The sequence below is a fragment of the Streptococcus sp. HMSC074F05 genome, assembly GCF_001808725.1.
GTDB lineage: Bacteria > Bacillota > Bacilli > Lactobacillales > Streptococcaceae > Streptococcus > Streptococcus parasanguinis_I.
Genome location: NZ_KV794401.1, coordinates 69,084 through 121,921, shown reverse-complemented (window position 1 = coordinate 121,921; position 52,838 = coordinate 69,084). Strand labels below are relative to the sequence as shown.

At 41.6% G+C, this 52,838-nt stretch carries 63 protein-coding genes and 2 pseudogenes; 9 read left to right on the top strand and 56 right to left on the bottom strand.

Annotated elements, in window-relative coordinates; all coding sequences use genetic code 11:
- Positions 1–61: 61 nt before the first annotated feature.
- The 31 genes from HMPREF2685_RS00750 to tgt all read right to left on the bottom strand — a co-directional run bounded on the left by HMPREF2685_RS00750 (position 62) and on the right by tgt (position 17,682).
- Positions 62–1,333 carry a glutamate-cysteine ligase family protein gene (locus HMPREF2685_RS00750; protein ID WP_070464666.1) on the bottom strand — a complete coding sequence of 424 codons (1,272 nt, stop codon included), beginning with the start codon at positions 1,331–1,333 and terminating at the stop codon, positions 62–64.
- Positions 1,334–1,587: 254 nt separating this feature from the next.
- A complete protein-coding gene (gene rplQ, locus HMPREF2685_RS00745; protein ID WP_070464665.1) occupies positions 1,588–1,974 on the bottom strand; it encodes a 50S ribosomal protein L17 in 387 nt (128 codons plus the stop codon).
- Positions 1,975–1,985: 11 nt separating this feature from the next.
- Entirely contained in the window at positions 1,986–2,924 is a 939-nt protein-coding gene (locus HMPREF2685_RS00740; RefSeq protein WP_003009635.1) for a DNA-directed RNA polymerase subunit alpha, read from the bottom strand.
- Between the two features lie 45 nt (positions 2,925–2,969).
- Positions 2,970–3,353 (bottom strand): 30S ribosomal protein S11, encoded by a 384-nt coding sequence (gene rpsK, locus HMPREF2685_RS00735; protein WP_003002390.1) that lies wholly within the window; start codon positions 3,351–3,353, stop codon positions 2,970–2,972.
- A gap of 23 nt (positions 3,354–3,376) precedes the next feature.
- A complete protein-coding gene (rpsM, locus tag HMPREF2685_RS00730; RefSeq protein WP_003009631.1) occupies positions 3,377–3,742 on the bottom strand; it encodes a 30S ribosomal protein S13 in 366 nt (121 codons plus the stop codon).
- Positions 3,743–3,759: 17 nt separating this feature from the next.
- Positions 3,760–3,876 carry a 50S ribosomal protein L36 gene (gene rpmJ / locus HMPREF2685_RS10075; RefSeq protein WP_001808836.1) on the bottom strand — a complete coding sequence of 39 codons (117 nt, stop codon included), beginning with the start codon at positions 3,874–3,876 and terminating at the stop codon, positions 3,760–3,762.
- A 23-nt stretch (positions 3,877–3,899) separates the two neighbouring features.
- On the bottom strand, positions 3,900–4,118 hold the full coding sequence (gene infA / locus HMPREF2685_RS00725; protein ID WP_001029883.1) for a translation initiation factor IF-1: 219 nt from the start codon (positions 4,116–4,118) through the stop codon (positions 3,900–3,902).
- Positions 4,119–4,234: 116 nt separating this feature from the next.
- Positions 4,235–4,873: an adenylate kinase gene (locus HMPREF2685_RS00720; RefSeq protein ID WP_021154254.1), complete on the bottom strand. Its 639-nt coding sequence runs from the start codon at positions 4,871–4,873 to the stop codon at positions 4,235–4,237.
- A 96-nt stretch (positions 4,874–4,969) separates the two neighbouring features.
- Positions 4,970–6,280: a preprotein translocase subunit SecY gene (gene secY, locus HMPREF2685_RS00715; protein WP_023920186.1), complete on the bottom strand. Its 1,311-nt coding sequence runs from the start codon at positions 6,278–6,280 to the stop codon at positions 4,970–4,972.
- Positions 6,281–6,292: 12 nt separating this feature from the next.
- On the bottom strand, positions 6,293–6,733 hold the full coding sequence (gene rplO / locus HMPREF2685_RS00710; protein WP_003002405.1) for a 50S ribosomal protein L15: 441 nt from the start codon (positions 6,731–6,733) through the stop codon (positions 6,293–6,295).
- A 145-nt stretch (positions 6,734–6,878) separates the two neighbouring features.
- The gene (gene rpmD, locus HMPREF2685_RS00705) at positions 6,879–7,061 is read right to left on the bottom strand and encodes a 50S ribosomal protein L30 (RefSeq protein WP_002894509.1); all 183 of its coding nucleotides are present in this window, start codon (positions 7,059–7,061) and stop codon (positions 6,879–6,881) included.
- 14 nt (positions 7,062–7,075) lie between these two features.
- A complete protein-coding gene (rpsE, locus tag HMPREF2685_RS00700) occupies positions 7,076–7,570 on the bottom strand; it encodes a 30S ribosomal protein S5 (RefSeq protein ID WP_003009617.1) in 495 nt (164 codons plus the stop codon).
- A 17-nt stretch (positions 7,571–7,587) separates the two neighbouring features.
- Positions 7,588–7,944, bottom strand: coding sequence for a 50S ribosomal protein L18 (rplR, locus tag HMPREF2685_RS00695; protein ID WP_003010871.1), 357 nt, complete (start codon positions 7,942–7,944; stop codon positions 7,588–7,590).
- An 83-nt stretch (positions 7,945–8,027) separates the two neighbouring features.
- Entirely contained in the window at positions 8,028–8,564 is a 537-nt protein-coding gene (gene rplF, locus HMPREF2685_RS00690) for a 50S ribosomal protein L6 (RefSeq protein WP_003010839.1), read from the bottom strand.
- A gap of 189 nt (positions 8,565–8,753) precedes the next feature.
- Complete coding sequence (rpsH, locus tag HMPREF2685_RS00685) at positions 8,754–9,152, bottom strand: 30S ribosomal protein S8 (RefSeq protein ID WP_003010897.1); 399 nt, start codon at positions 9,150–9,152, stop codon at positions 8,754–8,756.
- 283 nt (positions 9,153–9,435) lie between these two features.
- A complete protein-coding gene (locus tag HMPREF2685_RS00680; protein ID WP_001085699.1) occupies positions 9,436–9,621 on the bottom strand; it encodes a type Z 30S ribosomal protein S14 in 186 nt (61 codons plus the stop codon).
- A 17-nt stretch (positions 9,622–9,638) separates the two neighbouring features.
- Positions 9,639–10,181 carry a 50S ribosomal protein L5 gene (gene rplE / locus HMPREF2685_RS00675; protein WP_003009606.1) on the bottom strand — a complete coding sequence of 181 codons (543 nt, stop codon included), beginning with the start codon at positions 10,179–10,181 and terminating at the stop codon, positions 9,639–9,641.
- 23 nt (positions 10,182–10,204) lie between these two features.
- The gene (rplX, locus tag HMPREF2685_RS00670) at positions 10,205–10,510 is read right to left on the bottom strand and encodes a 50S ribosomal protein L24 (protein ID WP_003002315.1); all 306 of its coding nucleotides are present in this window, start codon (positions 10,508–10,510) and stop codon (positions 10,205–10,207) included.
- A gap of 73 nt (positions 10,511–10,583) precedes the next feature.
- On the bottom strand, positions 10,584–10,952 hold the full coding sequence (gene rplN, locus HMPREF2685_RS00665; RefSeq protein WP_003002384.1) for a 50S ribosomal protein L14: 369 nt from the start codon (positions 10,950–10,952) through the stop codon (positions 10,584–10,586).
- Between the two features lie 25 nt (positions 10,953–10,977).
- A complete protein-coding gene (gene rpsQ, locus HMPREF2685_RS00660) occupies positions 10,978–11,238 on the bottom strand; it encodes a 30S ribosomal protein S17 (RefSeq protein WP_000440801.1) in 261 nt (86 codons plus the stop codon).
- 23 nt (positions 11,239–11,261) lie between these two features.
- Positions 11,262–11,468, bottom strand: coding sequence for a 50S ribosomal protein L29 (gene rpmC / locus HMPREF2685_RS00655; RefSeq protein ID WP_003002350.1), 207 nt, complete (start codon positions 11,466–11,468; stop codon positions 11,262–11,264).
- A 9-nt stretch (positions 11,469–11,477) separates the two neighbouring features.
- Positions 11,478–11,891 (bottom strand): 50S ribosomal protein L16, encoded by a 414-nt coding sequence (gene rplP / locus HMPREF2685_RS00650; RefSeq protein WP_070464664.1) that lies wholly within the window; start codon positions 11,889–11,891, stop codon positions 11,478–11,480.
- Between the two features lie 3 nt (positions 11,892–11,894).
- Positions 11,895–12,548, bottom strand: a complete 654-nt coding sequence (gene rpsC, locus HMPREF2685_RS00645; protein ID WP_003002336.1) for a 30S ribosomal protein S3 — start codon at positions 12,546–12,548, stop codon at positions 11,895–11,897.
- A gap of 12 nt (positions 12,549–12,560) precedes the next feature.
- Positions 12,561–12,905 (bottom strand): 50S ribosomal protein L22, encoded by a 345-nt coding sequence (rplV, locus tag HMPREF2685_RS00640; protein WP_000818139.1) that lies wholly within the window; start codon positions 12,903–12,905, stop codon positions 12,561–12,563.
- A gap of 11 nt (positions 12,906–12,916) precedes the next feature.
- Positions 12,917–13,198, bottom strand: a complete 282-nt coding sequence (rpsS, locus tag HMPREF2685_RS00635) for a 30S ribosomal protein S19 (RefSeq protein ID WP_000533766.1) — start codon at positions 13,196–13,198, stop codon at positions 12,917–12,919.
- 96 nt (positions 13,199–13,294) lie between these two features.
- Positions 13,295–14,128, bottom strand: coding sequence for a 50S ribosomal protein L2 (gene rplB, locus HMPREF2685_RS00630; RefSeq protein WP_000512900.1), 834 nt, complete (start codon positions 14,126–14,128; stop codon positions 13,295–13,297).
- 17 nt (positions 14,129–14,145) lie between these two features.
- Positions 14,146–14,442, bottom strand: coding sequence for a 50S ribosomal protein L23 (locus tag HMPREF2685_RS00625; protein ID WP_003009593.1), 297 nt, complete (start codon positions 14,440–14,442; stop codon positions 14,146–14,148).
- Complete coding sequence (gene rplD / locus HMPREF2685_RS00620; protein ID WP_070464663.1) at positions 14,442–15,065, bottom strand: 50S ribosomal protein L4; 624 nt, start codon at positions 15,063–15,065, stop codon at positions 14,442–14,444. The genes HMPREF2685_RS00625 and rplD overlap by 1 nt, the downstream gene beginning before the upstream one ends.
- Before the next feature lie 24 nt (positions 15,066–15,089).
- The gene (gene rplC / locus HMPREF2685_RS00615; RefSeq protein ID WP_003010846.1) at positions 15,090–15,716 is read right to left on the bottom strand and encodes a 50S ribosomal protein L3; all 627 of its coding nucleotides are present in this window, start codon (positions 15,714–15,716) and stop codon (positions 15,090–15,092) included.
- Positions 15,717–15,797: 81 nt separating this feature from the next.
- Positions 15,798–16,106 carry a 30S ribosomal protein S10 gene (gene rpsJ, locus HMPREF2685_RS00610; RefSeq protein ID WP_003009585.1) on the bottom strand — a complete coding sequence of 103 codons (309 nt, stop codon included), beginning with the start codon at positions 16,104–16,106 and terminating at the stop codon, positions 15,798–15,800.
- Between the two features lie 433 nt (positions 16,107–16,539).
- Positions 16,540–17,682 (bottom strand): tRNA guanosine(34) transglycosylase Tgt, encoded by a 1,143-nt coding sequence (gene tgt, locus HMPREF2685_RS00605; RefSeq protein WP_003010858.1) that lies wholly within the window; start codon positions 17,680–17,682, stop codon positions 16,540–16,542.
- Between the two features lie 150 nt (positions 17,683–17,832).
- On the opposite strand from tgt, the gene HMPREF2685_RS00600 reads away from it, so the two are divergent.
- Positions 17,833–18,702: a DUF975 family protein gene (locus HMPREF2685_RS00600; protein ID WP_070464662.1), complete on the top strand. Its 870-nt coding sequence runs from the start codon at positions 17,833–17,835 to the stop codon at positions 18,700–18,702.
- A gap of 57 nt (positions 18,703–18,759) precedes the next feature.
- Here HMPREF2685_RS00600 and HMPREF2685_RS00595 read toward each other — a convergent pair whose 3' ends face one another.
- The 16 genes and pseudogenes from HMPREF2685_RS00595 to hisS form a co-directional block, all read right to left on the bottom strand.
- Positions 18,760–19,212 carry a CoA-binding protein gene (locus HMPREF2685_RS00595; RefSeq protein ID WP_061590682.1) on the bottom strand — a complete coding sequence of 151 codons (453 nt, stop codon included), beginning with the start codon at positions 19,210–19,212 and terminating at the stop codon, positions 18,760–18,762.
- Between the two features lie 134 nt (positions 19,213–19,346).
- Positions 19,347–21,992: a DNA polymerase I gene (gene polA, locus HMPREF2685_RS00590; RefSeq protein WP_070464658.1), complete on the bottom strand. Its 2,646-nt coding sequence runs from the start codon at positions 21,990–21,992 to the stop codon at positions 19,347–19,349.
- Positions 21,993–22,249: 257 nt separating this feature from the next.
- On the bottom strand, positions 22,250–23,713 hold the full coding sequence (locus HMPREF2685_RS00585) for an alpha-L-fucosidase (protein ID WP_070464656.1): 1,464 nt from the start codon (positions 23,711–23,713) through the stop codon (positions 22,250–22,252).
- 141 nt (positions 23,714–23,854) lie between these two features.
- Positions 23,855–24,631, bottom strand: coding sequence for a tryptophan synthase subunit alpha (gene trpA, locus HMPREF2685_RS00580; protein WP_070464653.1), 777 nt, complete (start codon positions 24,629–24,631; stop codon positions 23,855–23,857).
- 1 nt (position 24,632) lies between these two features.
- Positions 24,633–25,838 carry a tryptophan synthase subunit beta gene (gene trpB / locus HMPREF2685_RS00575; protein ID WP_070464649.1) on the bottom strand — a complete coding sequence of 402 codons (1,206 nt, stop codon included), beginning with the start codon at positions 25,836–25,838 and terminating at the stop codon, positions 24,633–24,635.
- A complete protein-coding gene (locus tag HMPREF2685_RS00570; protein ID WP_049486596.1) occupies positions 25,828–26,415 on the bottom strand; it encodes a phosphoribosylanthranilate isomerase in 588 nt (195 codons plus the stop codon). Before HMPREF2685_RS00570 ends, trpB begins: the two co-directional genes overlap by 11 nt.
- Positions 26,402–27,169: an indole-3-glycerol phosphate synthase TrpC gene (gene trpC, locus HMPREF2685_RS00565; protein ID WP_049486597.1), complete on the bottom strand. Its 768-nt coding sequence runs from the start codon at positions 27,167–27,169 to the stop codon at positions 26,402–26,404. Before trpC ends, HMPREF2685_RS00570 begins: the two co-directional genes overlap by 14 nt.
- A complete protein-coding gene (trpD, locus tag HMPREF2685_RS10775) occupies positions 27,166–28,170 on the bottom strand; it encodes an anthranilate phosphoribosyltransferase (protein WP_061604690.1) in 1,005 nt (334 codons plus the stop codon). The genes trpC and trpD overlap by 4 nt, the downstream gene beginning before the upstream one ends.
- 9 nt (positions 28,171–28,179) lie before the next feature.
- Positions 28,180–28,740, bottom strand: a pseudogene (locus HMPREF2685_RS10770) (aminodeoxychorismate/anthranilate synthase component II); the annotation flags it as partial.
- Positions 28,737–30,095 carry an anthranilate synthase component I gene (trpE, locus tag HMPREF2685_RS00555; RefSeq protein WP_070464646.1) on the bottom strand — a complete coding sequence of 453 codons (1,359 nt, stop codon included), beginning with the start codon at positions 30,093–30,095 and terminating at the stop codon, positions 28,737–28,739. The pseudogene HMPREF2685_RS10770 and the gene trpE, both read right to left, overlap by 4 nt.
- A gap of 501 nt (positions 30,096–30,596) precedes the next feature.
- The gene (locus HMPREF2685_RS00550) at positions 30,597–30,959 is read right to left on the bottom strand and encodes a DUF1304 domain-containing protein (protein ID WP_070464643.1); all 363 of its coding nucleotides are present in this window, start codon (positions 30,957–30,959) and stop codon (positions 30,597–30,599) included.
- A 15-nt stretch (positions 30,960–30,974) separates the two neighbouring features.
- On the bottom strand, positions 30,975–31,403 hold the full coding sequence (locus HMPREF2685_RS00545; RefSeq protein WP_003009542.1) for a MarR family winged helix-turn-helix transcriptional regulator: 429 nt from the start codon (positions 31,401–31,403) through the stop codon (positions 30,975–30,977).
- 268 nt (positions 31,404–31,671) lie between these two features.
- Positions 31,672–32,301, bottom strand: a complete 630-nt coding sequence (locus HMPREF2685_RS00540) for an HAD-IA family hydrolase (RefSeq protein ID WP_070464640.1) — start codon at positions 32,299–32,301, stop codon at positions 31,672–31,674.
- Positions 32,298–33,578: an MATE family efflux transporter gene (locus tag HMPREF2685_RS00535; protein ID WP_070464639.1), complete on the bottom strand. Its 1,281-nt coding sequence runs from the start codon at positions 33,576–33,578 to the stop codon at positions 32,298–32,300. Before HMPREF2685_RS00535 ends, HMPREF2685_RS00540 begins: the two co-directional genes overlap by 4 nt.
- Positions 33,579–33,628: 50 nt before the next feature.
- Positions 33,629–35,113: a threonine synthase gene (thrC, locus tag HMPREF2685_RS00530; protein ID WP_070464636.1), complete on the bottom strand. Its 1,485-nt coding sequence runs from the start codon at positions 35,111–35,113 to the stop codon at positions 33,629–33,631.
- Between the two features lie 180 nt (positions 35,114–35,293).
- Positions 35,294–36,577: a histidine--tRNA ligase gene (gene hisS / locus HMPREF2685_RS00525; RefSeq protein WP_070464633.1), complete on the bottom strand. Its 1,284-nt coding sequence runs from the start codon at positions 36,575–36,577 to the stop codon at positions 35,294–35,296.
- 170 nt (positions 36,578–36,747) lie between these two features.
- On the opposite strand from hisS, the gene HMPREF2685_RS00520 reads away from it, so the two are divergent.
- The gene (locus tag HMPREF2685_RS00520; RefSeq protein ID WP_003010891.1) at positions 36,748–37,089 is read left to right on the top strand and encodes a metal-sulfur cluster assembly factor; all 342 of its coding nucleotides are present in this window, start codon (positions 36,748–36,750) and stop codon (positions 37,087–37,089) included.
- Positions 37,090–37,250: 161 nt separating this feature from the next.
- On the opposite strand, the gene HMPREF2685_RS00515 is transcribed toward HMPREF2685_RS00520, so the two are convergent.
- The gene (locus HMPREF2685_RS00515) at positions 37,251–38,525 is read right to left on the bottom strand and encodes a uracil-xanthine permease family protein (RefSeq protein WP_003011521.1); all 1,275 of its coding nucleotides are present in this window, start codon (positions 38,523–38,525) and stop codon (positions 37,251–37,253) included.
- 533 nt (positions 38,526–39,058) lie between these two features.
- Positions 39,059–40,762, bottom strand: a complete 1,704-nt coding sequence (ilvD, locus tag HMPREF2685_RS00510; protein ID WP_004219590.1) for a dihydroxy-acid dehydratase — start codon at positions 40,760–40,762, stop codon at positions 39,059–39,061.
- 214 nt (positions 40,763–40,976) lie between these two features.
- Here ilvD and rpmF point away from each other — a divergent pair, with 214 nt between their 5' ends.
- Both rpmF and rpmG read left to right on the top strand, forming a co-directional pair.
- Positions 40,977–41,159, top strand: a complete 183-nt coding sequence (gene rpmF / locus HMPREF2685_RS00505; RefSeq protein ID WP_003009516.1) for a 50S ribosomal protein L32 — start codon at positions 40,977–40,979, stop codon at positions 41,157–41,159.
- A gap of 15 nt (positions 41,160–41,174) precedes the next feature.
- Positions 41,175–41,324: a 50S ribosomal protein L33 gene (gene rpmG / locus HMPREF2685_RS00500; protein WP_001265622.1), complete on the top strand. Its 150-nt coding sequence runs from the start codon at positions 41,175–41,177 to the stop codon at positions 41,322–41,324.
- A gap of 72 nt (positions 41,325–41,396) precedes the next feature.
- Here the strand turns inward: rpmG and HMPREF2685_RS00495 are convergent, their stop codons facing one another.
- From HMPREF2685_RS00495 to HMPREF2685_RS00485, 3 genes are all read right to left on the bottom strand, one after another.
- Complete coding sequence (locus HMPREF2685_RS00495) at positions 41,397–42,287, bottom strand: C39 family peptidase (RefSeq protein WP_070464630.1); 891 nt, start codon at positions 42,285–42,287, stop codon at positions 41,397–41,399.
- 14 nt (positions 42,288–42,301) lie between these two features.
- The gene (locus tag HMPREF2685_RS00490; protein ID WP_070464629.1) at positions 42,302–43,435 is read right to left on the bottom strand and encodes a hypothetical protein; all 1,134 of its coding nucleotides are present in this window, start codon (positions 43,433–43,435) and stop codon (positions 42,302–42,304) included.
- A 501-nt stretch (positions 43,436–43,936) separates the two neighbouring features.
- Positions 43,937–44,785, bottom strand: a complete 849-nt coding sequence (locus HMPREF2685_RS00485) for a helix-turn-helix domain-containing protein (protein ID WP_070464624.1) — start codon at positions 44,783–44,785, stop codon at positions 43,937–43,939.
- A 170-nt stretch (positions 44,786–44,955) separates the two neighbouring features.
- On the opposite strand from HMPREF2685_RS00485, the pseudogene HMPREF2685_RS10065 reads away from it, so the two are divergent.
- From HMPREF2685_RS10065 to HMPREF2685_RS00470, 4 genes and pseudogenes are all read left to right on the top strand, one after another.
- Positions 44,956–45,105 (top strand): annotated as a pseudogene (locus tag HMPREF2685_RS10065) (lactococcin 972 family bacteriocin); the annotation flags it as partial.
- A 66-nt stretch (positions 45,106–45,171) separates the two neighbouring features.
- Positions 45,172–47,181, top strand: coding sequence for a DUF1430 domain-containing protein (locus HMPREF2685_RS00480; protein ID WP_070464620.1), 2,010 nt, complete (start codon positions 45,172–45,174; stop codon positions 47,179–47,181).
- A 2-nt stretch (positions 47,182–47,183) separates the two neighbouring features.
- Positions 47,184–47,819, top strand: coding sequence for an ABC transporter ATP-binding protein (locus HMPREF2685_RS00475; RefSeq protein WP_061591032.1), 636 nt, complete (start codon positions 47,184–47,186; stop codon positions 47,817–47,819).
- Between the two features lie 817 nt (positions 47,820–48,636).
- Complete coding sequence (locus HMPREF2685_RS00470; RefSeq protein WP_014713945.1) at positions 48,637–48,867, top strand: hypothetical protein; 231 nt, start codon at positions 48,637–48,639, stop codon at positions 48,865–48,867.
- Positions 48,868–48,995: 128 nt separating this feature from the next.
- Here HMPREF2685_RS00470 and HMPREF2685_RS00465 read toward each other — a convergent pair whose 3' ends face one another.
- The 4 genes from HMPREF2685_RS00465 to HMPREF2685_RS00450 all read right to left on the bottom strand — a co-directional run bounded on the left by HMPREF2685_RS00465 (position 48,996) and on the right by HMPREF2685_RS00450 (position 51,588).
- Positions 48,996–49,205, bottom strand: a complete 210-nt coding sequence (locus HMPREF2685_RS00465) for an IS3 family transposase (protein ID WP_305367072.1) — start codon at positions 49,203–49,205, stop codon at positions 48,996–48,998.
- Between the two features lie 96 nt (positions 49,206–49,301).
- Positions 49,302–49,937 carry an SdpI family protein gene (locus HMPREF2685_RS00460; protein ID WP_070464617.1) on the bottom strand — a complete coding sequence of 212 codons (636 nt, stop codon included), beginning with the start codon at positions 49,935–49,937 and terminating at the stop codon, positions 49,302–49,304.
- A complete protein-coding gene (locus HMPREF2685_RS00455; RefSeq protein WP_003009465.1) occupies positions 49,924–50,205 on the bottom strand; it encodes an autorepressor SdpR family transcription factor in 282 nt (93 codons plus the stop codon). The genes HMPREF2685_RS00460 and HMPREF2685_RS00455 overlap by 14 nt, the downstream gene beginning before the upstream one ends.
- Positions 50,206–50,985: 780 nt before the next feature.
- On the bottom strand, positions 50,986–51,588 hold the full coding sequence (locus tag HMPREF2685_RS00450; RefSeq protein WP_049486045.1) for a hypothetical protein: 603 nt from the start codon (positions 51,586–51,588) through the stop codon (positions 50,986–50,988).
- A gap of 211 nt (positions 51,589–51,799) precedes the next feature.
- On the opposite strand from HMPREF2685_RS00450, the gene HMPREF2685_RS00445 reads away from it, so the two are divergent.
- Entirely contained in the window at positions 51,800–52,717 is a 918-nt protein-coding gene (locus tag HMPREF2685_RS00445; protein WP_003015436.1) for a helix-turn-helix domain-containing protein, read from the top strand.
- Positions 52,718–52,838 lie beyond the last annotated feature (121 nt).

Below are 52,838 nucleotides of genomic sequence, written 5' to 3'. Positions count from 1 at the left end.
TTATTTTTTTGAAAGTTTTTTTGAAATAAACAAAGAAAAGCCTGTATTACAGGCTTTTCTATTAGTCTAGTTCTTTGTTAATGATGAGAAATTTTTCTTCTCCATAACCTCTTTTAATTAATCCTGCTTTAGCTATGTCCAGAAGATCTTTTGAAAAGGATTGTATCGCTTCTTTTTCCTTTTCACTTAGATTTTTCTTTGAATATTTCTTTCTAAGTTTTCGATAGTCCTGTTCTTCATTTTTAAAAAATGAACATTCTTCTAAATAGTTTTCCAGTTTTTCTAATTCTACAAACAAGCCCAACTCAAAGGCTATCGGGGCAAAGGTGGTTTCTAATGGTTGTGTACAAACGCTTCTAAATTCCACAGTCCCACGAGCAGTTAAATCTTGAAATTGGTAACTTCGATGTTGTTTTAGATCTTCTTTTACAGGGTTAATGATCTTCTCATTTCCATCAGCCGTATAGGCCGTAATTTCTTTTTGATCTAGATAGTTTTCCACTCGAATTGGTTTAAAATAATATGATTTGCCCTCTCTAATTGCCGTAAAAATAGCTGTTCTAGCGAGATTATTAAAAAACTCTTCTTCGCTTTGGTAGTCCTTAGGATAAATCCCTACATTTTCCTTATAATAACCATGTAAGGATTCTTCCCAGAAAATATCTCTGGCAATTTTTGTATCCCAAACCTCTGCTGAAAATTCTGAGTTAGAAAACAAATATGCTTTTACTGCTTCAATTTTATTAAATGCATTAATGATGCGAAGATAGTTATCGCGCCTTACATCCAATTGAACCTGGTTTCCGCATATAAATGCTCCGTACGAAGGATAGGAGTGTGTTTTCATCCCTGTACCATTCATTGCAAGGAAAGTCATTAACATCTTGTATCGTTCGATTTTCACTGGGCTATTATCATTTTCTTTCCACAAAGGATGGATTCCGCGCCCTTGGATTTCGTGATTATTTTCTTGCAAAATCGGTTGAATGATCTTTAAATAGGCCTCAAAACGTTTGGCTACCTCATTTATAGAATGAGCTCTCTCAAATGCAAATTCAATTGTATTGTAACTCAACTCGAATAGAATACGATCTTTAGAAGAGCAGTGAATCAATTGAATGGGATTTTGATCGTCATCTATTTTTTCAACTTCAAAATCTGATAAGTTGGCTAAGGTTCGAAAAAGATTTTTCGTCACCTCTATATTTGTTTTGTTTCCATTTGTTTCTACAATCGGAAACTCTAATTCAACTCCGACAAAGAGTTCCGAATCCTCTTTCATATTACTAAGGTACTTCTCTTTTAGTAATTTAATTGCTTGTTGTTTTGTCATTGAATCCTTTTTCTTCTATTGGAGATATGGGTTCCATTATATCATTTTTTGCTATTCTCGACTACTCATGAAAAGCAAGACAAAACGCCTGCTTACGAAATTGTTTTAAATTAAAGCAATTTCGTAAACAAGCGTCTACCATTCATTCAATATGATGAGTGTTCCCGCTGGGGAAAATCCCCAGCGGTAGACCAGAGCTAGACTAAGAATAACAGTGTATTCCATCATCATAACACTCAACAAAATTGATGATATTATACCAATTCGATGATAGCCATTGGCGCAGCATCACCACGACGTGGTTCAGTTTTAAGGATACGAGTATATCCACCATTGCGCTCAGCATAACGAGGTGCTAATTCAGAGAACAATTTTTGAAGTGCAGTTGTTTCTGAGTATTTACCTGTTTCTTCATCAAAGTTTTGTGATGCAATTTCGTTACGTACGAATGCAGCAGCTTGACGACGTGCATGCAAATCACCACGTTTACCCAAAGTAATCATTTTTTCAACTGATTTACGGATTTCTTTCGCACGTGCTTCAGTTGTTACAATTGCTTCATTGATGATAAGATCTGTAGTCAAATCGCGAAGCATCGCTTTACGTTGTGAGCTAGTGCGTCCTAGTTTACGGTAAGCCATGTATTCCTCCTCTATTTATCGTTTTTTAACCCAAGGCCTAAGTCGGCAAGTTTGATTTTAACTTCTTCAAGACTCTTACGTCCCAAGTTACGAACTTTCATCATTTCTGCTTCTGATTTTTCAGTCAAATCGTAAACAGTATTAATGCCAGCACGTTTCAAACAGTTATATGAACGAACTGAAAGATCTAATTCTTCGATCGTACGTTCTAAAATGCGATCATCAGAAGTTGTATCTACTTCCTTCATAACATCTGTTGCAATAGCAATTTCAGTTAAGTTTGTGAATAGATTTAGGTGTTCTGTCAAAATACGAGCAGACAAACCTAAGGCATCTTCTGGAATGATTGTCCCATTTGTCAAAATTTCAAGGGTTAGCTTGTCAAAGCCATCGTTGCTACCAACGCGTGCTGGTTCAACTTGGTAATTGACTTTAGTCACTGGCGTATAGATTGAATCTACAGCAAGTGTTCCCACTGGTGCATCATCTTTTTTGTTTTGATCAGCTGGAACATAGCCACGTCCACTGTTTACAGTAAGCGTCGCTTTCAAAGATGCTCCCTCTCCGATTGTAAATAGATAATGATCAGGGTTTACAATTTCGATGTCACTATCAGTAAGAATATCTCCAGCAGTTACTTCTGCAGGTCCTTCTACATCAAGTTCAATAATCTTTTCGTCTTGGACGTAAGATTTAACGGCGATTCCTTTAACGTTAAGAATAATTTGCATAACGTCTTCACGGACTCCTGGAACGGTATCAAATTCGTGGAGTACACCTTCAATGTTGATTGAAGTGACAGCTGCACCTGGAAGTGAAGCCAGAAGTACACGACGAAGTGAGTTTCCAAGTGTTGTACCATAGCCACGTTCAAGTGGTTCTACGACAAACACGCCATAATCTTTGTTTTCATCAATTTTTGTTATATTTGGTTTTTCAAACTCAATCATTTGCTATACTCCCTCTTAAACGAAAAGCTGTGTAATTGTTGATGATTATACACGGCGACGTTTTGGAGGACGAGCACCATTGTGTGGTACAGGAGTTACATCGCGGATTGCAGTTACTTCAAGACCAGCAGCAGCAAGTGCACGAATAGCAGACTCACGACCTGAACCAGGACCTTTAACAGTTACTTCAACAGATTTAAGTCCGTGTTCTTGAGCAGCTTTTGCAGCAGCTTCTGATGCCATTTGAGCAGCAAATGGTGTAGATTTACGAGAACCTTTAAATCCAAGTGCACCTGCAGATGACCAAGCGATTGCGTTACCATGCACATCAGTAATCATAACAATTGTGTTGTTAAATGTAGCGTGAATATGAGCAATACCAGATTCGATATTCTTTTTCACACGACGTTTACGTGTTGGTTTAGCCAAGATTTTTACCTCCTTATTTTATTTTATTTTTTCTTACCTGCAATCGCAACAGCTTTACCTTTACGAGTGCGAGCATTGTTTTTAGTGTTTTGTCCACGAACTGGAAGTCCACGACGGTGACGGATACCACGGTATGAACCGATTTCCATCAAGCGTTTGATGTTCAAGTTTACTTCACGACGAAGGTCACCTTCAACTTTGATTGCGTCAACTTCACGACGGATAGCATCTTCTTGATCTGGTGTAAGATCGCGAACACGAATATCTTCAGAAACGCCTGCAGCAGCAAGGATTTTCTTAGATGTTGGAAGTCCGATACCGTACACATAAGTCAATGAAATTACTACACGTTTGTCATTTGGAATGTCAACTCCAGCAATACGAGCCATGTTTTCTCCTTTCTATCTTATCCTTGACGTTGTTTGTGTTTTGGATTTGCTGGGCAAATTACCATAACACGACCATTACGACGAATTACTTTACAGTATTCGCAAATTGGTTTGACCGATGGTCTTACTTTCATTTTTATCCCTCCAAGTTTTTCGATTATTTAAAGCGGTATGTGATACGTCCACGTGTCAAATCGTACGGACTCATCTCCACTGTAACACGATCTCCCGCTAAAATACGAATATAGTTTTTACGAATTTTACCAGAAACTGTTGCTAAAATCTGATGTCCATTTTCAAGTTCAACCGTAAACATAGCATTCGGCATTGTATCGACTACTTTGCCTTCTACTTCAATCACATCGTCTTTTGCCACGCAAAAGTACCTCCATAAATTTCGATTCATTCCTCTGAGCACAGAGGTAACAATTATAAGTCAGACTAACTAATTGTAACACTAGTTGTCCAATATTGCAAGCATGAAAAACGCTTTTATTTCAAATTTGACAAGACTTTTTCAATGTCTGAAAATACATCATTGATATCTTGGTTCCCTTGGATGTCATGTACGAGTCCTTTTGAACGATAAAATTCAATGATTGGTTCACCTTGGGCAATATTAACATCCAAACGACGTTTTACTGTCTCAGGTTTATCATCTTCACGTTGGTAGTAATCTTCCTCTTTGTAATCAACTGGTGGATTGAATACTTTATGGAAAGTTTCTCCAGTTTGACGATGAATGATACGTCCGCTCAAACGCTCTAAAAGACTGTCTGGATTTACTTCGATGTTGATAACACCTTCAAGCTCAATACCAAGTTCAGCCAATGTTTTATCTAAAGCATGAGCTTGCTCAATGGTACGTGGATATCCGTCTAACAAGAAACCTGTTTCTTTAATATCATCTTGAGCAAGGCGTTCTTTTACAATTCCATTGGTTACTTCATCTGGTACCAACTCACCTTTATCAATGTATGATTTTGCAAGCACACCCATTTCAGTTTGGTTAGCCATCGCTGCGCGGAACATATCTCCAGTGGAGATATGCGCTACGTGAAACTCTTCAACGATTTTAGCTGCTTGAGTTCCTTTACCTGCTCCAGGCAACCCCATAATTAAAAGATTCATGATGAATTCTCCTTATTTTGTTTTTAAATGGAAGCAGGAGCGAATTCCTATTTCCATTTAAAAACAAAATAGAAGGCTGACAAAGTCAACCTTATTCTATTCTGTTGTTGTGTCCATAAATCCGACATACTTACGTTTTAATAAGTAGCCTTCTAATTGTTTCATTCCCTCAATACCTGTTGAAATAATGATTAACAAACTAGTTCCTCCAAGAGCAACTGCATCTGTCAAACCAAATAAATCTCGAGCCAGGATTGGAATGATGGTAATAAAGCCAAGGAATACTGATCCGACGCTTGCTAAACGACGTAGCAAACGAGACATAAACTCTTCTGTCCCCTTACCAGGGCGGACGCCTGGGATATAGGCACCACTCTTTTGAAGGTTTTCTGCCGTTTTTTCAGGATTGATCTGAACAAACGTGTAGAAGAAGGTGAAGAGAATGATCAATAAGGCATACATTGCCACACCAGTTGGTGTGTTTGTAGCCAACATGGCTTGAGCTGTTTTCACCCATCCTGCATTGTAACCCATAGCGCTAATCACTTGGAAAATTGCAGCAGGCGCTGCTGTAATCGAACTAGCGAAGATGACAGGAATAACTCCTGCTGGGTTTACTTTCAAAGGTAGGTAAGAACTTGATGGAGCTCCTTGTGCAATCTTTGTATATTGGATTGGAATCTTGTATTGTGCTTGCTCCACAAAGGTTGTAAAGTAAACAATAACCAAGACAGCAAGGATTAATACCCCAACAAAAATGAGGGAATTGGTCATTTGACCAGAACGAACATTCACAAATGCATTTTCATAGATTTCTTTAATCATCTCAGGAATTGATGACACAATCCCTGCAAAGATAATCATTGAAACACCATTACCGTACCCTTTATCTGTGATTTGTTCTCCAAGCCAAGTCACAATCATGGAACCGGTCGTCAGAATCGCACCGATTAATAGATAGGTCTTGGTATTTGGAGTTGCGACTAATTTCGCCTGAGACAAAGTGTGGAAGGTGGCTGTAATCCCGATGGATTGAACAAAGGCTAGAACCAAAGAAATATAGCGTGTTGCTTGGTTGAGCTTTCTTCGACCAACTTCCCCTTGTTTGCCCCATTCAACAAACTTAGGCAACAGATCCATTTGCAAAAGTTGCACGACGATCGAAGCTGTAATGTATGGGCTAACCCCTAATGCGAAAACTGAGAAGTTCCTCATGGCATTCCCAGAAACCAAACTGAGCATGTTCAAGAAGGACACATCTTGAAGGTTGTTCAGAATTTTCGCATTTACACCAGGCACTGTAATCGTGGTCCCAATGCGGAAAACAAGAATGATGAAGATCGTAAATAAAATCTTCGACCGTACTTGTTTCACCTTAAATGCATCTTTTAATAATTTAAAAAACATAGGTCACCTCACTTAGATGACTTCAACTGAACCACCTTTAGCAGTGATAGCTTCTTCAGCTGATTTAGAGAATTTAGCTGCTTTAACAGTCAACTTCTTAGTCAATTCTCCGTTACCAAGAATTTTGATACCTGATTTTTCAGCTTTTACAATTCCTGATTCTACAAGTACTACTGGAGTTACTTCAGCACCATCTTCAAAGGCGTTCAATTGATCAAGGTTCACAATAGCATATTCTTTAGCGTTGATGTTTGTAAATCCACGTTTTGGAAGACGACGGAACAATGGAGTTTGTCCACCTTCAAAACCAAGACGTACACCGCCACCGCTACGAGCTTTTTGACCTTTTTGACCACGGCCAGAAGTTTTACCATTACCAGATGAAGTACCACGACCAACACGGTTGCGGACTTTACGTGAACCTGTAGCAGGTTGTAATTCATGAAGTTTCATTATTTATTTTCTCCTCTTTTGTAAATTGCTAACGCATGTAATCAGGAAAAGGTGTCCTAACTACAAACTCGCCTATACTTATATTTAGTTTTAGGGGATGAGAATCTCTCATACCCCTGAAAACTTTGTTTCTATTTTAAATAGATTATTTTACTTCTTCAACTGTTACCAAGTGAGATACAGCAGTGATCATACCACGTACTGCTGGGTTATCTTCTTTAATAACAGAGCTGTTCAATTTGCCAAGTCCAAGTGCTACAACAGTTTTACGTTGTGACGGGATGCGTCCGATTGGAGACTTAGTCAAAGTAATTTTAATTTGAGCCATTTGAATCTCCTTTCTTAAGCCAAGTCAGAAACTGAAATACCACGAAGGGCAGCAACTTCATCAGCGCGTTTCAATTGTGCCAAACCGTTAACAGTTGCACGAACGATGTTGATTGGAGTGTTTGATCCAAGTGATTTAGATGTAACATCTGCAATACCTGCCAATTCGACAACGGCACGAACTGCTCCACCTGCAGCAACCCCAGCCCCTTCGATAGCTGGTTTCAACAATACACGAGCTCCACCAAATACTGATGTTACTTCGTGTGGAATTGTTGTTCCAACCATAGGAACTTCGATCAAGTTTTTCTTAGCATCTTCAACAGCCTTACGGATTGCTTCTGGAACTTCTTGAGCTTTACCAGTACCAAATCCAACACGGCCATTACGGTCACCAACAACTACAAGAGCTGCAAAACGAAGACGACGTCCACCTTTAACAACTTTTGTTACACGGTTGATGGCAACTACGCGTTCTTCAAGTTCAACTGCATTATCTTTAAATGCCATTTTCTAGTGTCCTCCTATTAGAATTTCAATCCGTTTTCACGAGCTGCATCAGCCAAAGCTTTAACACGTCCGTGATATAGATATCCACCGCGGTCGAACACCACTTCAGAAATACCTTTAGCAACTGCACGTTCAGCAACAAGTTTGCCGACAACAACGGCTTGTTCAGTTTTAGTTCCTTTTGAAACTTCTTTGTCAAGAGTTGAAGCGCTTGCGAGCGTTACACCCGCTACGTCATCAATTACTTGAGCGTAGATGCCTGTATTAGAACGGAATACGTTCAAACGTGGGCGATCAGCAGTTCCAGAGAGTTTTCCGCGAACGCGACGGTGGCGTTTTTGACGGATTTTGTTTTTATCTGGTTTCGAAATCACAATTTTCACCTCTTAATTTTAAAATCATGTGCTAAGCACTGAGTTGGTAAGATGAAGTTTGGTTGAAAAACAACCAAACTACATTATTTACCTGTTTTACCTTCTTTGCGGCGAACGTATTCACCAACATAACGGATCCCTTTACCTTTGTATGGTTCAGGTGAACGAAGGCTACGTACATAAGCAGCTGTTTGACCAACTACTTCTTTTGAAATTCCGCTAACAACGATTGTTGTTGGGTTTGGAAGTTCAAAAGTAATTCCTTCTGGAGCTTCAACTTCGTCTGGGTGTGATTTACCAACAGCCAAAACAAGTTTTGATCCTTGAAGTTGTGCACGGTATCCAACCCCGCGCATTTCAAGTTCTTTCTTGAATCCTTCTGATACACCAGTAACCATGTTGTTCAAAAGGGCACGAGTTGTTCCGTGGATTGTTTTCATTTCTTTTGAATCGTTTGGACGGTGAAGTGTTACTTCAGTACCTTCCACACGGATTTCAATATCTTTTGAGAACGTACGAGTAAGTTCTCCTTTAGGTCCTTTTACAGTTACAACGTTGTCATTGTTAGTGATTTCAACACCAGCAGGCAACACGATAACTTTATTACCAATACGTGACATGTTTTTTATTCTCCTGTTAAATTGTCAGGCCTTTGCGGGCCAGTTTTCACGGGGTTTAAATCTTTTTGATTTAAAAGTTAATGTTTAGGTCTCATTTTCTAAGTGAATCGAGGCATTGTCTCACAGACATAACTTTGGGTTAGACAAGAGACAACAACGAAGAGTCACAACGAAATTGGGAGCTAAATATTACCAAACGTAAGCGATAACTTCCCCACCAACGTTCTTTTGGCGTGCTTCTTTATCAGTAAGCAAACCTTCAGAAGTTGAAAGGATAGCAATTCCAAGTCCGTTAAGAACTTTTGGAAGATCTTCACGTTTTTTGTAAACACGCAAACCTGGTTTAGATACACGTTTCAAGTTTGTGATAACTTTTTCACCGTTTTGTCCATATTTCAAGAATACACGGATGATACCTTGTTTGTCATCTTCGATGAATTCAACGTTTTTTACAAAACCTTCGCGTTTAAGGATTTCAGCAATCCCTTTTTTGATGTTTGATGCAGGTACTTCAAGTACTTCGTGTTTTGCTTGGTTAGCGTTACGAATACGTGTAAGGAAGTCTGCGATTGGGTCAGTCATAACCATTATAATTTCTCCTCTTACTAGTAGTTTGCAAGTTGCACTTGCTAGTTAATACATGATACAGAGAGCGTAACAGCGAGAGCAAAAATAGGCAATTTGATGCAGGAGCGATGCTCCAAAGAAAATTGGTCTTTTTTGCCAAAGCTGTAGCTCGTGTTCAAATTGGCAAGCCCAACTGAACCCGGGCTAAACTCTGTGTGAAAAAGATAAACTTTCCTAGAAACTAAAGTTTCTTCGTCAAGTTTCCTATTTTCACTTGGAGTTTTAACGCCCTTGATATCTTAAATTACCAAGATGCTTTTGTGACACCTGGGATTTGACCTTTGTATGCCAATTCACGGAAGCAAACACGGCAAAGTTTAAACTTGCGGTAAACTGAGTGTGGACGTCCACAACGTTCACAGCGAGTGTATGCTTGAGTAGAGAACTTCGCTGGGCGTTTGTTCTTAGCAATCATAGATTTTTTAGCCATTAGTTTTACCTCCTATATTATTTTGCAAACGGCATACCGAGGCCAGTAAGCAATGCACGTGATTCTTCGTCTGTGTTCGCTGTAGTTACGATTACGATATCCAAACCACGAGTTTTATCAACATCATCAAAGTTGATTTCTGGGAAGATCAATTGTTCTTTCACACCAAGTGTGTAGTTTCCGCGTCCATCAAATGATTTTGTTGGAACACCATGGAAGTCACGTACACGTGGAAGTGAAACTGTTACCAATTTATCCAAGAATTCGTACATACGTTCACCACGAAGGGTAACTTTTGCACCGATCGCAACACCTTCACGAAGACGGAAGCCGGCGATTGATTTTTTAGCCTTAGTGATCAATGGTTTTTGACCTGAGATCAAAGCAAGCTCTTCAGCAGCTTTTTCAAGGTTCTTAGCATTTGATACTGCATCACCAACACCCATGTTCAAAACGATTTTATCAACTTTTGGCACAGCCATAACTGATGAATAGTTGAACTGTTCAGTCAATGATGGTACTACTTCATTAAGGTATTTTTCTTTTAAACGATTAGCCATTATACTTCTCCTTTCCTTCGTGATTAGTCAAGCACTTCGCCTGATTTTTTGTTGTAGCGAACTTTTTTGCCGTCTACAAATTTGTAGCCAACACGTCCAGCAACACCGTTTTTGTCCAAAACTTGAACGTTAGAAGCATGGATTGGAGCTTCTTTTTCAACGATCGCACCTTGAGGGTTTTCGTTATTTGGACGTTGGTGTTTCTTAATGATGTTTACACCTTCTACAACAACTTTATTTACTTTTGGAAGAGCAGTAAGAACAACAGCTTCTACGCCTTTGTCTTTACCAGCAATAACGCGAACTTTGTCGCCTTTTTTTACAAACATTTTATTCTCCTTTTATTCTTACGCCCGATGGGCACCCTGGCTGAGCCAGGGGACTGTGTTTGTTTTTGATTGATTAAAGTACTTCTGGAGCAAGTGATACGATCTTCATGAATCCACCGTCACGCAATTCACGTGCAACTGGACCAAAGATACGAGTTCCGCGAGGAGTTTTGTCGTCACGGATGATCACTGCTGCATTTTCGTCGAACTTGATGTATGAACCATCTTTACGACGAGCACCTGATTTAGTACGAACGATAACAGCTTTTACAACGTCACCTTTCTTAACCGCACCACCAGGAGTAGCTTGTTTTACAGATGCAACGATTACATCACCGATGCTCGCGAATTTACGTTTTGAACCACCAAGAACTTTGATTGTCAAGATTTCGCGTGCGCCACTGTTGTCAGCGACTTTCAAACGAGTTTCTGTTTGAATCATTTACGTTTTCTCCTTTCAGGTATGATTAGATGATGACCGCTTCTTCAACGACTTCTACAAGACGGAAGCGTTTTGTAGCTGAAAGCGGACGAGTTTCCATGATACGAACGATATCACCTTCTTTAGCAACATTGTTTTCATCATGAGCTTTGTATTTTTTAGAATAGTTGATACGTTTACCATAGACTGGGTGGTTCCGTTTAGTTTCAACTACAACTGTGATTGTTTTGTCCATTTTGTCAGACACAACGCGTCCAACAAGAACTTTACGATTATTGCGTTCCATTGAAATTCTCCTTCCCTAGTCTATTATTTAGCTTCTGATTGAACAGTTTTGATACGAGCGATTTGTTTTTTCACTTCTTTCAAACGTCCAGTTTGTTCCAATTGACCAGCAGCCGCTTGGAAACGAAGTTCAAACAATTCTTTCTTCAATTCATTTTCACGCTTCGCGAGTTCTTCTTGAGAAAGACCACGAAGTTCTTTAACAAATTCTTTTACTTCTGTAAGTTTCATGACCTCTCCTTAATCTGCTTCACGTTTCACAAATTTAGTTTTAACTGGCAATTTGTGGCTAGCAAGACGAAGCGCTTCGCGTGCGATCTCTTCAGATACACCAGCAATTTCGAACATCACTTTACCACGTTTAACTGGTGCTACCCAACCTTCAGGAGCCCCTTTACCAGATCCCATACGTACCCCGATAGCTTTAGCGGTGTATGATTTGTGTGGGAAAATCTTAATCCAAACTTTACCACCACGTTTCATGTAACGAGTCATGGCGATACGAGCAGCTTCGATTTGACGGTTTGTGATCCAGTGGCTAGTTGTAGCTTGAAGACCGTATTCACCGAATGCTACTTCTTTTCCACCTTTTGCTTCACCGCGCATTTTACCACGGAATTCGCGACGGTGTTTTACACGTTTAGGTACTAACATTGGTTATTTACCTCCTTTAGCGTCTTTACGAGCTGGAAGAACTTCACCACGGTAGATCCATACTTTAACACCAAGTTTACCGTAAGTAGTGTCTGCTTCTTCCCAAGCGTAATCGATATCAGCGCGAAGTGTGTGAAGTGGAACAGTTCCTTCAGAGTATCCTTCTGCACGGGCAATATCTGCACCGTTCAAACGACCTGATACTTGAGTTTTGATTCCTTTAGCTCCAGCACGCATAGCACGTTGGATCGCTTGTTTTTGTGCACGACGGAAAGCAACACGTTGTTCCAATTGACGAGCAATTCCTTCACCAACAAGGTGAGCATCCAAGTCAGGACGTTTGATCTCAATGATGTTGATGTGTACTTGTTTACCAGTCAATTTGTTAAGAGCTGCACGAAGTGCATCAACGTTTGCTCCACCTTTACCGATAACCATACCTGGTTTAGCAGTGTGAAGAGAAACGTTAACTTTGTTTACTGCGCGTTCGATTTCAATAGTTGAAACGGCTGCGTCAGCCAATTCTTTTTGAATGAATTTACGGATTGCAAGATCTTCATGAAGGTAATCCGCGTATTCTTTTTCAGCATACCATTTGGCATCCCAATCACGGATGATACCAACACGCATACCAATTGGATGTACTTTTTGACCCACGAGTTTACCTCCTTATTTTTCTGCAACAGCTACTGTGATGTGAGCTGTACGTTTGTTGATTGGTGAAGCTGAACCTTTCGCACGTGGACGGAAACGTTTCATAGTTGGTCCTTCGTTTGCGAATGCTTCAGATACTACCAAGTTAGCTTTTTCCAAACCAAAGTTGTTTTCAGCGTTTGCTACTGCTGAGTTCAACACTTTAAGGATGATCCCTGCAGCTTTGTTTGGTGTGAATGTCAAAATAGCGATGGCATCGGCTACGCTTTTACCACGGATGTTGTCAAGAACAAGACGTGATTTACGAGGTGAAACACGCACTGTACGAGCCATTGCTTTAGCTGAAGTAATTTCTGCCATTTATGTTCTCCTTATTTTCTACGTGTCTTCTTGTCGTCTGCCGCGTGACCTTTGTAAGTACGAGTTGGTGCAAATTCACCAAGCTTGTGACCTACCATGTCTTCTTGGATGTAAACAGGTACATGTTTACGTCCATCATAAACTGCGATAGTGTATCCGATGAAACTTGGGAAGATCGTTGAACGACGTGACCAAGTTTTAATTACTTTTTTCTTTTCGTCGTTTGCTTGAGCTTCAACTTTTTTCATCAAATGCTCATCGACGAAAGGTCCTTTTTTAAGACTACGTCCCATTTTGTAATTTTCTCCTTTAAAATTTAGTACCACAGCGGCTTGCGCTGCTAAGCAGCGCTACCGAGCTGGCGGAAAGTGTAAGCTAGTTGCTTATGATTATTTTTGGTTGCGACGACGAACGATAAGTTTGTCAGATTTCGCTTTCTTGTTACGAGTTTTAAGACCAAGCGCAGGTTTACCCCAAGGAGTAGATGGCGCTTTACGTCCAACTGGTGCTTTACCTTCACCACCACCGTGTGGGTGATCATTCGGGTTCATTACAGATCCACGAACTGTAGGGCGAACACCTTTCCAGCGGTTACGTCCCGCTTTACCAAGGTTTACAAGTCCATGTTGTTCGTTTCCGACAACACCAACTGTAGCACGGCAAGTTCCAAGAATCATACGAACTTCGCCTGATTGAAGACGAACAAGTACATATTTACCTTCAGAACCCAATACTTGAGCAGAAGCTCCAGCAGCACGTACCAATTCTCCACCTTTACCAGGTTTCAATTCGATGTTGTGGATCAAAGTACCAACTGGGATGTTAGCAAGTGGAAGAGCGTTTCCGACTTTGATATCTGCTTCTGGTCCTGATACGATACGTTGACCTACTTCAAGACCTTTAGGGGCAATGATGTAAGCTTTCACACCGTCAGTGTAGTGTACAAGCGCGATGTTAGCTGAGCGGTTTGGATCGTATTCGATCGTTTTAACGACTGCTTCAACTCCATCTTTGTTACGTTTGAAATCGATCAAACGGTAATGACGTTTGTGTCCACCACCTTGGTGACGAACAGTGATACGACCGTTGTTGTTACGACCTGCTTTGTTTTTAAGAGAAACAAGCAAAGTTTTCTCAGGTGTGTTTGTTGTGATTTCAGCAAAATCCAAAGAAGTCATATTACGGCGACCGTTTGTTGTTGGTTTATAAACACGAATTCCCACGATATTTCCTCCTTAGATTATTCAGCTTCAGTAGCAAACAACTCGATTGCTTTAGAATCAGCTGCAAGCGTGATGATAGCTTTTTTAGTTTTTGAAGTAAAACCAGTGTAACGTCCAACGCGTTTTGCTTTAGGTTTTACGTTTACAGTGTTCACATTCGCAACTTTTACACCTTCAAACGCAGCTTCAACAGCTTGTTTGATCAAAAGTTTGTGAGCGCGAGTGTCAACTTCGAATACATATTTGCCTGCTTCAAGTTGTGCCATTGACTTTTCAGTGATAACAGGTTTTTTGATAACATCATACAAATTCATTATGCAAGAACCTCCTCGATTTTAGAGATAGCTGCTTGAGTAACAAGAAGTTTGTCACTATTTGCGATGTCAAGAACACTTGCAGTTGTAGCAGTCGCAACTTTCACGTTTGAAAGGTTACGAGCTGAAAGAGCTGCGAATTCATTTCCTTCTTCAAGAATAACAAGGACTTTAGAATCGATGCTCAAAGCTGCAAGAACTTTTGCAAATTCAGCAGTTTTTGGAGCTGTAAATTCAAGAGAATCAACGGCTACAAATTTGTTTTCAGCAACTTTTTCTGAGTAAACAGATTTAAGTGCAAGGCGACGAACTTTTTGAGGAAGTTTGTACGCATAGCTACGTGGAGTTGGTCCGAAGACGATTCCACCACCACGCCATTGTGGAGAGCGGATAGAACCTTGACGAGCACGTCCAGTTCCTTTTTGACGCCATGGTTTGCGTCCGCCACCTGAAACGGCTGAACGGTTTTTAACTGCGTGAGTTCCTTGACGAAGGCTAGCACGTTGGCTGATGATCACATCAAATACAACTGCTTGGTTTGGTTCGATACCAAAGATCGCATCGTTAAGAACAACTTCGCCCGCTTGTTTACCAGTTTGGTCGAATAATGTTACATTTGCCATTTTGACTGTATTCCCCTTTCCTTATTATTTACCAGCTTTAACTGCTGACTTGATAGTGATAAGAGATTTCTTAGCACCTGGTACGTTCCCTTTGATAAGGATAACGTTCTTTTCTGGAACAACTTGTACAACTTCAAGGTTTTGAATTGTTACACGATCGCCACCCATGCGTCCTGCAAGGTTTTTACCTTTGAATACGCGGTTAGGTGCAACAGGTCCCATAGAACCTGGACGACGGTGGTAACGAGAACCGTGAGCCATAGGTCCACGTGATTGTCCGTGGCGTTTGATAACACCTTGGAAACCTTTACCTTTAGAAGTACCAGTTACATCAACAATGTCTCCAGCTTCGAAAGTGTCAACTGTGATTTCAGCACCAACTTCCAAGCCTTCAACGTTTTTGAATTCACGAATGAAGCGCTTAGGAGCCGTGTTAGCTTTTGCTACATGTCCTTTAGCAGGTTTGTTGCTCAATACTTCGCGTTTGTCATCGAAACCAACTTGGATAGCGTTGTAACCATCTGTTTCAACAGTTTTAACTTGAAGAACAACGTTTGGAGTTGCTTCGATAACTGTTACAGGGATCAATTCGCCAGCTTCAGTGAAGATTTGAGTCATTCCCACTTTTTTCCCTAAGATTCCTTTTGTCATGAGAAAATAGTTCCTTTTCTATAGTTTTTTATTCAAAAAGTTTTTAACGAGCGTTTTTTATGCTCTGGATCAAGCTTTAGATTAAAGTTTGATTTCTACGTTTACACCACTTGGAAGATCCAATTTCATCAAAGCGTCAACAGTTTTTTGAGTTGGGTTGATGATATCGATCAAACGTTTGTGTGTACGCATTTCGAATTGTTCGCGAGAATCTTTGTATTTGTGAGTCGCACGAATGATTGTGTAGAGGCTACGCTCAGTTGGAAGTGGGATTGGACCCGCAACTTGTGCACCTGTACGAGTAGCTGATTCTACGATTTTTGCAGCCGCTGTGTCGAGTGTACGGTGTTCGTACGCTTTCAAACGGATGCGGATTTTTTTGTTTGCCATCTTTTTCTCCTTTTCGTCTATTTAAGATAATAGGCTAGCTCCACAAGAAAACCGACGCGTGTTGCGTGGCAATGCAACCGAGCGTGTCGCAACCTCTTGCATCAAAGCTAATAGCTGTTTTTTCACAGCACCATAGTAGTTTAACACAAACAAAGGCCCAATGCAAGGGATTTGAGAAGATTTTTTTCGTTTTTTTGATGAAAGTGTTTTCGAAAGAAATAGAGTGCTAAAAAAGTTGCTATTATATAGGAAAAAGGGAGCGAGACAGAACAAATTTATATCCAATTTGTTCGTCGTCTCGCCCCCGCACAGTTGATTAGGTTATCTTTGGAGCTTAACATGCGAACAAAGATACCAATCAACCACTGCGTCTAGCAGTTATTCCTATTATTCTCAGATGGCTGTCGTCTTTTTTCTTCCTTTTTATCTATTTCTAGAAATTCCGTCCTGATTTGTTATAGCCATATTTTTCGACGAAATGCTCGCGGAATTCTAAGAGATTGTCATCCATGATGGCTTGACGGACCTGCTTCATGAGGTTGATCAAGAAATAGAGGTTGTGGTAGCTTGTCAAGCGAATGCCGAAGGTCTCATCTGCCTTGAGGAGGTGGCGAAGGTAAGCTCGGGTATAGTTCTTACAAGTGTAGCAATCACATTCGGGATCTAGCGGTGTAAAGTCTTCTGCAAATTGCGCATTTTTCACCACCAGACGTCCTTGACTAGTCATACAGGTACCATTTCGCGCAATCCGCGTCGGCAAGACACAGTCAAACATGTCTACTCCACGAATAACGCCATCGATCAGACTGTCTGGAGCTCCTACTCCCATGAGATAGCGCGGCTTGTTCTCTGGTAAGAGCGGCGTTGTGAAATCCAGCACCGCATTCATCTCTTCATGGCTTTCCCCAACAGCTAAGCCACCGATGGAATAGCCTGGGAAGTCCATGCTGACCAGATCTTGAGCAGACTGACGGCGCAAGTCTTCAAATCCAGCCCCTTGGACAATCCCGAAAAGACCTTGATCATGAGGGCGACGGTGAGCCTTCAGGCCGCGTTCTGCCCAACGACTGGTCCGTTCGATCGATTTTTTCACATAATCATAGGGCTGATAGAACTGAGGACATTCATCAAAGGACATCATGATGTCGCTTCCTAGATTGTTTTGGATGGAGATGGCCTTTTCTGGAGAGAGGAACATCTTCGAGCCGTTGAGGTGATTTTTAAAAGTTACTCCTTCTTCGGTGATATTGCGGGTATCCGCTAGTGAATAGACCTGGAAGCCTCCACTATCTGTCAAAATTGGCTGGTCCCAGTTCATGAACTGGTGCAGTCCTCCTGCTTTTGCGACCAAGTCGTCCCCCGGACGAAGCCAGAGATGGTAGGTGTTGGCCAAGATAATGCCGGAACCCATTTCCTTGAGTTCTTCTGGCGATTGGGTCTTAACGGTTGCCTGAGTCCCTACAGGCATAAACATTGGGGTTGGGAAGGTCCCGTGAGGGGTGATAATTTCTCCCAGACGAGCTCCTGTATGCTTTTCTTTTTTGATTAATCGATATTGAATCGGTGAATCTGTCATGGTTACCTCCGTACTGGGAAAAACAGTCCCAGCCTTCTTATTCCTGTCACAGTTTTCCTGTGAGCACCTGTACGATTGTACCAAATTTTACCAGCTCTGTCACGGACTTATGTTATAATAAAAAGTACTACTATGAAGAGAGTGTCATCTATGAACCTTAAACTGATTCGCCTCCGGGCACGCACCATGCAAGTCCAGCAACCGGGCTTAGCTATCCTTTTTGCTCTTCCGGTCCTGTTGACCATTCTTGCTAACTTTCTCTTAAGTGGGCAAGATCTGGTCGATCTACTACCGGATATGACCTTGCAGCAAGCAAGTATTTACATGATCCAGCGACAGCTCTTTCCTTCCGTCGTCTCCTTTGTCATCTCCATTTTAGTGGTCGGTGCGACTTTTAGCTATTTAGATACGATTAATCCCAAGATTGAACACCGAACACGCGTCTTAGATATCTTTAAACAAGATCGCTTTACCTCTGTATTTGCCACCTTGATTTTGAAGCAAGCCGTCCTCTTTTTATGGGGACTCATCCTCTATGTGGGGAGTCTCATCAGCACCTACGCCAGCATTCGATTTTTGGCGATCTACGATAAGGTGAGCAACCCTAGCACTCTGAGTGCTTCCAGTCCTGAATTCCAATCTCTCATGCAACAAATGCCTCTGATGACTGCTGGTGTCATACTTGGCCTGATTGGCCTCCTCTTTTATCTGCCACAATACTACAGTCTCAGCCTGGTCGAATTGATCCTCTACGAGCAATTACGAGACGGCAACTACAAGGGAGCCTTTGGAGTCCTTCGCCAAAGTCGTGAAACCATGAAAGGGTTCCGCAGCAATCGCTTGGTGCTCGATCTAACCTTGATTGGTTGGTACTTCTTGAATTACTTCACGCGCGATGTCATCGGCTTTTATACCATGCCTTACTTTATCAACTGCCAAATTGCATTTTATGATCAAATCAAGCAGATTAAACAAGGGCCGCGCCATTTTACAGGCCATCCAAACCATGAAACTGAATAAGAGTAAGAAGAAAACCCCAGCAAGCTGGGGTTTTCTTCTATATCAATTGTTTATCATTTATAAACCGTATAGGGAGTCTCCTAAGATCAGTCGGGTGTGTTCCCGTTTGATACAGCGGTTCATGACGATATCTTCTCGTCCAGCTCCACGAAGGATTTCTTCTGCTTCTTGATTTTCCAGCTCCAATTGTGCCCAGAAAATTTTCGCATCCGTCTCAATAAAATCACGTGCCACATCTGGTAAAAACTCACTGCGACGGTATACATCGACGATATCTACTGGGAAAGGAATCTCCTGCAAGCTAGCATACACCGTTTCTCCAAGGATTTGCCCTCTAGCTGCGCGGGGGTTGACAGGAATAATCCGATAGCCCCGCTCTTGCATCTCCTTGCTGACACGATGACTGGTCGTATCTTCACGATCAGATAATCCAACTACAGCGATGATCTTGCTGGTTTCTAGGTAATGTTTGATAATGCCATCACTAGGATTGCGAAATGAATAAGCCATAAGAATCTCCTTTTGTATGCGTTTCCTTTCTTTAAATAGTATAACAATACGGAAGGCATTGCAAGTGTTTGTCGTTAAAAGCGGTAGGAAACTGAAAAGTCTCCTACCACTTTCTGTTTTGGACAAACTCAATCTTATTTGGCTTCATACCATGTTTTGCCTTCATTTTCATCAGCTTCCAGTGGTACTGCAAGTTCGATAGCGGATTCCATGGTCTCTTTGACGAGTTCTTTGATCGCTGCCAGTTCATCACTTGGTACTTGCAGAACGATTTCATCGTGGACCTGAAGGAGCATCTTGGTCTTGTATGATCCTGCTTCTAGCGCTTGGTCCAAGTGGATCATAGCAATTTTCAAGATGTCTGCTGCCGATCCTTGGATCGGTGAGTTGATAGCTGTCCGCTCCGCAAAGCCTCGAACATTGAAGTTGCGAGAATTGATATCTGGAATCTCCCGACGACGCTTGAAGAGGGTCTCCACATAGCCTTTGTCACGCGCTTCCCGCACCACTCTCTCCATATAATCCTTGATGCCAGGGTAGCGTTCGAAGTAGGTCTCAATGTAAGCCTTGGCTTCTTTTCGACTGATCCCCAGGTTATTAGACAGTCCAAAGTCGGAAATTCCATAAACCACACCGAAGTTTACTGCTTTTGCATTGCGACGGTCGTTCGGCGTCACGTCTTCTGGTTTTTCAATATTGAAGACGCGCATAGCAGTCGATGTATGGATATCTGCCCCATGTTTAAAGGCATCAATCAAATGCTCATCTCCCGAAATATGAGCCAAGACGCGCAATTCGATCTGTGAATAGTCCGAACTGAGCAAGACACTGTTTTCCTCTTCTGGGACAAAGGCTTTACGAATGAGACGACCTTGTTCCAAACGGACAGGAATGTTTTGCAGGTTGGGATCCACGCTGGACAAACGGCCTGTCTGCGTCAAATCCTGTACATAGCGGGTATGGATCTTCCCATCTTCCAAAATCCAATCTTGAAGACCGATGACATAGGTCGACTGGATCTTAGCAATTTGGCGGTATTCAAGAATCTTAGACACGATCGGTGCGATAGGAGCCAGGCGTTCCAAGACATCAACGGCTGTGGAATAGCCGGTTTTAGTCTTCTTAGTATATTCAAGAGGGAGTTCCAATTTTTCAAAGAGGATGACGCCCAATTGTTTTGGAGAATTGATATTAAACTCTTCTCCTGCAAGCTCGTAGATTTCTTGAGTCAAGCGCTCCAAGACCACTTCGTTTTCTACTTGCATGTCTTCTAGGGTCTGGCGCTCTACCTTGATCCCCGCGATTTCCATTTTGGCCAAAACAGCTGCTAGTGGTTGCTCCATATCATAGAGCAGATCTAGTTGGTCGTGAGCTTTTAGTTGCTCCGTCATAGGCTCTTCTGTGTCTAGTAAAACAGCGACTTTTCGTGCCAAATGCTCTAATAGGACCGACTTTTCTGGAATGACTTTTTTGGCTCCCTTGCCATAAACAACTTCGTCCAGCGGCAGCGCAATCTGACTATAGAGACTCGCAATGGTTGAAATTTCATTGTCCTCTACGGTCGACAAGAGATACTTGGCCAATCGACTGTCAAACGCGGGATTTTGAAGGGTAATACCCAAGTGGCTGAGCAAGACCTTGCCCCGTTTGAAGTCATAGACCTTGAGGGGCGTTTTTTCGAGAAATTCTTTGAAAATCGGTGTTTGTAAAAGACCAGTATCTGTACTCACGTAGAGCTGACCTTTGGTCCCCCATGCGAAGCCGATGATGGGTTCCGTATGGTAATTGTCCCCAAAAATCTCAAAATGGAAGAAACTATCTTCCGTGAGCATATCTGAAGTGACCTGCTCGACTTCTGTATAGTCAATAGCTACAGGAGCGACTTCTTCTCCACTGAGATCCAAGGCCTGACGGAGTTGCTTGAAGCCCATCTCCTCATAAAACTTGGCGAGATTTTCTAGATGAGGACCCGTATAGGTGATATCGTCCAGCCCAATTTCAATGGGCGCATTGGTATCGATGGTCGCCAAAGTCTTAGACAGATAGGCCTGCTCCTTGTCGTTGATGAGGTTTTCCTTCATCTTAGAAGCCTTCATCTCATCGATATGCTCGTAAATGCCATCGAGAGAGCCGTACTCTAGGAGTAGTTTGATCCCTGTCTTTTCTCCGATCTTAGTCACACCTGGGATATTATCCGATTTATCTCCCATTAAGGCCTTGAGGTCGATAAACTGCTCGGGTGTCAGTCCCATCTTTTCTTTGAGATAGGCTGGAGTGAATTCTTCAAACTCTGCTACCCCTTTTTTGGAGATTTCCACCACCGTATTGTCATCTGTCAGCTGGATCAAATCCTTGTCCCCAGAGACAATGGTCACATCAAATGGCACCGAGCTAGTTTCTGCCATCTTATCTAGCGTTCCAATAAGATCATCCGCTTCATACTGGGCCAGCTCATAATGACGGATTCCCAAATGATCTAATTGCTCACGAATGAAAGGAAACTGCTCACGGAACTCATCTGGAGTTTTTGCACGGCCCCCTTTGTAGTCGGCATACATCTCCGTCCGAAAAGTCGTCTTTCCTGCATCAAAAGCAACGAGGACATGGGTCGGTTGGATGCGCTCCAATAGATGGCTCAACATGAGGTTAAAGCCATAGACCGCATTGGTATGCAGACCATTGGCATTTTTGAAGCGATCAATTTGATTGTAAAGTGCGAAAAAGGCACGAAAAGCGACGGAAGACCCGTCGATGAGTAGTAATTTATTCTTTTTTTCCATAGGCTTATTATACCACGAATCACAAGGTCTCTGGTACATAAAAACTCTACCCTTTCGGGTAGAGCCTTCTTTAGGAGTTTCTTATGAAAAATGAAGAGAAGTGTTTATTCGCCGTAACAAGAACCTTGTTGTGGCAATTTCTTAAAGCGTTTTGGATAATTGACTGAGATTTTCATTTTCTGTACCTCATTTCTTATTGGATGAGCACAGTATACTAGAGAAACCTAAACGATTCCTTATAGAAAGCTTCAAGAAAACTAAAAGCTGATGCGCAAAACACGCGGTTGTTTTTTGCTGCAAGCTGGTAACTGAAGATGGAGGCCTGCCTCATCTTGGCTCCAAGAAAGGGGCTGGCTTTCTCCAAGGAGCTCTAGCTTTTGAATGCGCGCATGAAGGATTCTCGGTTGCTTGAGGTCATAGGCGAGAGACGGCAAGGTCAACTCTTCCGTCCTTCCACTTGGTTCCAGCTGGATAGCATAAAGAAAGCCATCACGCATGGTATAGCGGAAATCTCGGCTGGTATAGAGTGGCGCTTGCCCGTCTGAGAAGGAACCTTCCCGGGCCTCGGTCGGTCCGTCTGATGACACCCGCCAAGGCCGACTCTGATAAATGGCTTCTCCATTTACCTCCAGCCAGTCCCCAATCTCTGTGAGGATGTCTTGGTCTTGCTCAGGGATCGTGCCATCTGCCTTGGGTCCAATATTGAGCAGAAGATTGCCATTTTTGGCCACAACATCAACTAAATTTTGTAGCAATTCCTTACTGGTCTTGTAGGCTAGATCCTGGGTATAACACCAAGAATTACGGGCAATTGCGGTATCCATTTGCCACGGAAAGGCTTGCGTCTCTCCGTAGCCTCCCCGCTCCATCTCAACGATTCCTGAACCGAAAGGGAGGGCATCCTGTTTGTAACAAACAGCCACCTTGCGATCCTCTTGTGCTGCTAGATTGTAATAATAAGCCAAAAAGCGCATCAAGTAGGGACGGAAACTCTCATGCTGGATCCACCAGTCAAAATATAGGAGCTCTGGTTGGTAGTCCCGCACCAGTTCACAGGTTCGCAACAGCCAATCTTCCAAGAATTCTTTGCTTGGATAAGGCTTAGAAGTCAGATCAAAATGATCCTTGGGCTCTGGCTCCGCTGGCCAATAAAGACTGTTTCTTGGGACTTCTTGCGAAATGTCACTAGTGAATTCCTTGCCATGTGAAAAGAAAAACTGGTGTTCTGCCCGGTGAGAAGACGTACAGAAGTGCAGGCCACGTTTTTCTGCTTCCTCCCTCAGCTCTCCTAAGACATCTCGTCTCGGCCCCATTTCTAAGCTATTATAAGGCGAGAGAGTAGAGGCATACATCTGAAAACCATCGTGGTGCTCCGCAACTGGAAAAAGATACTGAGCTCCCGCTTTTTGAAAGAGATCTAGCCAAGATGCCGGATCAAATTGATCGGCTGTAAAAAGAGGAATGAGATCCTTGTAGCCCAAGCTAGCCTGGTCTCCAAAATGCTCTCGATGATAGTCATAGCAAGGGTTCCCTTGGATATACATATTTCGCGAATACCATTCCGAACCAAAGGCAGGCACACTGTAGACGCCCCAGTGGATAAACATTCCAAATTTGGCATCTCGATACCAATCTGGACAGACTTGATGGCTAAGAGAGTCCCAGGTTGGTTCAAAAGGACCTGACTGGATGACTTGATCAATCTCTTCAAGGCTTATCATTCTCTTCTCCTCTTTTCTTGTTACTACCTCTATTGTAACGAGAAAGCCTCGTTTGTAAAGACAAACGAGGGGAATGTTTAAAATAGTAGACAAAGAGCTTGATCTAGGAGAATCAAGCTGATGATGAATGAAATGAAGCTTCTAGCCCTTCACTGCTTGAGAAATAAAACGAGCGATGGCGTCTGTCTCCCCTTGGTGGATAGCTTTAACAATTTTGGACCCCACAATAACTCCATCTGAGACCTTGTTGAAACGGTGAACATCCTCCATGCTGGAAACTCCAAAACCTGTTAAAACAGGAATGGACGCTATTTCGTGTAATTGGGCCAAGTGGTGATCCAAATCATCTCGATAGCTACCAGCTTTCCCCGTCACCCCATTGACAGCAACGGCATAGATAAATCCTTCTGCATCTTGGATCAATTTCTTCTGGCGCTCGATTCCTGTGGTTAAGCTCACTAGCGGCACCAAAGCGATGTCTTTATCCGCTAATAGAGGTTCTACCAGATCCGCATGTTCATGAGGAAGATCCGGAATAATCACTCCCTTGACCGCTGTTCCTTCTACATCTCTAAAGAAGTTTTCGAGCCCATATTGGAACAAGGGGTTGAAATAGGTCATGATGACCAAAGGAACACTTGTCTCTAAGCGCTGGATCGTTTGCACCAGACCCTCTGTCGTCGTCCCATGGGCTAAACTGCGTAATCCTGCCTCTTCAATCACAGGGCCATCTGCCACCGGATCCGAAAAAGGAATGCCAACCTCAATAGCTGAGACACCAAGCTCCTCCAAAAATTGGATGGTTTCCTGCAAACCTGCCAAGCCTTTTTCATGATCTCCTGCCATGATATAAGGAACAAAGATCCCTTGCTGCTGGTCTTTCAGCTTTTGTAAATGCTCTGTTAAGGTCTTTCCCATCTTACTCTCCTCTCTCTTGTTCTAGGCGGTCTTTGACTTGTACCACATCTTTGTCCCCACGTCCTGATAAGCAAACGATCATAGATTTTTCAGGCCCCATTTCCTTGGCCAACTTCACCGCATAGGCGATAGCATGGCTCGATTCCAGAGCTGGAATGATTCCTTCTACTTTCGAAAGCAATTGAAAGGCTTCTAGGGCTTCTTGGTCTGTCACAGGCACATAGGTTGCCCGCTTGATTTCATGGAAATAAGAATGCTCTGGCCCAATCCCAGGGTAATCGAGACCTGCCGAAATCGAGAAGGCTTCTAAAATCTGTCCATGGGCATCCTGTAACACATCCATCAATGCGCCGTGAAGGACTCCGGGACGCCCCTTGGTCAAGGTTGCTGCATGCTGGTCTGTATCTACTCCAAGGCCAGCAGCTTCCGCCCCATACATGGCAACAGATGTATCCTCAACAAAAGGATAAAAGAGCCCAATAGCGTTCGATCCGCCTCCTACACAGGCTAGGACGGCATCTGGCAACGCACCATCATTTTGCTCTGCAAATTGGCGTTTGGCTTCTCGACCGATGACACTTTGAAAATCACGGACAATTTCTGGGAATGGATGAGGTCCTAGAGCAGAACCCATGATATAGTGGGTATCCTCCACATTTGCTACCCAGGCTCTAAGGGCAGCATTGACCGCATCCTTGAGAACACGTGAACCATCTGTTACTGATCGAACCTTGGCGCCCAACAATTCCATCCGAAAGACATTAAGTGCTTGGCGTTTGACATCTTCTTCCCCCATGTAGATGGTACATTCCATATCAAATAAAGCAGCAGCCGTTGCCGTTGCAACACCGTGCTGACCAGCCCCTGTTTCTGCGATGATCTTCTTTTTGCCCATCCGATGTGCCAATAAAACTTGTCCTAGGGCATTATTAATTTTATGAGCCCCTGTGTGGTTGAGGTCTTCTCTTTTAAGAAAGATCTTGGCTCCACCGACATACTTGGTAAGATTTTTAGCATAATAGAGCGGTGTTTCCCGACCGACATATTGTTTCAGAAGCTGATCCAATTCTGCTTGAAAAGAAGGATCTGCTTGACTTTCTCTGTAGGCTTCTTCTAATTCTAAAACTGCTGTCATCAAGGTTTCAGGGACAAATCGTCCCCCGAACCGCCCGTAAAATCCGTTTTTATCTGGTTGTTTATATGCCATGCTTGACCCTTTCTATAAATCGTTTTATCTTTTCTTGATCTTTTATTCCATTTGTCTCGACCCCACTGGATACATCCACCGCATAAGGATGAAAGAAGCGAATAGCATCTGCTACATTATCTACCGTCAAGCCTCCTGCAATAAAGAAGGGCTTTGTAACGTTTTGACTTTCGAGTTCTTGCCAGTTAAAAGTCTCTCCACTTCCTGCTACAGGAGCATCAAAGAGCAGATAATCGGCACTGGTCTCAGGAAGAGCTGCATCTTTCCCCACTTGAACAGCGCGAATCGTTTGTTGGGGAAGGTCCTGCAAGATGGTTTCATCCATCGGCCCATGCACTTGTATCAGGTCCAAGCCCACAACTTGGCAAGCTTGCTCCACTTCTTCTCTTTGTGGCGATACAAAAACACCGACTTTTTGAACCCCCTCTGGAATCCCTGTAGCCAACTGCCGGGCTTGCTCCAGTGTTACTTGCCGTTTGCTTGGTGCAAAGACAAAACCAATGTAGTCCGCACCAGCTTCAACAGCTGTCTGGACAGCTTCTGGAGTGGACAGCCCGCAAATTTTAACCTTTGTCAATCTGCAACTCCTTTACTTTTTCAGCCACATTGTCTGCCTTCATGAGGGCTGTCCCAACGAGAATGCCATTAAAATAAGGAGCCAGCATGCGCGCGTCTGCTGCTGTGAAAATAGCAGACTCAGTGATGTAAACCGGTTCTTGTTCAAAACTGGTCGCCAATTCAAGGCTAGTATGGAGGTCTGTCTCAAAGGTCACCAAGTTGCGATTATTGACCCCGATGATCTGAGCCCCAATCCGGTGAGCGACCTCTAGTTCTGTCAGATTATGGGTCTCCACCAAGACCTCCAGGCCAAGATGGGTCGCAAACTCATAGAGCTCTTTCAGACGAGTCTCTGATAAGGCTGCAACAATCAACAAGATCACAGTCGCCCCTGCGTTTCGCGCCCGAATTATTTGCTTTTCATCCACAATGAAATCTTTGTTGAGGGTGGGAATGCGCACCTGACTAGATATTTCCCGGAGATACTCGATACTGCCCTTGAAAAACACTTCATCGGTCAAGACAGAAATCATCACGGCCCCATTTTCTTCGTAAGTCTTAGCCTGCGCGACGATATCCACATCGACATGAATATCTCCCAGACTCGGGCTAGCCTTTTTCACTTCCGCAATGACCTGAAGCTTTTCTGGATGACTCTTTAGGTAATCATACAGGCGGTAGGTCTCGCGCAAAGGTTGGAGCTCCTCTTCTTTCATCGCAGCCACTTCACGCGCCTTTTCCTTTAGAATCTTTGGCAAGAATTCTTGACTCATTTTTGATACTCCTGTAATAATCTCAATTTCTCAAGGGCAGCCCCACTGGCAATCACTTCACGTGCCAAGGCAATTCCCTCCTTGATAGAATCTACCTTGCCGTTGGCATAAAAACCAAGGCCTGCATTTAAGACCGTCACCTCTAAGAAGGGACTCGCTTCATTCTTCAAGACACTGAGCAAAATTTCCGCATTGCGTTTGGCGTCTCCACCTCGTACTTGATCAATTTCGATGCGCTCCATTCCGATATCTTCTGGTTGAAAGCTGGATAAGGTAACTTGTCCATTTTCCAGAATAGCGAGCTGGGTTTCTCCATCAAGGCCTGCCTCATCCAAACCTTGTGGACCACTCACCACCACTGCGCGTTTCCTTCCCAAATTCTTTAGAATCTCCGCCGTACTTTCCAGCATATCTGGACGACTGGTTCCCAATAGCTGGGTTTCTAGAGGAATCGGATTGATAAGAGGACCGGTTAAGTTCATCACCGTTGGAACCCCTAGCGCCAAGCGAGCGGGCATAATATAGCGCATGCCAGGATGCAGATTTTTGGCAAATAGGAAGACAATTCCCGCCTTTTCAAACACTCGTCCCAAGTCTTCTGGACCCAAATCAAGGTTAATTCCTAGAGCTTCTAGTACATCCGCAGAACCGGATTTAGAAGAGATCGAACGATTTCCGTGTTTCGCCATCTTGATGCCACCACCAGCAAGGACGAAGGCAGCTGTTGTTGAAATGTTGAAACTATAAGAACGATCGCCCCCAGTTCCACAATTGTCCATCGCTCCTTGAACTTCTGTAGGAATAGCGACTGCATAAGCCTGCATCACTTTTGCAATAGCCGTCCGCTCTTCAACCGTTTCTCCCTTCATTTTGAGACCTAGAAGAAGGGCCGTCACCTGGGCTTCTGAAGCACGACCAGCAACGACTTCCTCCATAGCAGCTTCTAACTCTGCACTGGTTAGATCCATTCCTTCCGCCACTTTTGCAAGCACTTGTTTCATCTTCCGCTCCTTGACTAGTTTGACAAAATTTTCGATGGTCTTGAGCCCATCTGGCGTCCCGATACTTTCTGGATGGTATTGAAAACCATAAATCGGTAAGCTGCGGTGTTGAATTCCCATAATGGCTTGATCATCCGTCGTCCGAGAGGTAATGACAAAATCCTCTGGCATGTCTTCAATCGTCAGCGAATGATAGCGCATGACTGGGACTTCTTTTGCGACACCCGCGTATAGCGGAGATGGAGCTTCTAGCTGGATCTGGCTTTGTTTGCCATGCATGACCTGTGGTGCCAATCCCAAGCGCCCTCCAAAAACTTCCGCAATCGCTTGATGCCCCAAGCAAATCCCCAAGATTGGTTTGATCCCCGCGAAATCTCGAATCATCTCCTCCATCTTGCCCGCATCCTTTGGCCAACCTGGACCTGGAGAAAAGACCAAGGCATCTGCTTCTTGGGCAACTTGGTACAAGTCCGGATCATCATTTCGAAGCACCTGGACCTCATCAAATTTTCCGATATACTGTGCTAAATTGTAGGTAAATGAATCGTAATTATCTACTAATAAAATCATCCTTCTTCTCCAATCCTTGTCATTGATTTTGCCTTATTGACGGTTTCTTGGTATTCATTTTCAGCGATCGAATCATAAACGATTCCTGCTCCGGCCTGCACATAAGCCTTCTTATTTTTGAGGATCATGGTTCGAATCGCAATAGCAAAATCGAGATCCCCCGTCACAGAGAGATAGCCAATAGCACCCGCATAGACGCCACGTTTCTCTTTTTCTGCCTCATAGATTCGCTTCATGGCTCGAATCTTGGGAGCACCAGAAACGGTCCCAGCTGGAAGAGTTGCCTTCAGAGCCTCAATAGAGGCTAGTCCAGGAAGCAATTGACCCTTGACCACACTCGTCAGGTGCATCACATAACGGAAGAACTCCACTTCCATATATTTAGTTACTTCAACCGACCCATTTTGAGCGATACGACCAATATCGTTTCGCCCTAGATCCACCAACATCTGGTGTTCTGCGACTTCTTTTGGATCCCCTGCCAAATCAGTTGCCAATTGCCGATCACTCTCTTCATCAATCCCTCTTGGTCGCGTGCCAGCAATGGGATTGGTTGTCACCACTCGATCCTTGACCGACACCAGACTTTCTGGACTAGCCCCGATAATTTGGTACTCCCCAAAATCATAAAAGTAGAGATAATTCGAAGGGTTGGTCACGCGCAAATTGCGGTAATAATCCAATGGTTTTCCTGAAAAATCAGCTGAAAAACGTTGACTGAGCACGCATTGAAACATATCTCCTTTTCGAATATAGTCCCGCGCTAGGGCTACCATTTCCTCAAACTCTTTTTGCTCCAAATGATTGTGGAAATGAAGCGCATGCAGATCCTTGTCCTGAAACTCTTCCTTTGCAGGTCTTGCCAATTGTGCTAACACTTGCTCCAAGCTCGACGCTTGCTCTGCTTCACTCCGTCCACTATAGAGGTTCTCTTCCACCACATAAACCTTTTCCTTTTTGTGATCAAAAATTACATAGCTTTCATATAAGAAAAAGTGAAGATCTGGTGTGCCAATCGTATCTTCAGGAATGGAACCAATGTTCTCATAGAGGCCAATCAAGTCATAGCCGACAAATCCAATCGCCCCACCGTTAAAAGGAAGCTCTTCAGAAGTTTTCGTTTTGACCGTGATGCGATTCAAAAAGTCCAAAGGATCCTCTTCAACAATTTGATCATTGTAATAGAGGACGCCATTTTCAAACTTGACTTCACTGACTGGCCGATAGGCTACAATTGAAAAACGCGCATTCTCTTTTTCACGAGGGATCGACTCCAAGATCATTTTATGGGGCGCATCCAAACGCATATAAGCCAAAATTGGACTCAACACATCAGCAGATAAAACTTTTTTCATATCAGAAACCTCTCTTCTAGAACTCTTTTTCTAATGAATCGTAACGTCGCTTGCTAAGGCGAGCAAGGGTATCCCATCGCTCTATTTTCGCTTTGGGATCTATGTGCCTAAGCGCTTCGCTTGCTAAGGCACATAGAAAAGCCCTCACACAAAAACTGTGTGAGGGCGTAGTGTCCGCGGTGCCACCTCTTTTATAGGGAAAAATAGCTGGTCTTTCCCTACATCTCTATCTCCTCTATCAAGGAGTTGCACGGTAAGGGGTGCCAACCGAATTCACATGGGTTAGAATTCATTAATCATAACAGTCCAATTTTCATCAGTCGCTATTGCTTGTTCACAATTCCCACAAGCTCCCTGGAAATAGCTGACTCATTACTTTTCTGTTGCTACCATTATAACCCTTTTTCTTCGAAAGTCAATAAAATTTTTAGTCTTTTTTTATACTTTTTTCTACACTTATTTAATACAATCAACTCAAAGTTCCCTATCGGCGCATCTTTTTTAACCCAAAAATAGGATACTTAACAAGGCCAAAATAGCAGGACCACCTTGGGTCAAGATAATCTTTTTATTGGCTGTCATCGCACCGTAGGCCGCAGCTCCAATAATAAAAAGCACAAAAATTGTAACAACTTCACTATTTTTAGAGACAAACAATCCATACAAGAGGAAGGCACCAATCAAGGCATTGTATATCCCTTGATTCTTAAATAAAGAGGTCACAGATGGGCGAGCGAGTTCTTCTTTATCCATGTTGAAAACCCGACTTGTGGTATCAGATGTGGTTCTGATGCTCTCCAAATAAAAAATATACAAATGCTCCAGTGCAGCAAGACTTGCTAAATTAATCGTCAGTAATGACATCGTAGATTCTCCTTTTTATTCAACTGTTATTTGTTCAATGCCAGATACTAATTTGTCCAGCAGGTAAGAAAATTGCTCTTGTTCTTGAGCAGTCAAAATCCGACTCATCTGTTCTTTCACTGCCACATGATGGCGAGGGGGATGTTTGACCAAACGATTATAGGCCGTATCCGTCAAATGAATTAAGATTTCCCGCTGGTTTTTTGGATTTCGACTCCGATGGACAAACCCTTCCTTTTCCAATATTTTAAAATGCCGGGTTAAAGCAGCTGGATCAATCTGCAAGCGTTCCTGAACCGCGATCTGATTGCAAGGCGCTTGTTCTAATAAATCCTGCAAAATTTGATAACGCGTTAAGCTAATCCCTAGGCGCTTTTCAAAGAGTTGCGTAGTTGATTGATCTGCCAAGCGTAGTTGGTAGAGCAAATCATTTATTTCTGCCATATTCCTTCTCCGTATTATTTTTGATAAATCAATAATTGACTAATCAATTATAAAATATTTCATATCCTCTTGCAAGGAAAAGAGCTTACACTATTCTTGCGCACAAAAAAAGCCGCCTGATTGGGCGACTCTTAGGGAGATTATTATGAAAAAGAAAAGTTTTAGGATTTTTCTAAACAAAGTTAGGAGGTCTTTGTTTATGCTTCTATTATAGCGGACATTTCTTAAAGAAAGCTTACGACTTTATTTCAAAATGAAAACAAATTCTTTACAGATTCTTTTCAGCGTTTAAAATAGCTGGAATATCTAATAAACTTTCCATCTGATGATTACCTTCATAGTCAGACGTCAAGAAATTGATACTCTGAATCTGGCTATTTCTTGCAAAGTCAATATCCAGACTCCGATCCCCAATATAGTAGGTATTTTCTGGCTCCAAGCCGTACTTCTCCATCAGATACATGGCAGCTTCTGGGTCAGGCTTGCGGGCAAAACCACTTTGACTGGTCAAAATCTCTGTAAAAAAAGATTCCAAACCCAAATCCCGTAGGATGACAAAGGCATTCTCTCCCTTATGGGTATAGACAAACTGCTCAATTCCAGCTTCTTGTCCCCAGGATAGGACATCACGCGCCCCATCCATCAGAAGGACCTGGGCATTTTTCTCTGCTAGACTTTCTGCTCGACGCTGATTTAAGTCCGTCACATCCAGATGATACTCTTCCGCCACGGCTACTAAAAGATCTTGAACCGAATGCTTCAAGATGTAGTCTTTAATGCTGGCTCGGTCAAATGGAAGCTGATAAGTTGCATAGGTCTCCTCAAGACCTGCCAGAATAGCATCATAGGAATCTAGCAAGGTCCCATCCAAATCCCAAATAAAGGCTTGTTTTGTCATTTTTTCTTCTCTCCTACTTTTCGTCTATATAGCTGACTCAAAAATAGCCAACGAAAGCCATTGTCGAGCAGTGTCCCCGTCCAGACCCCTGGAAGGCCAAAGCCAAGGGTTACTCCAAGCAGATAACCGGCTCCAATTCGAATGACCCACATACCAATCGTCGTTGCATAAAATGGAAGTTTCCCATTTCCCAAGCCTTGCCAAACAGCTGTATAGATGACCGTTCCTGCTGTAAACGGCGTTCCCAACAAAGAAAAGAGGACAACCGATAGACTAGCTTCTACCGCTTTTGTATCTTGTGTGTAGAGATGGGTCAGAAGGGTGCCCCCAAAAAAGATACTCAGAGCAATGGGCAACATCAACACAAAGGACAAGCAGTAAGACTGCTTTCGAAGGCGGTCAATCTGCTCAAGATCCCCTTCGCCTAGGCTCCGTGCTACGAGCATGACCGTCGCTGTGGCCACTCCAAACACAGGCATGTAGTTGAACTGGGTCAGGGTCTCTCCGATGGCATTTCCTGCGACTGCCTCGGTCCCAAAAGCAACCACGATCGCAATGATCACCACATCTCCAGCCCGCATCATCAGCCGCTCTCCGGCAGCTGGAAGTGCTAAGTTCAAGAGCTTACGATCCAATCCCCAACGAAGGGGGGCAAAGGGTAGCCGGACCTTTTGCCACAAGAGGACAACCCCAACCAGACGGGCCAGCACAGTCCCCAAGGCTGCTCCGACAATTCCCCAACCAAAAAGGAAAATGGCCACAGAGGAGAATAGAGCATTCAAAACATTGGTCAACAGGCTCACATACATAGGAAGACGTGGATTGTTGGCCACCCGAACCAAGGAGCCCAAGGTCGTCATCAAGCCTAAGAGAACTATGGTCCCGCCGACCAAGGAAAGGTAAATCCCCCCGCTTTCGGCTACTGCAGCTTCAGTCCCCAACAGCGAAATCATCTGGCGTCCAAATAACAGCGAAGCCCCTCCTAAGAGAGCACTCAACAACAAGGTCACCTTCAGTGACTCTGTCGCATGGTAGGCAATGTTGGCTTGATTTTTTTCACCCAAGCTTTTGGACATAACACTGGCAACTGCCGCACCCAGTGCCAAAAAGATGGCTTGATAGATGGTGATGATATTCCCTGCGACGGAAACACCTGAAATGGCAATCAAGCCCAGGTGAGCCACTAAATAAGAGTCCACCATACCCATCAGCATTTGTAAGAAATTTTCACCCATGGCAGGGAGGGCAATGTTTAAGATTTTTTTGTATGAATTCATGAGTATATAAAAGAGCCAAACGGCTCTTTTGATCTTTCTAATAGGGAGAATTACAGTCCCAAGTAGTCTTCTACTGCTGCTTGCATGTCTTTAGCAGCTACGCTTGTACGATGGCGAACCGGCGCAGTTTCAAGTCCATCTACGGCCGGTGGCACAGGAACACCTGAGAGGGTGTGTAATTTGGCCAAGGCTTCGAAATCGCCTAGACCTGTCTCGCCTGTCACCGCTTCTACTGCTACAACTGGGAATTTATAAGGACTTGCTGTAGAGGCAATGACTGTTTTAGCAGCATCTCCTGTTTGAGTCCGGTATTTTTGATAAACGGCTGATGCTACAGCTGTATGAGGGTCTTCGATGTAATCAGACGCTTCATAGACCCGCTTGATCTCTGCAGCAGTTTCTGCTTCATCTGCGTATGCAGCCGCAAACAAATCTAAGATATCTGCATCAAAGTCGGACAATTGGTATTGACCTGTTGCAACGAGGCTTTCCATCAACTCTTTGGTCTTTGTGGCATCATTGCCTACCAAGTGGAAGATCAAGCGTTCCAAGTTTGAAGAGACCAAGATATCCATCGATGGACTAGTGGTTACTTTGAAGCTGCGTTTCTTATCATAGACACGTGTTGTAAAGAAGTCTGTCAAGACATTGTTCTCGTTTGAGGCACAGATCAATTTTCCAACTGGAAGACCGATTTGTTTGGCATAGAAAGCTGCCAAGATATTTCCAAAGTTCCCTGTTGGAACGGTGAAGTTGACTTTTTCTCCCGCTGTGATTTGACCTGTCTTCACCAATTGCGCGTAGGCGTATACGTAATAAACAATTTGGGGCACCAAACGGCCGATATTCATGGAGTTGGCTGATGAGAATTGCATCTTGTTGGCTGCCAATTTTTCACGTAGTTCAACATCGTTGAACATATGTTTGACATTGGTTTGGGCATCGTCAAAGTTTCCATCGATCGCGATGACATGGGTATTGTCCCCAGTTTGAGTCGTCATTTGCAATTCTTGCACCTTGCTGACACCATCTTTTGGATAAAAGACAATGATCTCTGTTCCTGGAACATCAGCAAAACCTGCCATCGCAGCTTTTCCTGTATCTCCAGAAGTCGCCGTCAAGATGACAATTTTATTTTCCAGACCGTGCTTTTTAGCTGCTGTTGTCATAAAGTAAGGCAAGATCGACAAAGCCATATCTTTAAAGGCAATGGTGGAACCGTGGAAGAGCTCCAAGTTGTATTGCCCATCGAGTTTGACAAGAGGAGCAATAGCTGGGGTATCAAACTTGCTGTCATAAGCATGAGAAATACAGTAGTCCAACTCTTCTGCTGTAAAGTCGTCCAAAAAGGCTGACAAAACAAGCTTGGCCACTTCTTGGTAAGAAGCGTCTTTGAGGGTATCAAAATCCAGCTCTACTTGAGGATAAGAGACTGGAGTAAACAAACCGCCATCTGTCGCCAATCCTTGAAGGATGGCTTGACTAGCTGTTACAGTATTTTTTTCATCTCGTGTTGATTGATAAACTAATGTCATGACTGTTTCATTCCTTTACTAGTAGTCTTCTCATTATATCATAAATGTCAGAAAATTTAACGGCTTTTCGCCAAATCTTGGCAAAGGTCGGCAAACAGAAGCTAGATAAAAGAGAGCAGGCGCAACGACTTTGCTCCTACTCCCATGCGAATCTGTTTTTCAGGTGTCTGCAAGACTTGATCAAGCCAATCCCAACTCTGCTAAAACAGATGGGAAGTCTTTCTTCAAGGTTTCAAGAGCTACCGTTACTTCTTGACGAGTTTGGTTATTTTTCACAGTAACTTGACCGCTCTCAACTTCACTACTTCCTAAGGTAATCAAGGCTTTGGCCGCAAAGACATCTGCTGACTTAAATTGTGCCTTGAGCTTGCGTCCAAGGTAATCACGTTCTGCCTTGAAACCTTGGATTCGAAGGGCCTGAACCAAGCTAAGCGCTGCTTCATTGACCTCATCTCCTAGGACAGCGATATAGGCATCTAGGCCTGTTTCGATCGGTAATTCAATGCCTTTCTTTTCAAGAACGAGAAGGATCCGTTCCACACCGATACCAAATCCAAAACCAGCTGTCGCAGGGCCACCGAAGTATTCAACCAAACCATCATAGCGACCACCCGCACAAACTGTCAATTCATTGCCTTCAATTTCTGTAATGAACTCAAAAATCGTGTGGTTGTAGTAATCCAAGCCACGCACCATATTGGTATCGATGACATAGGCTACCCCCAAATCTTCCAACATCCGACGAACCGCATCAAAATGCGCTTGGCTTTCTTCATCAAGATAGTCTAGGATGGAAGGAGCCTGTTCAACCGCCGCCTTGTCTTCTTTTTCTTTTGAATCCAAGACACGAAGCGGATTTTCTTCTAAGCGACGTTGGCTGTCCTTAGACAATTGATCCTTCATTGGCAAGAGGTAATCAATCAAGGCTTGACGATAAGCCTGACGACTAGCAGGACTTCCCAAGGTGTTCAAGTGCAAGGTCACATTGTCAATCCCTAGTTCTTTCAGGAATTGCGCTGCCATGGCAATGGTTTCGACATCCGTTGCAGGATTGCTCGATCCAAAGCATTCTACCCCAATTTGGTGGAATTGACGCAAACGACCTGCTTGAGGACGTTCGTAGCGGAACATTGGGCCTATGTAATAGAACTTACTTGGTTTTTGTACCTCAGGCGCAAAGAGTTTATTTTCTACATACGAGCGGACAACAGGAGCTGTTCCTTCTGGACGAAGCGTGATATGACGGTCTCCCTTGTCATAGAAATCATACATTTCTTTGGTAACGATATCCGTCGTATCCCCTACTGAACGGCTGATGACTTCATAATGTTCGAAGATCGGTGTGCGGATTTCATCATAATTGTATCGCGCAAAGACCTTGCGTGCAAAGCCTTCTACATATTGCCATTTCGCTGAATCGCCAGGAAGGATATCCTGGGTCCCTTTTGGTTTTTGTAATTTCATAGCCTTCATCCTTTGTCTTACTTTTGCCTCTATTTTACCACAAATTCGAAGAGAAATGGAGACTGGACCGAATTTCCTTCGTTCGACACGTTCAAATCCTCTTTCTCTTCTTGCCTTATCAGCCGAATTATGAGAAAATGGAAGCCATACTACACTGAAAGGATCTTGCGATGAGAGAGGATATCAAAATCAATGACCGCGCCCTGGCACTAGAGAAGCCGTTAATCGAAAAATTGGAGCTTGTATTTGATACCGATGTTGAGTTAGATGTCTATAACCTAGGACTGATCTACGAGATCCATCTAGATGAAGCCGGCACTTGCAAGGTGGTTATGACCTTTACCGATACGGCTTGTAGCTGTGCTGAGAGCCTTCCGATCGAGATCGTCGCTCGCCTAAAAGAAATCGAGGGGATCGAAGATGTCAAGGTTGAAGTGACTTGGTCACCCGCTTGGAAAATTACACGAATCAGCCGATACGGGCGCATCGCCCTTGGCCTTCCACCACGATAATAAACATTACCTTTTTAAAAATGAAGTCAACTAATGAAGGAAGGCCTCTTTGGAAGTCCAATCCATCATAAAAAAACGAGGAACAAACTCTGCCATCAGAGTTTGTTCCTCGTTTTTTATAATGATTGAATCCATTCAAACTTTTTCACTACCAGAATGGACTAAGCCTCGTCAGCTTTTGGTTCTGGAAGGATTTGATACAACACAATTCCAAGAATTGTTGACGTTGCCACACCCGTGATTTGAAGACCACCGAGGTCAATCATCAAACCACCGATCCCTGATACCAAGATCACACTTGCAATCAAGAGATTCTTTTTATTATCAAAATCAATCTTATGTTCAACTAAAATTTTCAAACCACTAGCAGCGATAACCCCAAAGAGGGCAATAGACAAACCTCCCAATACAGGAGTTGGAATAGAGTGCAAGAGTGCTGATAGCTTCCCAATAAAGCTCATGACAACCGCAATCACTGCTGCGCCTGAAATAACGTAAACTGAGTAGACCTTACTAAGGGCCATAACCCCAATGTTTTCCCCATAAGAAGTTACTGGAGGAGCTCCAAAGAATCCAGCAATAATCTGTGCCAAGCCATCACCAGTAAGCGTATGGTCAAGCCCTGGATCCTTGAAGTAATCACGCTCAGTCAAACTATTTAAAACCATGAGGTGGCCAAAATGTTCCGTCATGGTCACAAAGGCAATCGGAGCCATGGTCAAAATCGCACTTGGATAGAGCTTAAAACTATAATCCACAAATGGAATGTCAAAGTTTGGAACTTGAATCCAATGCGCCGCACTTACCTCTGAGAAATTGACAAAACTATGTCCTGTCAGCAAACCAAGAGCCAATGAGAAAATATAGCCCACAATTAATCCAAGTAAAATTGGGACGACACCGACAATCTTCTTGCCATACATGTTAAAGAGGATAACCGCAAAGAGGGTCACCATCGAAATCAATAGAGCATAGCCGCTGTAGCTATTATTTAAGGTTGTCGCATCAGTGACGGCATTCTTCGCAAGACTCAAACCAATTACCATGATAATGGGACCAACCACGATTGGTGGAAGGACCTTATTAATCCAATCTTTACCCGCATGCTTAACAATCAGAGCTACAAACAAGTAGACCAAACCACCCGCCATGGCACCCTGGGCAACTGCCGCGATCCCATCTGACTTCATCAGCATTTGCATCGCTGCAATATAAGCAAAACTAGACCCCATGTAAGCAGGGATCTTATACTTGGTCACGGTCAAGTGAGCCAAGGTCCCCAAACCAGATGAGAACAAAGCAATGGCAGGATCAATCCCAACCAAAATCGGCACCAGCACTGTCGCCCCAAACATGGCAAACAAATGCTGGAAAGATAAACCAACCAATAAACCAGGTTTTGGCATATCATTCACATCATATTTAACGTCATTCACGATCGTAAAAACCTCCTAAAATTAAGATGCGACAAGCTATGGCTGAACAAAAACGTCTACCTTCGATGACCAAATCATAAGGATGCACTCCCTACTTCCATCATCGACGATTTCTTTTTTATCAAACCACTTTTCAACTATACAAAAAAATCCCCCACAACAAGGAGATACACAAAATATAGGCTGGTCTTCCCAGGCCTTTCATTTCCATAGCTCCTTGCCTGCCTCTCTGGACAGTATTAAAGGATTGATTCGATTAGTCACAATTATAGCAAATTATAGACGGATTTACAAGAAAAATGACAGATGATACACTCAAATCCCCAAAAAAGTAATATTCATACGATTCAGCGACAGGGTTAAAATTAGCGACTTTGAGCCAAAAAAGAGGCTGGGACAAAAGTCCTAGCCTCTCAATTGTTTTTGGATTGTCGAGCAAGACGCAGTGGTTGAGTGGGCTCTACTACGCTGATTTCATCAGCTTTTACAGCCCTACTCAACTGTGCGGAGGTGGGACAAAGTCGTCCTTGTAATTACTGTTTACCAGACTGTTCCATATTCCAGAAGTCGGTTACAGCACCACGTGATGCTGAAGAAACGATGTGGGCGTATTTACCCAGAACCCCACGGCTATACAGTGGTGGCAAGGTTGTTTCAGCTTTCCGTTTCGCCAACTCTTCGTCTGAGACGTGCATGGTGATTTCTTTGGTATCTTGGTCAACTGTTACCAGATCCCCTGTGTGGAGGTAGGCGATTGGACCGCCGACCTGAGCTTCAGGCGCGATGTGTCCAACAACGAGACCATACGTACCACCAGAGAAGCGTCCGTCTGTCAAGAGGGCCACCTTGTCTCCTTGGCCTTTACCAACGATCATGGATGACAAGGACAGCATTTCCGGCATACCAGGACCACCCTTAGGACCCACGAAACGAACAACAACAACGTCGCCATCCACAATTTCATCCGAAAGAACCGCTTCAATGGCAGCTTCTTCTGAGTCAAAGACCTTAGCAGGACCAGTGATGTTACGAACTTTCACACCTGATACTTTGGCAACCGCCCCTTCTGGAGCCAAGTTCCCTTTCAAGATGATCAATGGACCATCCGCACGTTTTGGATTTTCAAGTGGCATGATGACTTTTTGACCTGGTGTCAAATCAGCAAAGGCTTCCAAGTTCTCAGCTACTGTTTTACCAGTACATGTGATGCGATCCCCATGAAGGAAACCATTCTTAAGAAGATATTTCATGACGGCTGGCACACCACCGACATTGTAAAGATCTTGGAAGACGTATTGACCAGAAGGTTTCAAGTCTGCCAAGTGAGGCACACGCTCTTGGAAATCATTGAAGTCTTCAAGTGTCAAATCAACGTTGGCCGCATGAGCGATCGCGAGCAAGTGAAGGGTCGCATTGGTGGAGCCACCCAGCGCCATAGTCACTGTAATCGCATCTTCAAAGGCTTCACGAGTTAAGATGTCAGATGGTTTCAGTCCCATTTCCAACATCTTGACAACAGCACGACCTGCTTCTTCGATATCGGCCTTTTTATCAGCTGATTCAGCAGGGTGAGAAGAGGAACCTGGTAAGCTCATCCCAAGGACCTCGATCGCTGTCGCCATGGTATTGGCCGTATACATCCCACCACAGCCACCAGGGCCAGGGCAGGCATTACACTCTAATTGCTTCACTTCTTCAGCGGTCATATCACCGTGATTCCATTTCCCGATACCTTCGAAAACAGAAACCAAGTCGATATCTTTTCCATCGAGATTCCCTGGAGCAATGGTCCCACCGTAGGCAAAGATCGCTGGGATATCCATATTGGCAATGGCAATCATGGAACCAGGCATGTTCTTATCACAGCCCCCGATGGCTACAAAAGCATCCACGTTGTGACCGCCCATAGCAGCTTCGATAGAATCCGCAATGATATCACGTGACGTCAAAGAGAAGCGCATTCCTGGTGTCCCCATAGCGATCCCATCCGCAACCGTAATGGTTCCGAATTGAACCGGCCAAGCTCCTGCATCTTTCACACCTTCTTTGGCCAGTTTTCCAAAATCGTGAAGGTGGATGTTACAAGGGGTATTTTCCGCCCATGTCGAAATCACTCCGACAATCGGTTTCTCAAAGCTTTCATCGGTCATTCCCGTCGCGCGAAGCATGGCACGGTTGGGAGATTTTACCATGCTATCGTAGACACTACTACGATGGCGTTTGTCTAATTCTGTCATGTCATTCCTCTCGTTCCATTTTTTACCATTATAGCATAAAAGAAGGCCCAAAGACAGATCCAAACTTTGAGATCAACTAGGGAGAAGAAACTTTTCCCAAAAATTTCAATTTTTTTGTCAAGTAACTTTACTTTACAAAAAAGTTTTGTTATACTGTTACAGTTGATGAAAATCAAACCTAATTGAATTTATATCTTAAAAGGAGAAAAACGAAATGGCAGTACCTGCACGTCGCACATCAAAAGCGAAGAAAAACAAACGTCGTACGCACTACAAAGTAACAGCTCCATCTGTAAACTTTGACGAAGCAACTGGAGATTACTCACGTTCACACCGTGTATCACTTAAAGGATACTACAAAGGACGTAAGATCGCTAAAGCTGCATCAGCTGAATAATAGAAGGGAGATACCATGCGCGTAAATATTACACTTGAACACAAAGAATCTGGTGAACGCTTGTACCTTACTTCTAAAAACAAACGTAACACTCCAGACCGTCTTCAATTGAAGAAATACTCACCAAAACTTCGCAAACACGTTGTGTTTACAGAAGTTAAATAATAGAGTTTAAAAAGCCTTTGAAATCAATGTTTCAAAGGCTTTTTTCTTTTATTCATTTCACGACTTACTTTTTCACCAAGCATAATTTTTCTCACCACACGTAGCCATTGCTGCTAACAGCTCCTCTGGTGTCAGTTTCTTCAAGCCTCCATAGGTTGGATCCTGTACATGTGTATCGGGGTCTAGATAATAGATTGCTGCGATGTCCTTGCTATCTGCTGTTAATTCATAGCCTACTCCAATCACATTATGTTCCCCACGTTTTCCAGGATAGATTTGAGCTACATTAAAGGTGTAATAGAGAGGATAGCCATCATCAATATCTTTGCGCACGCGTTCTTTAAAGAGGCGGACATCTTCAGAACCTGGACGAGCGTCTGTTACAGTAGCTAGTCGATAACCTGCTTGGTTTCCACTTGGTTCTGGATAGCCAAATAGATTCTGATTCAAGACGCGAATCGCATCTCGATTATGAGTCCCATAGGGATTATAAGTCCCCATTTCCTTAGCTAATTGATGTTGAGAGACGCTAACCCCTCGACTAGCCAGCATCATATGGACTGTCGCCGGAGCACAGAAATACCATTCTTCTTGAAGTTTTAGAGGAATAGGCAATAGTTTTCGGATCACTTGATTCTCTTTGCTAGATGATTCTTGCTTGAGCGATTGAGAAGGTTGCGTGTTCTCTGGCATTGAAACTTGTTCCTGTTTTGAAGATGGCAAAGTTTGCTGAGTTCCAACTTCTGCGCCGTCTTCCTTGATTTTTAATCGCTCTGCTACTTCTGCTGGCATTGGAGGATTAGGTTCTGTACGCTCCTTTGTTTTTACACTAACTGTTGTTGATGAAGCAGATGTGACCTTACGAGAGCTGGAAGGACTTGTTTGGCTTTCTTTTTGTGTCTCTGTACAGCCAGATAAACCAAGCAAAGCTAGAAATACAAGAAATAAATGAACTTTTCTCATGATTTTTCTCCTTTCTACCATTCCTGATAGCGCATTACGGAGTATTCATTTCGATAGATTTCACCTTTTGGAATCTCACTATCCTTCTTTTTGAATTGAATCCATAGAATCCCTTTATCCGATAGTAAAATGGGGCCATGATCATATAAATAATGAATCCGATGCTTTAAATCCCACAAATAATATTGAGATTTAACACGCTCCTCACTTCTTCTTTCTCCCATATATGTGAGATAAATATTGCGATATATGGAGGTTTCTGCCTGTGAAGTAGAAAATATCTTTTTATGGTTTTTATTTTCGAAGGTAAGCGAAGCATCTTTATTATTTGCAACCAAGTAAAGGAGATTGTGCCCGTTCGTCAATAAATCGACATAATAGCGTTGATCATCCTTTGTTTGATCTATAACTTTTTTCTGCCCATCATTTAAGGAGTAGGCTACAATTTTTGTAGTTAAAGCTGTATTATCAATTTGTACATAATACAAGTGATCTTTAAAGACAGTCGGAAAACCGCTATTTTCTGATTCAATCGTCTGATGAGTCCCTGTTTCAAGGTCAAATTCTTCAATTTGATATAGGCTATCGCCTACTTCATAATTTATAAAGAGTTTCTGGTTGGATCGAGCTACTTGAGTAACTGGAACCGTTCCAATAGGTCTCCTATCGATCAGTGTCGTTAAAGATTTGTCTTTTATCTTCCAAAGATAGTAAATCCCTGTCTGATTGAGTTGATCATACTCTTCAAAAACAACAATATCATGATCTACATAGCTAACAGCTACATGAGTCAGATTAGATGTCTTTTCAACATCTTTTATCTTTTGAAATTCCTTGGTATGTAAATTTATACTGGCAAGATAATTCTGATCTTCGTGTCCTTGGTCAACAGCCTCGCCATAAGCAATCCCATCATTTGACAGCGCGGTAGGTGTAAAGATTTTCCCATCTGGATAAGGGATAGAAATAGAATTTTTTAATAAATCTTCTGCCTTTCTTTCCTCGAATCCTATTTTCCTAGACACATTGGTACTACCGGAAGGAGATTTTTTTTGTGGTCCTACAAGAGTGCAGGCTGATAAGAGAATGATAATACCAAGGATGATAAAAGTTAAAAATTTTTGTTTGACAAGATCTTTTTTCTTCATCAGCCTATACCTCCTGACTTAAGCATTACTTCATTACCTATTTATCTACAATAAAAAGATAACGAACGATTTTAAAATTGAAATCTATTTTTTTCTTTCTAGAATAATAATACACAAAATAAAAAAGCAAATGTCAAATTGTCTCTTATATACACATTGTATAACTAGATAAATGAACTCAAAATATTTTCCCCAGTATTTAGTGGTTCAAACTATGCTATCAAAGTCTTCTGAACGGAAATCTCTTTATTTGATAATTGAAAATAATTGTATTTCATATTAAAAACACCTCAAATATTAGATGAACTCTAACATTTGAGGTGCAATTCAAAATTATTATTTGTTAAATTAAATGATCATTTTTTCAAATATTGCTTAACTAGCTGATCTAACGGGATAATGTGTAGGTTGCCATCCCTTACCCAATAACCATTGAGCATGGATACAACAATATGTCGATTATATCTTCAAACCGTTTTATGACTAAATCCATTTAGAAACTCATTCCTTGAAAAAGCGATTCACATCTGACTGACATGCTTCCAACAGTGTTTTTTCATCCGTTAATTCGAGTAGCTGCAATCCTTCATCGACCAACTTTTTATCCGTTAAACAAATTCCAAGTGTAACTTTAGCATTTCCTAGAAAATCATATCGCTTACTTTTTTTTGCCGTATCTAACAATAGATAACTAATCCTCGTACATTTCTCCATCAAACCATTCCACAGAAAAATACTAGCTAAATTTGAGAGTAATTTATACTTGGTGGGAAGAATTTCTGTATAATCAGAGTAATCATTGAGCCTATCTATCACTTCATCACAGATAGAAATCACTGTTTCTAGTGGAAGTGTAAATAAAATAACGACAATTAATTTGAGGTCACTATGATACCAGACATCCTGATTTTTGATTTCGTTCCAAGCTTCCGTGGCCATCATTCTTGCCTTCTCATTTGGACCAGATTCTCGTAAACAAAGAATGACCTCTACTCTCTTTAGTATATTTGACACAGGAATATCATTAGGATGTTTTTTTAAATAAGCTACACTCTTATTCTTCAGTTCCAATAATTTATCATTTGATTGGTAGGCATTGTTATCTTCTGCCAATAAGATAATTTCTTCTCTATCGGAATGGTGGTAAGAATGGCATATATATCGAAATTCTTCGAAATCTAGGCCAACTTGCTTTAGAAGATGCTCCATCAACTCAAAACTAGGCACTACTTGGTTCGATTCAATACGCGACAAGTGCGCTCTTGAAGTGTAATCCTGGCAAACTTCCTCTTGACTAATATGTTTTGACTTCCGTATTTTTTTATAGATCGTACCGTAATCCCAACGCATAACAACTTCACCTCTAATTATGTGTATAAATGTTACATTTTTACACTTCGTTATGTGTTTAGTATATCATATATATAGAAAAAGGAGGTACAGATATGCAAAAGAAAATCACTATTTATTTTTTGTATTAATGCTTTCACAATCCAAATAACTGGGGTGCATTTTCAAATTATTACCATGATTACAAATATCACTGGTCAAGCGTAACTCGTGCAAGAGATAGTAAATCATCATATGCTTACGCTCCTTCTCATCAGACCTCAAGAGCTTTTATAAATAGAAATTTTGGTGAAACAGTATATTTTAATTACGGATTTTAAAAAAATTCATAGCTCATAGAAAAGATTATATTACAATTCATGAAAATTTTAGAAAGTGAGTAAAGTATGAAGCGCTTCTTTGTCATCCTTTCAAATATCTTTATAACAAGTTTTCTACTTTGGATTTGTTTTTCAACCTCATATGTGGTTATTCACAATAGTTTTCCAGCTATTGCTATTCTTTCCCAGAACAAAGAGGTATCAAAAGATCAGGTAAAATACAGTTTAGATCAATTAGCAAATGAAACAGACAGTGTGATTGGTGAACAAATTGAAACAATAGACGATAAAGGTAAGGTTCATTTTTCCTATGCAATATTTGGATCTGGCCATATCCCAAATGGCCTTGTTAAAGCTAGTGAAGAAGATTTTTACAATAGTGGCTTATTGTCCAATTATTATATTTTATCTGGAAATCTCACTCTAGATAGATTAAATCATGAACTTCAATCATTGGGTTTCACACAAACATTTGTTTCATATCCAAATATTTTTCTTAGCTTATTTACGTATATGGGAAATGGTAGTCAATTACTCGTTTTGGTCATTTTTCTACTAACTTTTATAGCCTTAATGATTATTCAAAAAACCAAGGAAATGCGAACAGTTGGGATTCGATATATTTCTGGATTGCACCTAACTCAGATTTTTGGAAACTCAATTATTAGTGATTGTGGAGATTTACTTTTAGGGATAATTACAGGGGTTTTTCTTGGAATCTGTGGTGTAAGTCTATTCCATATCACACCATTTTCTATTCCAGTTATTTTTTCAGCTAGCATAACTTATAATTTGTTACTTTTGTTCCTTTCTATACTCTTTAGCTTTCTTTATGTTTTAAGTATTAAAGCGGTACATTTGGTTTCTTTACTCAAAGGAAAGTTACCTTTGAAACCGATTATGGGTATTCTTTACTTGGGGCAATTGGTTGCTTTTCTTTTAATAGTACTTACCATTCATAGAACAAGTATCTATTCAACTATTTGGCAATTGCATCAGGCTGGAGATACAGCATGGTCAAATCAAAAAGATTGGGTATTGCTTTCAACAAATAGGGAGTTTGGGGCAGAGGCTAGAAATCAGGATAGTAGAAAAATGTTGGAAGAACAATGGAAAAACTTCATAGAAACTGGCATTCAGAATGGAGGAATGCTTGTTCAGCATCCATTAGCATCATTCGATCTAAAAGGTCTGTCTTCACATCCCTTAATGGGAAAAATGTCGATAAATGACTACAATCCGTATGCTAATAGCTTATATGTGACTCCTAATTATCTAGATGTTCAGAATGTAGAATTAAATGAAGAAGATAAGAAGAGCATTAATAGCCTTGGAGAAGGAGAATTTGGACTACTATTGCCTGAAAAATTAAAAGATCAAGAAGATAAATTGCGTCAAATTTATGAAGATTTCCTAGCGATTCGAAACGATAAGGGAAATAAAATTCAACAGGCTATGAAAGCTCGTGTTTTCTATATTTCAAACAATAAGAAGCGTTTCGTATATAATTCTACACCAATCTCATATCAACAATTTCTAAGTGATCCTATACTTATTGTCCTTAAACCAAGCTCTTTTGGAAAAAATCGAAATGATTTCTTCACTTATCCATCTGATTATCTGTATTTTAAAGGTTTGGATGCCACTAAAAAACTAGTTGAACAAGGTGGAATAAAGAAATATATCAGTCAGTATGATCTTGCCTATTATGTTTATCGTGGTATGAGTCACAACATTCAAGTTGAAATATTGACAATCATTGCTGGTGGTTTTCTCGGTATTGCTACCTCAATTCTACTCTTTAATACAATGACAATCCTCTACTTTGAAGAATTTCGTAAAACTATTCTTATTAAGAAAATATCAGGATTAAATTTTTTTGAGTTACACCAGAAATTTTTTATCTGGCAAATAGTTATCTTCATTTTGGGAGGGGCTATTGGTCTTTTGCTAACAAATAAACTTTGGGTAGTCTTTCTAACCTCTTGCGTCTTTGGTTTGAATTCTATTTTAATACTAATGCATCGTTCTCGTAAGGAAGATAGGATGGCTAGTATTATATTGAAAGGAGCATAGAAATGATTAAGATCCATCAACTAACAAAAACCTTTGGGAACCGGACGGTATTTAGTGATTTGAACTTAAATTTTGATGCAGGTAAAGTCTATGCTCTTATCGGAAATAGTGGTTGTGGCAAAACAACCTTACTAAATATGGTAGCCAAGCTAGAACCTTATGATCAGGGAAGTATTCAATATAAAGGAAAAGATTTACGAAAGATTAAACCAACAAACTATTTCAGAAATGAACTCGGTTATCTCTTCCAGAATTTTGGACTTATCGATAATAAAACTGTTTCAGAAAATTTAGATTTGGGATTAATTGGTCATAAATTAGACAAACAAAAAAAGAGAGAGACCAAAGAAGAAGTATTAGATAGAGTAGGACTATCTTATATTCAACTAGATCAAAAAGTATATGAGCTTTCTGGAGGAGAAGCACAACGTGTAGCCTTGGCAAAAATCATTTTAAAAGATCCTCCTCTAATTTTGGCAGATGAATTAACTGCCGCTCTTGATCCTGAGACCTCACAGGAGATTATGGACTTACTCCTAACATTAAAAAATAAGGAACGTCTGATCATTATTGCAACACATAATCCAACCATTTGGAAACAAGCTGATCAAGTGGTAAGCCTAAAAACTAGTCAATGAAGAATAGGGTAATAGCACAGATTTTCATTACGTTACATATTCATTTCCTGACAAAACATCCCGAAGGTTAAGTGCACCCAAATAGTTAGATTAATAATTTATCCAAAGGATTTAGTTCTGTATTGCACAGGACTGAGTCCTTTTCTACTATTTGTATAAAAGTGTATACATTTTTAATCTATAGTCGTAGAGATTTAGTAAAACTACAGCGCAAACTTCCTCTTGACTAATATGTTTTGATTTCCGTATTTTTTTATAGATCGTACCGTAATCCCAACGCATAACAGCTCCACCTCTAATTATGTGTATATATGTGACATTTTTACATTTCGATATATGTTTAGTATATCATATATATTAAAGAAAGATGTGATAAACGTGAAAAAAATCACTATTTATTCTTTATAGCATCACTCCCACTCTTCAACTTGTTAGATAGTTGGCGATGGTGGGGATTCCATTCATTGAAGGGATGTGTCCATAGATGAACAAAAGAAGCTTCAAAAAAATGTTTCCAATATTTATTTTAGGTATCATTGTAGGTCTATTCTTAATCCCATTACTTAGACCACTTATAGTTGATTGGCTAAAAACTATATTTGGTTAATAGTAACGATAACCTTATTTAACAAAAAAGTTTTCCCTTTTATTTTTTAATAGCATTGTTTTGACAAATTAACTTCCACGTTTATTGGCGGTAGAAGTTGGTTTGAGAATTTAGCATTTTGATGACCTTAGATCCTTATAATCCTACAAGTACAGGTATGACTTTTAGTTTTAGATATTCTCATTAGTTTAATTAAAGGAGATCCGTGTTATGGTAACGAAGTATTACAAGTACATCCCTTGGTTGATCTTAGGAGCTATTGGATCTTATGAATCCGCAACTTATTTTGGACATAGTACATTTGATATGCTGTATTTATCTATTGTTTTTATGATTGTTTACGTAGCTTTGTTCATTCTACACGAAAAATATCTGAAATATAAATATAAAGAAATATTTACACATATTATGAGCAATCCTGAAAAAGATCATCATCCTTAGTAAGATAAAGCATAATAAAGCCCTAGCAACCAGATTGTACTGACCCAAAAAAAAGTTAGGCAAATAGGCTATCCAAAGGATTTAGTTCTGTATTTTACAGGACTAAATCCTTTTAGTTTTTCCTTAATTCATTTGTTGCTGTAATAATCAATATAGTCTACAATAGCTTGTTCCAATTGATTAAGCGACTTAAATGTATTCTCATAACCATAAAACATTTCTGATTTCAAAATGCCAAAAAAGGATTCCATCATGCTGTTATCTGGACTACGTCCTTCATAGCGAAACTTCATCTGATACGCTTTCAGATGAAGGAATTTGGTACGCTCTTTTTTCAATTTGTTTTGGCTAAGAAAGCGATGAAATCAAGCACTATAAAAACCAGTAGAAGTTATCCTAACACGGATTTCCACTGGTTTTTACCTTTTTTCATACTAACGATTTTTCCGACTTAATTGATATGAGTACACCATAGGGATAAACACAATGGCGAGGATGACCAGCACCAAAACATAAGAAAGTGCGAATTGAAGTCCTGCTTCAAGTAGAAGGATCAACCCTCCGAGGACCCACAATTTCCCTGCCAAGCGATGAGTTTTGTGCCAGTTATCTTCACTCTGCAAGGTCCAAGGCAGACGGATTCCAACCGTGTGATTCACTTTTAGCTTAGGCATGTAATTGCCCATGATTACAAAGATGAGCCCTAGCAGAACCGAAACAAAAACTGATGGATTGGTAGTAGATCCTAGCGCCTTGCTATAGATGAGATAGGAGGTACTTAAGGAAACGATTGGGGTCAACCAGTAAATCGCTCTGATCATTTTCTCATTCATAGCGCTATTCTTAGAATCGCGACCGATCATAAAGATCATAAACAGATGCACCATGAGATCGAAAATAGGAAGACCAAACACAACCAGGGGTTTCGATTGGAAGTTATTGGCCTGGCCAGCAAAATTGAAGTGAATCGGGATTTGGTTAGGCAATTGCGACCAAATCATCAGCCCCCAAAGCATGGGGAAAAGGATCACCATAGAAGTTAATAGCAATAGTTTTTTATTCGTTTTCATCAGTAGAGTCTCCTTTCAAATCAACGAGCCAGACCATTAAATCCTCCAAGACAGAAGTATTGAGTTCATAGTAGATAAAATTCTTCTCTTTTTCCTCTCGAATTAAATCTGCCTGCTTGAGGAGGCTTAAATGATGAGAAATGGTCGCTCCTGCTACATCAAAGTGGCCAGCGATATCTCCCGCAGATAATTTCCCCGCCTTTAGCAGTTCTAAGATACTTCTTCTTATCGGATTCGATAAAGCTTTAAATGTTTGCGCAAAATTCATTCTCTATCTCCTCTAATCTATTTAGAAATATTTCTAAATAGATTCTAGTACTTTCGGATGGGTTTGTCAACTCTATTTAGAAAAAAATCTAAATAGTTTCTGTTGTAAAAAAATATCAGACCTAAGACCGATTCTTATAAACAGCGTCTTTTCTTAAGTTTTCTTTAAGAAATCAGCCTTATAATAAAACCATCAAATGAAGACCTCCTAACTTTGTTTGATAGAAAATCCTAAACTTTTTCATAATAATCTCCCTATAAGAGCCACCAAAACCGGTGGCTTTTTCTATGTACCTTAGTGAGTCAAGTCCAATAGGGACTTAGACGAACTTAGGTACATTGATGCAGTTCGAACGACAGTGAGAACTACGATCCTTATAATACTTAATGAGGTGAACTCAGAGAGTTCAACCGAATTTAGAGATATTGATGCAGTTTGAGCGAAGCGAAAACTACGTTCCTTATTCCCTTAGCAAACGTTAGTGAGCTTAGGTACGTTGATGCAGTTCGAACTCTAGTGAGAACTACGGTCCTTATAATGCTTAATGAGGTGAACTCAGAGAGTTCAACTGAATTTAGAGATATTGATGCAGTTTGAGCGAAGCGAAAACTACGTTCCTTACTATTTTAGTGAGTCAAGTCCAATAGGGGCTTAGACGAACTTAGGTACATAGATGCCGTTCGGAACTACTTTTTACAGGACAACAAAATAACCTCCACGAGAGCTCTGATTTTTGATCTAGGCTCTCGGGAGGTTTTTTCATCTTTTATCTTTTTGACATTACATATCTTTGTGGATACGATAGGTATTATAAGCAGTGACTACATTAGCAACGGCGCTGACCCTTGAGCTACGTGCGATATCGGCTTGTAGGGCATTGGCTTCCTCTTGCAGATTGACTTGCGTTTCTTGGAATTGTTGCATTTCAAGCAGATTATAGGCTTCTGGCAAGGTAGAGGCACGGCCTTCTGCGATTAAGTTATATAGTCGGAAGAGGTCGTGGTAATTGTAAAATTTTTGTGGGAAACCTTGCATCCCTTGTTGGTAGGCTGGTTGGCTGATTTCCTGGTTATAAAGAGCCTGGGCATTGGCAAGAGCTTGCTTGGCTGGGGCTACAAATACAAAGTATTTGATCGCAATCAACCCACCCATCAATCCGAGCATCAGTAGAAAACCGTGCATCAGGTGACTTTGTTCTAAGAGAAAAATCGTAAAGGCAAAAAGAAGATTGAGGGCCAGTGTGACCGTGATTGGCCCATTGAGTCTCTTCGCTGCTTTATTTAATCGGTTTTGCTGCCGTTGAACTTCATCCCAAGCAACTGCTGCAGGGGCTGTTAGCACGCGCTTTTCATCTAATAGTTGTAAAATTTCTTGTGTCGTCATTGTAAATCTCCTTTTGTTATAAGCGTATCTTCTAGAATTGACCTTATTTTATCAAAAATCCCTCCCTAAAAAAGGGCCATGTAAACTATAGTTTCATTTTTCTTAAAAATCGAAGAATTTCTAGTTTTTTTGTCAAAAATTAAACTCTGAGTTTAATTCCAGCCTTTTTTGAGGTATACTAATGGTATGATAATTGAAAGGAAGTTCCCCTATGTCCTCATCTTCGCCATTTGGTCCAACATTTCGTAAGATTCGTGAAGCACGCGGTCTTTCTCTAAAAGAAGTCGCTGCAGACATTGTCTCTCCTCAGTTCCTCAGCCAATTTGAGCGTTCTCAAAAAGGAGTAACCATTGAGACCTTCTCTCGCCTCTTGCTGTCTATGGGGGTGGATTGGGACACCTTTTTGTCCCATTATCCTGGCTTAACCATTCAAAATTTCAGCCCCATTTTGATGAAACACATCAATCAAGAAAACATGGATTTTCTGTCCATTATTGAGCGCTTAAAGCACGAAAAATCACCTGTTGCAGAGGAGAACAAAGAGCTCTGGCAACTCTATTTGCGCTCACTTGAAATCAATGTCAATAACGCGATGGGAAAAGAAATCCACCTGGAAGACGCACCTGTCTCGATTCAACGAATCGCTCAAGAAGTGCCTTTTGCCTATCAAAATGAAATTGAGCAAGACTTCACCATTGCCCTTTTATCTGTCTTGCCCTATGAAGTCGTCGCTAAGATTCGAAAGGAATCCTTGGAACTTTTTGAAAGCAGTTATTCTGCCTACTCTGCCAATGCATTGGCCTCTTTACTGTTAAATCTAGCTAACTATCTTATTAAAAAAGAACTCTACTTAGAAGCTCTGAATTTTCTTCAATCGATTAACCAGCTTCGCAAGCGCAAACCGATTTTAAACACCAGTATTTCCATGCAGTTAGAATTTATGCAGGTCTATGCCCTCCTTGGCTTAAATGACAAGGAAGGGGTTTACCGTGCCAAGCAGGTCCTAAAAGCCTTGGAAGGTTTGATTGCCCTCGAAAATTTTGGAAGCCCGCTTGTTCAAATCAAAACAAAATTCATGTTGCGAGTCAATGAACTCAACAAAACCGGCATTGATTTCTTCAGCGAATAAAGATATCTCAGACTTTAGACCGATTCTTTCGATCAGCGCCTTTTCTTAAGTTTTCTTTAAGCAAACCGCCTTATAATAAAACCATCAAATAAAGACCTCCTAACTTTGTTTGATAGAAAAT

Coding starts and splice junctions, on each gene's coding strand:
- rplC (WP_003010846.1), bottom strand. CDS start 15,716: ATGACAAAAGGAATCTTAGGGAAAAAAGTGGGAATGACTCAAATCTTC.
- rplX (WP_003002315.1), bottom strand. CDS start 10,510: ATGTTTGTAAAAAAAGGCGACAAAGTTCGCGTTATTGCTGGTAAAGAC.
- rpsJ (WP_003009585.1), bottom strand. CDS start 16,106: ATGGCAAACAAAAAAATCCGCATCCGTTTGAAAGCGTACGAACACCGT.
- rpsQ (WP_000440801.1), bottom strand. CDS start 11,238: ATGGAACGCAATAATCGTAAAGTTCTTGTTGGACGCGTTGTGTCTGAC.
- rpsS (WP_000533766.1), bottom strand. CDS start 13,198: ATGGGACGTAGTCTTAAAAAAGGACCTTTCGTCGATGAGCATTTGATG.
- ilvD (WP_004219590.1), bottom strand. CDS start 40,762: ATGACAGAATTAGACAAACGCCATCGTAGTAGTGTCTACGATAGCATG.
- rplE (WP_003009606.1), bottom strand. CDS start 10,181: ATGGCTAATCGTTTAAAAGAAAAATACCTTAATGAAGTAGTACCATCA.
- HMPREF2685_RS00445 (WP_003015436.1), top strand. CDS start 51,800: ATGTCCTCATCTTCGCCATTTGGTCCAACATTTCGTAAGATTCGTGAA.
- rpsM (WP_003009631.1), bottom strand. CDS start 3,742: ATGGCTCGTATTGCTGGAGTTGACATTCCAAATGACAAACGTGTAGTA.
- rplF (WP_003010839.1), bottom strand. CDS start 8,564: ATGTCACGTATTGGTAATAAAGTTATCGTGTTGCCTGCTGGTGTTGAA.
- trpA (WP_070464653.1), bottom strand. CDS start 24,631: ATGGGAAAGACCTTAACAGAGCATTTACAAAAGCTGAAAGACCAGCAG.
- rplP (WP_070464664.1), bottom strand. CDS start 11,891: ATGTTAGTACCTAAACGTGTAAAACACCGTCGCGAATTCCGTGGTAAA.
- trpD (WP_061604690.1), bottom strand. CDS start 28,170: ATGAAACAAGTGCTTGCAAAAGTGGCGGAAGGAATGGATCTAACCAGT.
- HMPREF2685_RS00470 (WP_014713945.1), top strand. CDS start 48,637: ATGGTAACGAAGTATTACAAGTACATCCCTTGGTTGATCTTAGGAGCT.
- HMPREF2685_RS00490 (WP_070464629.1), bottom strand. CDS start 43,435: ATGAAGAAAAAAGATCTTGTCAAACAAAAATTTTTAACTTTTATCATC.
- HMPREF2685_RS00550 (WP_070464643.1), bottom strand. CDS start 30,959: ATGTCATTACTGACGATTAATTTAGCAAGTCTTGCTGCACTGGAGCAT.
- HMPREF2685_RS00595 (WP_061590682.1), bottom strand. CDS start 19,212: ATGGCTTATTCATTTCGCAATCCTAGTGATGGCATTATCAAACATTAC.
- HMPREF2685_RS00475 (WP_061591032.1), top strand. CDS start 47,184: ATGATTAAGATCCATCAACTAACAAAAACCTTTGGGAACCGGACGGTA.
- HMPREF2685_RS00485 (WP_070464624.1), bottom strand. CDS start 44,785: ATGCGTTGGGATTACGGTACGATCTATAAAAAAATACGGAAGTCAAAA.
- HMPREF2685_RS00625 (WP_003009593.1), bottom strand. CDS start 14,442: ATGAATTTGTATGATGTTATCAAAAAACCTGTTATCACTGAAAAGTCA.
- HMPREF2685_RS00535 (WP_070464639.1), bottom strand. CDS start 33,578: ATGAATTCATACAAAAAAATCTTAAACATTGCCCTCCCTGCCATGGGT.
- thrC (WP_070464636.1), bottom strand. CDS start 35,113: ATGACATTAGTTTATCAATCAACACGAGATGAAAAAAATACTGTAACA.
- hisS (WP_070464633.1), bottom strand. CDS start 36,577: ATGAAATTACAAAAACCAAAAGGGACCCAGGATATCCTTCCTGGCGAT.
- HMPREF2685_RS00680 (WP_001085699.1), bottom strand. CDS start 9,621: ATGGCTAAAAAATCTATGATTGCTAAGAACAAACGCCCAGCGAAGTTC.
- secY (WP_023920186.1), bottom strand. CDS start 6,280: ATGTTTTTTAAATTATTAAAAGATGCATTTAAGGTGAAACAAGTACGG.
- rpsH (WP_003010897.1), bottom strand. CDS start 9,152: ATGGTTATGACTGACCCAATCGCAGACTTCCTTACACGTATTCGTAAC.
- rpsE (WP_003009617.1), bottom strand. CDS start 7,570: ATGGCATTTAAAGATAATGCAGTTGAACTTGAAGAACGCGTAGTTGCC.
- rpmG (WP_001265622.1), top strand. CDS start 41,175: ATGCGCGTAAATATTACACTTGAACACAAAGAATCTGGTGAACGCTTG.
- HMPREF2685_RS00540 (WP_070464640.1), bottom strand. CDS start 32,301: ATGACAAAACAAGCCTTTATTTGGGATTTGGATGGGACCTTGCTAGAT.
- rpmF (WP_003009516.1), top strand. CDS start 40,977: ATGGCAGTACCTGCACGTCGCACATCAAAAGCGAAGAAAAACAAACGT.
- rpmD (WP_002894509.1), bottom strand. CDS start 7,061: ATGGCTCAAATTAAAATTACTTTGACTAAGTCTCCAATCGGACGCATC.
- HMPREF2685_RS00455 (WP_003009465.1), bottom strand. CDS start 50,205: ATGAATTTTGCGCAAACATTTAAAGCTTTATCGAATCCGATAAGAAGA.
- trpB (WP_070464649.1), bottom strand. CDS start 25,838: ATGGCATATAAACAACCAGATAAAAACGGATTTTACGGGCGGTTCGGG.
- HMPREF2685_RS00480 (WP_070464620.1), top strand. CDS start 45,172: ATGAAGCGCTTCTTTGTCATCCTTTCAAATATCTTTATAACAAGTTTT.
- rplV (WP_000818139.1), bottom strand. CDS start 12,905: ATGGCAGAAATTACTTCAGCTAAAGCAATGGCTCGTACAGTGCGTGTT.
- HMPREF2685_RS00460 (WP_070464617.1), bottom strand. CDS start 49,937: ATGAAAACGAATAAAAAACTATTGCTATTAACTTCTATGGTGATCCTT.
- HMPREF2685_RS00495 (WP_070464630.1), bottom strand. CDS start 42,287: ATGAGAAAAGTTCATTTATTTCTTGTATTTCTAGCTTTGCTTGGTTTA.
- rpmC (WP_003002350.1), bottom strand. CDS start 11,468: ATGAAACTTACAGAAGTAAAAGAATTTGTTAAAGAACTTCGTGGTCTT.
- tgt (WP_003010858.1), bottom strand. CDS start 17,682: ATGACAGATTCACCGATTCAATATCGATTAATCAAAAAAGAAAAGCAT.
- rplO (WP_003002405.1), bottom strand. CDS start 6,733: ATGAAACTTCATGAATTACAACCTGCTACAGGTTCACGTAAAGTCCGC.
- HMPREF2685_RS00545 (WP_003009542.1), bottom strand. CDS start 31,403: ATGGCAGAAATAAATGATTTGCTCTACCAACTACGCTTGGCAGATCAA.
- HMPREF2685_RS00450 (WP_049486045.1), bottom strand. CDS start 51,588: ATGACGACACAAGAAATTTTACAACTATTAGATGAAAAGCGCGTGCTA.
- polA (WP_070464658.1), bottom strand. CDS start 21,992: ATGGAAAAAAAGAATAAATTACTACTCATCGACGGGTCTTCCGTCGCT.
- HMPREF2685_RS00600 (WP_070464662.1), top strand. CDS start 17,833: ATGAACCTTAAACTGATTCGCCTCCGGGCACGCACCATGCAAGTCCAG.
- rpmJ (WP_001808836.1), bottom strand. CDS start 3,876: ATGAAAGTAAGACCATCGGTCAAACCAATTTGCGAATACTGTAAAGTA.
- HMPREF2685_RS00520 (WP_003010891.1), top strand. CDS start 36,748: ATGAGAGAGGATATCAAAATCAATGACCGCGCCCTGGCACTAGAGAAG.
- rplN (WP_003002384.1), bottom strand. CDS start 10,952: ATGATTCAAACAGAAACTCGTTTGAAAGTCGCTGACAACAGTGGCGCA.
- trpE (WP_070464646.1), bottom strand. CDS start 30,095: ATGAAAAAAGTTTTATCTGCTGATGTGTTGAGTCCAATTTTGGCTTAT.
- HMPREF2685_RS00740 (WP_003009635.1), bottom strand. CDS start 2,924: ATGATTGAGTTTGAAAAACCAAATATAACAAAAATTGATGAAAACAAA.
- HMPREF2685_RS00750 (WP_070464666.1), bottom strand. CDS start 1,333: ATGACAAAACAACAAGCAATTAAATTACTAAAAGAGAAGTACCTTAGT.
- trpC (WP_049486597.1), bottom strand. CDS start 27,169: ATGAGTCAAGAATTCTTGCCAAAGATTCTAAAGGAAAAGGCGCGTGAA.
- rplQ (WP_070464665.1), bottom strand. CDS start 1,974: ATGGCTTACCGTAAACTAGGACGCACTAGCTCACAACGTAAAGCGATG.
- HMPREF2685_RS00720 (WP_021154254.1), bottom strand. CDS start 4,873: ATGAATCTTTTAATTATGGGGTTGCCTGGAGCAGGTAAAGGAACTCAA.
- rplD (WP_070464663.1), bottom strand. CDS start 15,065: ATGGCAAATGTAACATTATTCGACCAAACTGGTAAACAAGCGGGCGAA.
- HMPREF2685_RS00585 (WP_070464656.1), bottom strand. CDS start 23,713: ATGATAAGCCTTGAAGAGATTGATCAAGTCATCCAGTCAGGTCCTTTT.